The organism is Lysinibacter sp. HNR (genome assembly GCF_029760935.1).
Taxonomy (GTDB): Bacteria; Actinomycetota; Actinomycetes; order Actinomycetales; family Microbacteriaceae; genus HNR.
Map to the genome: position 1 here is coordinate 2,649,844 of NZ_CP121684.1, position 57,671 is coordinate 2,707,514.

Here is a 57,671-nt window from a genome sequence, read left to right on the forward strand (position 1 = left end):
GGGACGGGTAAATTTTACCTGGTAGTCAATCACGGCTGCAGGGTCACCCGCCCAATCAACCACGGGCTGAATCGCAACCCCCATCGTGAGCATGCCGTGGGCAATCACACCGGGGAGGCCAACCCGCGCCGCAAAATCGTCACGGTAGTGAATCGGGTTAAAGTCTCCGGAGGCTCCCGCATAACGCACTAGAGAGTCGCGTGTGATCGCGACCGCACGCGTCGCAATGATATCGCCCACCGATAGATTTTCAGAGGCTGTGGATGCAGTCATGACTATTCGTCTCCTCTCACAACAAGCGTGGAAATTGCCGTAACCACGTGGTCACCGGCATCGTCTACGATATTTGTCTCACTCGTAACCATTGAGTGGGCACCGAGCGTTTTTACCGAGGTCACAGTGAGAGTCGCACGAAGCTCATCCCCCGCAACCACCGCGCGGGTGTAGGTAAACTGCTGGTTGCCGTGCACTACACGAGAGAAGTCAATTCCGGCCTCCGGATCTTCAAGCAGCTGCCGCAGCGTCAGTTCCTGGATAACCACGGGAAATGTCGTGGGTGCGATCAGATCTGAGTGACCGAGGGCGTGTGCCGCCTCCACCTCAAAGTGGGCCGGGCCGTGAGCATATACGGCGCGAGCAAACTCCCGTATTTTCTCTCGTCCGACAAGATAGGGGGAAGTACGCGGATAGCTCTTACCTTGAATAGCAGTATTAATGGACACAAGACAAGTCTATGTCCACCGTTCCTGAGACGTGTCTCAGGGCTAGAAAAACACTCTGAGCCACGCCGACGCAAAACGTGAAGATATGTATACGACGGTACATGCGCGCACAAAGAGGCTACCCACGCCTGCGCAGGGCGTGAAGCGCCATACGCACCGTGATGATAACGAGAAACGAGGCAAAAAGAAGATTGCTCGCAAGGGGGGTGAGCATAGTGGCCAAGATCGCCCCCAGCCAGGTGATAGAGGAGGCAGAAAGCCCCAACACTATGGCCGCCCTCACGTGAATATTTTTACGCTTAATGTTTGCTGCAGTACCGGAGAGAGCGCCCGGAATCATCATGAGGAGGGATGTGCCCTTGGCGATCAGGTCGCTTGCACCAAAGAACACGATAAGCATGGGGACTACCACCACACCACCGCCCACACCGAGCAACCCGGAAAGGAGTCCCGTGGCCAGGCCAAGGACTATCAGCCCACTGATCGATACCCCAGTGAACTCAATCATCCCCGCACGGGAGGGCACATTAATAAACATCTGCACAATAACAAATACCAAAAACGCAATGAACATCCACTGCAGCACGTCGTGCCGAACCCTGGCCATGTAGTAGGTGCCGATCTGGGTACCGGCGATCATTCCCGCTGCAAGAATCAGGGCGGCTAGGACATCAACGTTTCCGCTGGCCGCGTATCCAATCAGGCTGACGATCACGGTGGGGACAATAGCAGCGAGCGAGGTACCAGCCGCTGTTCTCTGATCAAATCGCATTATGAGCACCAGGGCGGGCACTAAAACAACACCGCCACCCACCCCAAAGAGACCGGTGAGTAATCCACAGAACAGCCCCAAGAGTATCAGTTTCACATACCACCCGCGCGGGTATACCCGGGAGTCGTCTGGCGTGTTTGTCATCATTCCAGTCTGGCAGTACCGCGCTGACCTCCGCCAATTTTAAATTTCACCTCGTTATAAACCTTAAAATCTGGTGAATTTCACAACAACCTCGACGCTCCGCGAGTAACGTTGTGCAGCGTCGTTCCCCAACACTCCCGCGTTATGAAATGAGGCACCGCCGTGGACAACACCCCCTTGTCTATCCCCATTACCCAGGGATGGGGACTTATCGCCCTGTATGTCTTAGCCTCGCTGGCGTTAACGCTGCTCATCCTGCGTCCTCGCAGACTAAAAAACAACCTCACTATCGCCGGTGTGGTTTTTATCGCTGGATCGCTTATGGGCTTATTTCTCAGCTGGTTTATCGGCGATTTCCTTGACGTTTTTGGAATCAGCCTCACCCCGGTTACGCGCATGTGGGTGTGTCTGGGGTGTGTCGGCATATTGTTAGCCTGCACAAACCTCTGGAAGACAGGTTGGGGACGGAGGTTCTTCGCGCTTATGAGCATTCCGGTGTTTGTTGTGGCAGCCGCAGCCGGCATCAACGTGGAATTTGGTGAATACCCCACGATTGGTGATCTTGTCGCTCCGGAAGGACCTCAAGAGTTCAATCTTGCCGCACTCACCGCGGAAGGCAAAAAGACTGACTTCCCCATCTACAAGTCCTGGGTCGCACCGGACACCATGCCCGCCGCGGGAAAGGTGACAACCACCACCATTCCCGCAACACTGTCTGGGTTTCCCGCTCGACCCACACTCGTCTACCTTCCTCCCGCCGCACTCGTTCCCACCCCTCCGGCGCTCCCCGTTATAGTGATGTTGGCGGGGCAGCCGGGTGGTCCCGAGGATCTCCTCACGTCGGGTAAGTTACCGGCGATACTCGATGGATACGCTTCCGCACACAAAGGCTTGGCTCCCATCGTCATCATGCCCGACCAGTTGGGCGATCCCCTGAACAACCCGATGTGTGTGGATTCCCCCCTGGGAAACTCGCAGACCTATCTCACCCGGGATGTTGTTAACTGGACCCGGTCCCATCTGCCGGTAGATAACTCCCCGGAAAAATGGACGATTGGCGGCTTCTCCCAGGGAGGAACCTGCGCGGCCCAACTCGGGGCCGGATTTCCCCGAATATTCGGTAACCTCATTGATATCGCGGGAGAGCTTGAACAATCCATGGGGGATCAAACAGTACGGGAAGGGTTCGGGGGATCACAGGAGAAATATGATGCAGCAAAACCGCTTAACCTCCTCGCAGCCAACACCCCATATGCTCACTCCTACGGAGTATTCGGTGCGGGCTCTAACGATTCAAGGTTTCTAGAACACACACATAAAGTTCATGATGCGGCACAAAAAGCGGGTTTTCAAACCGAATATGTCGAATCCCCCGGAAGCGCACACGATTGGCACACCGTAAACTATGTTTTCGAAAAAGCTATATCTTTCCTCGGGGTACGGTTAGGATTATCCGCAAAGTGATAACCAATAATATCTTTCAGCCCAGGTGGACCGAGGCGGTCTAGCTTATGATTAGTGCACTGAGATTCATAGTGAATTATTTCAGCACGAGATATGTCACACTCATTATCGCGTTGATAGTGCTCTCCCTCGGCGTCATCGGAATTTTTCTCCGTATCCCACACGAAACTCTCGGTCACCTCGGCAGTACCGGCTACGGCCCCATAATTCTGGAAAACAGATGGTGGTCTCCCTTCACCGCCCTTTTTGTGACGGCCAACTATGCTCGGCTTATCGCGGGGATATTCCTCGTCATATTCCTTGTCGGGGCAGTTGAGCCCGTGCTTGGCTCTTGGCGCACACTGTTGGCCTGGGTCACCACCCCTACCGTTGGCATTATCGTAGGCGTTCTCCTCCAAGAGTTTGGCATGCAGCACAACGGATACTGGGCACACAGCGTTCAGGGTTATGTGAGCGCCACTATATTTGGAGCGGTCACCGGAGTTCTCACCACCGCGAGCGCTTTTTACGGGCCTCTCTGGCGCAGACGAATACGCCTGTTTACGCTCATGAGCGCCCTCATGTTTGTTCTGTACTCCGGGCGTCCAGCGGACGTGTACTTGCTCCTGGCAGGCTGTGCGGGCCTGGGACTCGGCATCCTGCTCCGACGCAAGCGTCCACAGGTGGGGTGGCAGCGCAGCTCTCACAACGAAGCTCGCGTGCTCATGGCCTCGACCGTGACGATTACCGCAATCGGACCGATCATCGCGCTCTTGAGCACTTCCCGGTGGGGCTTGCTTGCTCCCCTGGGCCTATTGCTGAGCCCCGGGGGTGCAGCCTCTCACGCAAAGATCATCGAGTGTCAGGCTCATGCGCTGACTAACCAGTGTTTTCACGAGATAGCGCTCTCAAAAATCACTCAGGCGGGACCCCTGTCGATCACGCTGATCCCTCTCGTGATCATGCTCATTTCAGCCTATGGAATTCTTCGCGGAAGACGTTTTGCTCTCTGGCTGGCCATCGGTGTTAACATCCTCTTTTCAATGCTTGCTCTGTTCTATTTTGGCCTAGCTCCGCTGCTCGGTTTTGCCAACTATATCCGTGAACGCCATCACTATTGGCAACTCTCACTGTCGATAACACTCTCGATTGTGATTCCCCTCGCAATTGCAATCACACTATTTTTGCTACGCCGCCACTGCACCATACCGCCTCGTCCGGGTAGTATTCGCCGGGCCCTTATTGCCGTTTTGGCGACAGCTCTCAGCCTGTCTGCGATATACCTCCTTATCGGGGTACTCATGCCGCACAGTTTTGACCCAGAAGTTAGCCTGGGGGAACTTCTGGCTGATCTTCCCAAACGTTTTGTACCGGTGAGCTTCCTTGCGGAATCGAGTTCCTTTACCCCCTCCGGGCACATCACGGGTTTTATTTACCACGCTGTTGGACCCCTGCTCTGGATCATCATTTTGGTAGCCTTGATCGCGCCTCTTGCCTCTTCACGTCCCACGCAAAATGAGGAGGATGAGTCTCGAGCCAGGGATATGTTTAAGCGCGGTGGAGGGTCATCACTGTCTTATATGGCACTCTGGCCCGGAAATACCTGGTGGTTTGATCAGGAATCAGACACAGTAATTGGCTATCGGGTGGTTAACGGGGTGGCCATCACCACCGGCGGACCTTTTGGCCCCGGTTCCGGTTCATACGAGCCTCTCTACCGGTTTGCACGGTTCTGCGACGATAACGGATGGTTGCCCGTTTTTTATAGCATAGAGGAGCGCTATGCTCCCGCTTTTTCCACGATGGGTTGGGTCACCATGACCGTTGCGGAGGAGACCGTTCTCCGCCCGCAGCAGTGGAACACAACCGGCAAGAAATGGCAGGATGTTCGAACAGCGGTTAACCGCGCCAAACGCACGGGTATTCGATCTGAGTGGGTCTCCTACACTAGCCTTCCTCACAACCTACGCACCCAAATCACCCATATCTCGGATCAGTGGATTGCCGAAAAAGAACTCCCCGAGATGGGCTTCACCCTGGGAGGGGTCAAAGAGCTTGTCGACCCCGAGGTCATGCTGATGCTTGCGATTGATTCCGAGGGTCAGATACAGGGGATAACGAGTTGGCTACCCCAATACGATAGCGGTCAGGTTGTCGGCTGGACCCTCGACTTTATGCGGCGCGCACCCGAGGGTCCCAACGGCATCATGGAATTTCTCATAGCGGAAGCGGCGGAGCATATGCGTGATAGTGGTATCCGGCTCATGAGCCTCTCGGCCGCACCACTCACCCGTGAAACAGCAGAACCCTCAGCTGCTTCTAACACTGATCGTTTACTCGCCTATTTGAGTGATTCCCTTGAACCCGTATACGGATTCAAATCGCTTTTTGCCTTCAAGAAGAAGTTTCAGCCGGAGTTTCACCCTCTTCTTATGGCCTACCCCGACAGCACCTCACTACCCGCGGTCGGTTGGGCGCTCACCCGAGCTTATCTGCCGGGCGTCTCCACTCGACAATTGGCAAAAATGGTACGGGGAGCAACCGCTTCTTCGGGAGACAAACACTAAAGTTCCACGGCTTGATTGCCCAGCCTATTAGCGTGGTGCTCAAAAACCATGCTTGTGCGGGTGGTGGCAACCGCGGGGTGTGCGGAAAGGTTTTCTACGACGAACTCACGCACGTGATCCGCATCGCGAACGGCCAGGTGCACAATAAAGTCCTCGACCCCGCCGAGGAAGAAAACTTGCAGAACCTCGGGAAGCTCGCGGAGTTCCTGGCTAAACTCTGCGATGCGTTGGCGAGCACCGGATCGGATAGTAACGCTCACAAGAACCTGCAGGGTGAGCCCAAAACGCGCCGGGTCCACCTGCGCGGAGAACCCCATAATGACACCTCGGTCGATCAGGGAGCGAACCCGACTGATGCAGGTGGAGGCAGCAATACCTACTTTTTGTGCCAGCTCGTTGTTTGACATTCGCCCGTTGCCCTGCAGGAGCCCCACAATTGACATATCGATTTTGTCCAACTCAGCGCCGTTCCGAAATTTATTCGACATTCCTCCCCTTTTTACGCATCAAATCCGCTATTAATTCTATGATATGGCACACTGGTTTTACTTTATACAAAACTTTCCCATCAAAGGCGAATTTACTGCACTATATTTGTAGTGGCGGTCTGGCGAGACACACGGGTGTGCTCACCCACCCACTTAGGGTCACAACACAACCAATGGAGCAAACTAATGCGTATAGGCATCCCCACCGAAATCAAAAATAACGAGCACAGGGTTGCAATAACACCGAGCGGTGTCTTTGAACTCACTCGGAACAAACACGAGGTTTTTATCCAATCCGGGGCTGGCGAGAACTCCGGTATTTCTAACGAAGAGTACATCAGCGCCGGGGCAATTCTTCTTGACACCGCCGCAGAGGTCTGGGCCACCGCCGAACTGCTCCTGAAGGTCAAGGAACCCATCGCTGCAGAGTACGGTTATCTCCGCAAAGATCTGGTTGTTTTCACCTACCTGCACCTGGCCGCCGAAAAGGAACTCACCCACTCCCTCGTGGAGGCGGGCACCACGGCCATCGCATACGAAACGGTACAGCTTCCTAACCGCAGTCTTCCCCTCCTCGCCCCGATGAGCGAGATCGCGGGTCGTCTGGCGGCACAGGTTGGGGCGTACCACCTGATGAGCTCTGCGGGCGGGCGCGGCGTTTTACTCGGCGGAGTTCCAAGCACCCGCAAGGCCAAGGTTGTTGTTATCGGAGCGGGTACGGTAGGCGAACAGGCCGCGATCATTGCTCTTGGCATGCAGGCAGACGTGACGGTGATCGATATTAATCTGGCCCGGCTACGTGAGATCTCAATGACACACGGCGGAGCCATCCAGACCCGTGCCTCTTCGCAATACGAGATTGCCGAGCAGCTTCGCGAGGCTGATCTTGTTATCGGCTCGGTTCTTATCCCCGGCGAAAAAGCGCCCAAGCTGGTCACCGACGAGATGGTTGCCACCATGAAAAAGGGTTCCGTGCTCGTTGATATAGCCATCGATCAGGGAGGATGCTTCGAAAACTCGCACCCGACAACTCACGACGACCCCATCTTCACCGTTCACAACAGCATCTACTACTGTGTGGCAAACATGCCCGGAGCGGTTGCCGAGACCTCCACTCGGGCACTCACTAACGCCACCCTCCCCTACATCGTTGCCCTGGCAAACAAGGGCTGGGAGCGTGCGCTGCGCGAGGACAAGGCTCTTGCTCAGGGGCTCAACACCCACAACGGGCAGATAACCAATGCTGGCGTGGCCAAGGCGATGGACGCCGAACTTGTTGACGTTGCGCAGGTACTCGGTTCCTAAGACCGCTTCATCAGGGATTCTCTCTTACAGTTCCTTGAACTCTTGTGAACGCCCCTCACACTCGTAGGGCGTTCACAATGGGTTCTGAGGCGCACAAAAAGCGGCGACCTATCGCCACATCTCGATCCAGGGCTCTCTACTTCTTGCGAACTCACCGACACTTAAATAATAATTAGTCTCCGTAATGATAAGGGAGGCAATTAACAGAATTTTATAGTGTACTCTCGAAAGATACGCAACGATAGCAAAGTATTACCGTGACACGACCCCAGTGCTTGGCATAGGCTATCTCCATCGAGGAAATAATGATTGAAACCGCACTTATCCCCTGGCTTGATCCCGCGACCATAATTCCCAATCTTGGCGCGTGGGCCCTGTTCGGGGTCTGTGCCATCATCTTTGCCGAAACCGCGCTCCTCGTCGGGTTTCTCCTACCCGGCGACACCCTGCTCTTCTTCACGGGCCTACTCACCTTCACCGGGGTCATCACCTATAACATCTGGTGGACATCTTTGGCCATCGGCCTGGCCGCTTTTTTGGGGGGTGAGGTAGGGTATCTGATCGGCCACAAGGCGGGTCCCCGCATATTCGAACGCAAGGAATCGGGTCTTTTCAGTAAAGAAAACGTCAAACGAACCAACGCGTTTTTCGAACGATTTGGAGGGATGGCAGTTATCCTCGCCCGTTTTGTCCCGGTGGTTCGCACCTTCACACCCGTTGCGGCCGGAGTCGCACACATGAACTACCGAAAGTACTCGCTCTACAACCTCATCGGGGCCGTAGTCTGGGGTATGGGCCTCACCATGCTCGGGTATCTCCTGGGGCAAATCCCCTGGGTAGAAGAGTTTGCAACAAAGTATATGGATTTGGTCATCCTCGGCGCGGTGCTTCTCACGGCGGGACCCACCATCTACCATTACGCACGCAGCGCGCGCCTTGCCAAAAAACGAGCGCAGCAGAGTGCCAACGACAATCCCGGTGAAGGGACAGAGGGCATCGCACCATAGCTAAAATGCAGGTTTAACTCTAATGTCCGCACATAGAATACCCAGGATTTTCTGCAACCCTTAAGTTCCATCTTTCACTAGCGCAAAGGGTTTTCCTGCGTCCCATGTCTCAACCGACCCCAAGGTTATCTCGCAGGCTGCTCGCGTGGTTGCTTCCACTCACAGTTACAGTGATCGTGGCGACCCTCACCGCGCTCGCCTGGCCGGCAAGAACTCTTGATCCTGATGACCCTCTTGGGCCGACTAGCTTCTCAGAGCCGCTTGACTTCCTAATACGTGATCTCAATAACCCCCTCGCCCTGGGTTCGGTGGATGCCCCGGTCAGAATATTCGTTCACTCCGATTATCAGTGTGACCTGTGTGCGGTATGGTCCCACACCACGCTACCCGAGATCGTAAACACGTATGTAAACAGTGGCAAAGTACGCCTCGTATGGCAAAGCAATGCCCTTGTGGGAAGCGATTCCGAGCGCGCCACACGTGCCGCGTACGCAGCTGGTCTCCAGGGCCGGTTTAGCGACTACCACGCCGGCCTTTTCCCCAACGGAAGCAAGCGCACAACTGATCAGCTCACCGACGACGCCCTTTTCGCTCTGGCTCGTGAAATCGGGCTGAACGAACCCCAGTTTCACAGCGACTTTTACTCGGTGAAAACAGCACAGGCTTTGCTCCAAAACGTCAACGAAAGCAGGATGTTTGACATTACATCTATCCCCGCAATCATAATCAACGGGGAACACCTGGAACAAACGCTATCAACCGAAGAGACATTCTCTCTCATCGAAGATAACCTCAGGGTTCCACAATAGGTTGTGTGCGGTAGCGGTGTGACAGAGCGATCCTTCAATCGTTCAGTCGAGGTCAAGTCCCGCGCGGTGAGGCAACGCGTTGACGGCTGTGCACCCCAACCTGGAAAAGGCTGAACACACCTCGCCAGCAAGTCCGGAAATGGTCTCCAGGATGGAGCCTAGACAGATTTCTGAGCGGTGAAGATCGAATGCCCAGATGATAATTCTGGGCATATTAGTTATGAGGCGATTTACCGAGCTCTCTTGTATTCAGGGCATGTTACTGCTGACGGACGTTCTCCGAGCGCCCTGCCCCGGCTGCTGATCTTACTGTTCCAGGGCACTAGGAGGGGACCTCATCGTTGGTACGAACCGCTCAGTAATCGGGACACTCGTTGAGCGGAGTGGTCGTTCGACACTGTTAGCACACCTGCCCAGGCTTGAAGAGCACGGAATACAACCCGTGGTGAAGAACGGGCCATCACTTAGTGGGTACGGTAATGAAACAATAGTCAAAGCACTTACGGTATCGACGAATGGGCTACCGCAACAGTTACATAAAAGCTCACCCGGGGTTAAGGGAAAGAAATCGCTGATCATGCAAGGTTTGCACTTGACACGGGAGGAAAGTGTTTTTCGCTGACTCTCACTCGCTTTGCCAGCGGCCCACGGCCGAGAACACGGACGGGCTGCTGCGGCAGCGCCTCCCGAAGGGGGTACTGATTCATCTTGATGAGGCGTGGACGAGCTTACAGCGGTTGCGTATACGTTGAACAATCCGCCGAGGAAAGACCTCGGCTGGAAAACTCCAGCCGAGGTCTTTGCTGAGCAGCTAGAATTAATTGAAGAAGACAGTATTGCGACGACTGATTGAATCTACCACCGGGCCATATAAGACAGAACCCATCCAGCGAAAAGGTCCCGGGAAAATAGTCGAACAAGTTGAACTCGCCACCCTTGAGCACGTGTGTGGGTGGAATAACGAGCATCTTCACGGAGAGCTAAGCCTGCGCACCCAGTCGAGGTCGAATAAGCACACTACACTCAAACTTGAAACATTCCAGATGCCGGCCAGGTAACCGGAGCCTAAGCCAGTCCAAACCAGAATGGTTCAGCTCACGGCCTACCTCATTCTTGATAGAGCTGCTACCAAGATTCCAACAGACCGACTCCATTAAAGCTATGCCACATCAGAGCTTCCAAGATACCCAGAGCGCTTTATCCTAGCCGTGCAGTGGCTCCAGTGCTTTGCCCTGTTAAAGCTCAAAAAGTGTGGCGACCGTTATTCAAACGATCGCCACACCTCACGGGCTACTAAGAGCCATTTACAAAGAGGGTTTCATAAAGAAACCCTCTTTACCTATGAAGATTTTGATGCCCGCCCGCGAAGACGCAAGACTACACCAACACCTAACAGAGCCAGTACCGCCCCAACCAGCAAGAACGGATCGTGCGCTCCGGTCTTACTTAGTGTGGCAGGAGAACCCTTAGCGTTAGCTTCCGCTGCTTTCTGAGCATCAGAGGGAACTGTCACAGCCCCACCCTTCTGCTCAGCAGCTTTAGGCGTCTCCGTATTGGAACCAGCAACGTTAGGCTCTTCCTTCTCAGGCTTCTCCTCAGGCTCAGGCTTAGGCTCCTCAGCATTCTGAGCCTCCGCAACCACCTTCAACGCAGCAGCATCATCCTTTAGAAGATCCTGAACCTTACCCAGAAGAGCAGCTTTCTCTTCCCCTTCCAGCTTTCCAACAGTCTCAGCAAGAACCTTCTTCACCTCATCAAGCTTCTGACGCTCAGTTTCCTGACCGGCAAGAATACCCTTGATCTGCGCAGCAATCTTGTCCTCAGGCTTCTCCTCAGGCTCAGGCTTAGGCTCCTCAGCATTCTGAGCCTCCGCAACCACCTTCAACGCAGCAGCATCATCCTTTAGAAGATCCTGAACCTTACCCAGAAGAGCAGCTTTCTCTTCCCCTTCCAGCTTTCCAACAGTCTCAGCAAGAACCTTCTTCACCTCATCAAGCTTCTGACGCTCAGTTTCCTGACCGGCAAGAATACCCTTGATCTGCGCAGCAATCTTGTCCTCAGGCTTCTCCTCAGGCTCAGGCTTAGGCTCCTCAGCATTCTGAGCCTCCGCAACCACCTTCAACGCAGCAGCATCATCCTTTAGAAGATCCTGAACCTTACCCAGAAGAGCAGCTTTCTCTTCCCCTTCCAGCTTTCCAACAGTCTCAGCAAGAACCTTCTTCACCTCATCAAGCTTCTGACGCTCAGTTTCCTGACCGGCAAGAATACCCTTGATCTGCGCAGCAATCTTGTCCTCAGGCTTCTCCTCAGGCTCAGGCTTATCTGCGGCCTGAACAGTGATTGTGTATTGACGAGTTGTCTCTCCCAGCTCATTTTTTGCAACTAGAGCAAAAGTATATTCTCCTGGAGATACAGTTTTTTCCACATTGCCCTCAATGAGTAAGGTATCGGGATTCAAAGTCAAACCCTTAGGAAGCAATCCTCCCGTACCCGTGTCCGTCTTGACCCCTACCCTAGGTGCAGGAAAGCCCCCAGCTATAACTTTGAGCGAAACCAGCTCACCAACCTTTACTGTTGCGCCTGAAATCTCACCCAGAGTCGGAGTACCACTAAACTTGGCGGTAATAGGGTAACCTTCTGCCTTGATCGCTTTAATGTAACCGACATGCGCCTCAATCGTATACTCACCAGGTTTTTTACCAATAATCCTTGTCTTTGCAACACCAGAAGAATCCGTGACGACACGCTCCGATGTCAAGCTGGCACCCAGATCATCATTATTCGCAATAGAGAAATTAACCACAGCCTTTTCTATAGGCTTATCTGTCGCCAGATCCTTCAGCACAACCGTTGCTTCATGAGAATAATCGCTGCCCGTCGAAACAAGGCCCCTAGTCACCTGCAGTGTAGGAGCCATCTTGGTGTGGGTCTCCACGTAGGGTGCATAGTATGAAGTACCCATTCTTGTAACCGTACCTTCACCCTTCACCTCTTTGGGGACAGTTGTTTGCCCGTCATAGTTCGATCCCCACGCGTAGACCTTTCCCTCAGTGGTCAAAGCCATTGAGTGCCACGCAGCGGCAGCAATCGCGACAACAGTCTTGCCCGTTAAGTCCCCAGGAACCTTCGCTTGACCATTATCGTTATACCCCCAAGCTTCAATTTTGCCCTCTGAATTCAGAGCCAGGGAGTGATGATAACCGGAAGCTATCGCCGTATACACGCCTTGTGATAGTGTATCGGGAACAGGAATCATATTCTTAGGGTCATTTTCGATTTTGTTGGATTTTCCCCAGTTGACCACTTTTCCATCGTTAGTCAATGCCACACCATGGTCTGTACCGCCGGTTAATGCCGCAATATTTCCCGCATTATTCTTCAACTCCGGCGGAGCATCTAACTGCCCACCGGTATTACTCCCCCAGGAAAAGAACTGATTGTCCTCAGTAACCACCATTGAATATTCTTCGCCGGTGCTAATAATTCTGGCCTTAGCTCCCGTATCCCCTTTCAACGCATTAGGAAAATTAGTCTGCTGCTTGTAATCGTCTGCTCCCCACGAGTAAACTCTTCCATCTTCAGCCTTCGCAAGTAAGTGACTGTGCCCAGAGACTAGACCCTGAGTTGACCGTTTTTTGGTGGTCTTGCCTATTTTGGCTCGGGGAATGGCTTGTTTACGCGAGAGTAGCAGCACGGTCGGGGCACTAAGGGGGGTGTCTGTACCCTGGTTTCATGGGTGAATACGTACGCCGTGTGAAAACCGGGTCAGGTGCGACCGCGGTGCAGATCGTGTCGAAAACGCGCGGGGTGCGCAGCATTATTGAACATATCGGTTCCGCGCACACTGATCTGGAACTCGAGTTCATGGTCCAGACCGCGAAAACTCGCATCAGGGAACGCGCTCAGGCTACCGGTCAGACAGAACTCCAGATCGATACCCCAGCCGATCCTGCCGGGCCGCGTATCACGATGCAGCACTCTTACTCGCGTGTGCTCTACGACACTCTCGTCAGCGTTTACGACCGGCTTGGTTTCACTGATGCTGTGAACGATCGGGTATTTCGTGACCTCGTGATCGCGCGTATCATCGAGCCCTCTTCCAAACTCGATACGATCCGTATCCTTGATAATCTCGGACTCAAAGCGCCCTCGTATAGTGGCATTCACCGGTCATTGAACCAGGCCGCGAAGGGCAACTATCGTGATAAGTTCTCTGCTGCCTGCGTCGCGTTCCGGGGGACTGAGCACCTCACGTTGGTGCTCTACGACGTCACCACACTGTTCTTCTACGTCGAGCAAGAGGATGAGTATCGCAAGCCTGGTCTCTCCAAAGAACGCAGGCTCGAACCCCAGATCGTGCTGGGGCTTCTCGTTGACGAACACGGGTTCCCGCTGCAGTTACATTCGTTCGAGGGGAACACAGCTGAAACGCTCACTCTCGTGCCCGTGCTCGACAGGTTTCGGGCGCAGCATCCCGAGGTGACGGTGAGTGTTGTGTGTGACGCAGGTATGCTCTCCGCAGCGAATCTTCTCGCGTTAGAGACGGCTGGTTACTCGTTCATTGTGGGGTCCCGGATCGCGAAGACTCCACCTGAGGTTACCGAGTATCAACACGATGGTTCTGAACTCTGTGACGGGCAGGTATTTGAGTGTCGACAGTGGTTTGGTCAAGGTGAAAGGCGGCGTGAACGGCGGGTGGTGTATCAGTACCGTGAGAAACGTGCCCGTCTGGATCTGCGTAATATCGAGAAACAACTCGAGAAAGCGAAAAAGGTCGTTGCCGGGACCACGCCTGTGAAAAAGAGTCGGTTCGTGAAGATCAGTGGCGCAGCCAAGAGCATTGATCAGGTTTTGGTGGAATCGGCTAGGCAGCGGGCGGGGATCAAGGGGTATGTCACGAATCTACCTGTCTTAACGGTGAGCGCGCTGAGGGTGATTGATGCATACCATCAGCTCTTCAATGTTGAGGCGTCATTTCGGATGGCGAAGACTGACCTCAAAGCCAGGCCGATCTATCACCGGCATCGGGAGAAGATCGAGGCGCATCTCACGGTTGTGTTCTGCGCGATCGCGGTCTCACGGCATATTCAAGAAGCAACCGGGGTATCGGTGAAGAAGTTCGTGCAGCAACTTGCCCGGGTACAAGACGGGGTGATCAGGATCGAGGGTGTGGAGCATATTGTTCCAGCCGCGATACCGGCAGAAGTACGTGAGCTATTGACCCGGCTCGGTGACTCGGGCGCGGGGCACTAAACCGGTCAACTCAGGAGAACTGATTGTCCTCAGTAACCACCATTGAATATTCTTCGCCGGTGCTAATAATTCTGGCCTTAGCTCCCGTATCCCCTTTCAACGCATTAGGAAAATTAGTCTGCTGCTTGTAATCGTCTGCTCCCCACGAGTAAACTCTTCCATCTTCAGCCTTCGCAAGTAAGTGACTGTGCCCAGAGACTAGACCCACAGCTTTTTTCCCGTTCGCCAAGTCCTCGGGGAGCTTCTTCACCCCATGGCGATTATCTCCCCATACAAGCACATCGCCATCAACAGTTAAAGCAGCTCCATGACGATAACCTCCCGTTAGGATCTTTGTCGCCTTAACTTTCAAATCATCGGGAAGTTCCCTCTGACCATCTCCGGCAGAACCCCAAGATACAATTTTATGTCCAGGCATAAGCTCCGTGGCAGGTGCGGCATATGCAGCAGAACCGCCAACCATCGCCGATCCCAATCCGAAAGCGCCCACAAGAAGTCCCCCCAGAACCTTCCTGCTCAGGCCAGAGCCCTTAGGTCCTTCAGAGGTATCTTTTATTTGTTCTAAAGTCATTATTCGAAATAACCTCAATTCATAATCTTAAATAGCAAGCAACCATAAGGTAAATGATTACGATTATCATCATAACTTTTACAAACTTATATTTAGCTGAGAATTAGCAATTAAAAGATATGGGCTAAAAATAATGAACTGAAGTAAACTATTGAGTTTTTACAGCAATACCTAATTGCGCATCATTGCGCTACGGCCAGTTAATCCACGTGAGAGAACAACAAGACAAGCGCTCGATACCCAGAAATCCAGGGGGTCAAATCCATAAACGCAGCCCAGAAAAACAAATAACCACAAACCAAGGCACTCAATGAGTAAACGCGTGTGACCAAACCGCCTCTACGACGCGTAGCCTTCGCATCTACAGCATGCATAAGAATAACATTGCCTATTCTGCAAATATCCTGATATATAAACTAGCCATAGATAAATCACAGGTTTTAACCGCTTATACTTCTGATGGCATTTACAATAATTTATCACCCAGGGCAGAAAAGATACTCCTGACAAAAGACGAAGCAGCGATAACTTACCCTGATCAGTCAGCAAAACAGGGGCTCCCGCGGAAACAGCTATACACTTAATCCACAACAGTAAAACGCACTAGGTTTCCCCACGGGTCTGCAACCACCACATCAGAACTTATCGATGTGTAGCCGAGGCCATCCCGACCAAGCCGTTTGATAAGCGCCGTGATCTCATCTGCGCTCTCCACCGTAACCGTGAGCGACCCTAGACCCAGAGCTGTTGTTCGCTCTAGAGCATTATTGCTGCTCCAGGTGTTAGTCGCGAGGTGGTGATGATATCCGCCCGCAGAATAAAATACTGCTCCGTCAATCTGGCTCGTGATATCAAATCCCAGAGAATCAGTATAAAAAGACTTAGCATCCTCCAGGTTTCCCACCTTGAGGTGGACGTGTCCCATAACGGCGTCCCTGGCCTCCTTATCCCCGAGATGCTGGGCAATAAATTGGGATGGATCAAGCACAACCGTGGTCATATCCACGCTTCCTCCATTCCACCTCCACTGATCACGCGGACGATCCACGTAGAGTTCCAAACCGTTATTGTCAGGGTCTCCGAAATAAAAAGCCTGGCTCACGCTGTGGTCAGCAGAACCCTGAAAAGACTCGGGAGCACTCTCTGCCAATCGCACCAGCGTAGTTGCCAAAGAAGCTTCATCAGGATAGAGAATGGCGGAGTGGTAGAGTCCGGGCTCAGAAGCGGTTGGGGCAGGTGAATCCAGATCTTCAACCAGGCTGATGAGCTCATTTCCGCCCAGCCCAAGCACGGTAGAATTCTCCGTCGACTCCATGACCTCAAGGCCAACCTTATTACCGTAATAGTCGCTGAGCCCCTCTACGTCACCCGTGACGATCTCAACAACACCCATCTGAGTCTTATCTCCCAAGACCCCCGAAGCCGAGGCGGGCTGCCCACTGGAAGATATCCACAACCAACCGCCGCCACCCATTAGGGCAAGAACCGTTACGGCAGTGATTCCCCAAAAAACCTTTCGTAGGCTGCGAGGATTGGGGGCTGAATTATTTTTCGAGGGGGTCATCCTTCTATATAACCACCTCTATACCCCCTTCATTCCTGTGAAAGCCCACCACAAAGAAGATTGTTCCTACCACCCCACTAGAGTGTTACTGGCTCAACAGTAGTGTAAAGCTTTCTAGAAAGATCCTATAGATGTCAAGTCGTTCCGAGGTCGGTTCTCAGATCGTGGAAAACTTCGCGTTTGATAAAGAGCTTAAGGCATCTGAACACATCTTTCTTAGAGAGACCCTCACTGAGCCTGCGCTGCATATAGTCAATGGTTCGGGCGTCGTATCGGCACCTGACTGCAGCCATCATATGGAACACACGATTGACTTTCCGGTTACAACCCCGGTGGAGTCTACGATGGCTCTTACTAGAGGACACGGATACAGGTGCGGTTCTAAACGCAGCCTCGCTATGGACCCGATCCGTCGCATCCAATTTAATGTGCAGGAGATCTCTCACTGTACGAGTCCTCCACAAGGTAAGCGGTGACACTCACGAGCAGAAGTACTCACCATCTGACTCCTGCGAGTCGTGATAACGGAACAGGCTGAGTCTGCGATTTTCCCGTATACGACACCGTAGGTGAGGCCCTGAATGAGTTTATCGAATGCTATACGATCTGGTATTCGTGAACGGTAGCACCCAGAGGAAGTCGATTCGTGGTTGGCAGAAGGGCCATTGCAAATTGATGCCAAGCACAAGACAGCGCGGTGCCTCTCTTCGTTTGGAAAAAGACACCGCGCTTTTCAAGCTATTTATATAGCCTATGTTCTGCGGTTTACTCGCAAGCCCTATCTAGTTAGGATTCCTTTGTGTTGCGACGAAGGCGAAGAACTACGCCAAGACCAGCCAATGCTGACACAAGAACTCCTGCTAGCCATCCCATATCTTCTGCACCAGTTTGGGCCAGTGCATCCGAGTTTGCCTGAGGAGCAACACTGAACGCGGGAAAAGCTCCCGCACGGAAAGCAGAATAAACAACATCCCATACGTCCCATTGTCACTTCCAGGAAAAAATAGCTAAAACTTAACCCTGTCACGAATTGACGAGAACCACCCGCAGGCGTATTGTGGGTATGCAGCACCTCGTTAGGCGAGGCTCCTGCACGAACACAGGCCACTGATCTGACGACATCGAGAGATGCCCAAGGTTAGGACAGGTCTCCCCGGTTTAAGGGGTTACCCAAAGTGGCTTCCGCAAATTTTTACTGAGCGGATAAGTCGTGCAGTGCCAAAGCTCTTACGTGGAGGTGAAGGCTACCCACTCGGCCACGGGTGTGACCGGCCTTTTGCTGTGGAGGCACGCGCATTTGCCGTGCCCACAAAACCCGAGCCTGAGGAGGTGGACCCCCGTGGACGACCCGCATAGTCGTTCTAGCTACGCCGCCGCAACCCCGCAGGGGTTTCTCCCCACGGTGATTCTCTCGCGCCAGTAGCGTCGGCTTTCACATTCTCGTTCGCGTTACCAGGGTATCTAGCCCGACGCGTTCCTCAGTGTGCGCTACACAATACTGTGCAGCGCTGTCTGAAGTGCGCCCAAAATGTAACGCATCAGCCACAAAGGCAGAAAAATGAAGTTTCCAAACGCCGCGGATCGCTCCGCAATCATCGCAGGAGCGGGCACAGTCAACGCTCCAACACCACCGAGAACACCGCGTAAAAACAACAAAAAGAATGAAACGACCGGCCAGAAAACGCTCCTCAGCGAGCAGCAGCAGCTGGCCCTGAGAGATGCGGCGATTCTGCCCTTCGACTCATCTTTAGCGCACCAAGAAACAACCATTGAGGGCCTCACCCCACGAGTTGCGGCAGAACGCCTCGAACAGTTTGGCCGAAATGAGGTCGACCACGACAAGCCGGCCCCGGCAATCGTGCAGTTTATTCGGACGTTCAAAAACCCGTTTATCATCATCCTCTCCTTTCTGCTCGTGATCATGATCTTCACCGACATCATCTGGGCCGACCCGGAAGAGGGTGTGGACTACACGGGCGTGATAACTATTGCCCTGATGGTTCTGGTGAGCGCTTCTCTCAGGTTTTGGCAGGAATTCCGTTCCGGTCGTTCCGCAGAAGCACTCAAGGCTATGGTGCGCACCACGTCGGCGGTCACGCGCTCACGGAACGGTGTCTCGGTAACTCGAGAGATTCCCATCGAGGGGATCGTTCCCGGCGACATCATCCAGCTTGCCGCGGGCGACATGATCCCCGCGGACGTGCGCATCATCCGTTCAAAAGACCTTCAGGTGAACCAATCGATGCTCACGGGAGAATCACTCCCCACAGAAAAGAGCCCCGAACACCTGGTTGCCCTCAACACCAAAGATCTTCTTGAGGCCACCAACCTGGGCTTTATGGGAACCTCTGTGGTCAGTGGTTCGGGAACCGCCGTGGTCCTCGGAACCGGAACCAATAGCTACTTTGGAAGCATGTCGTCAAGCATCACGGGTGCACGGCCCGAGACCAGCTTCGACGTGGGAATCCGCAAGGTAAGCTTCCTCCTCATCCGCTTTATGCTGGTTATGGTTCCAGTAGTCTTCATCATCAACGGAATAACCAAAGACTGGGGCAGCGCCTTCCTCTTTGGAGTCACCGTAGCGGTGGGACTCACCCCCGAAATGCTGCCGCTCATCGTGACCGCCAACCTGGCAAAGGGTGCGCAGTACATGTCCCGCCGCAAGGTTATAGTGAAGCGACTCAACAGCATCCAAAACCTTGGGGCCATGGATGTGCTCTGCACCGACAAAACCGGAACCCTCACCGAGGACCGCATCGTGTTAGAGCGCCACCTTGACCTGAAGGGAAACACAAGCGAAGAGACGCTGTTACTCGCAACCGCAAACGCACACTTCCAGACGGGTCTACGAAACCTGCTCGACCGCGCAATCATCGATGCCGCCGGCGAAGACACCCTCGACCGGGTACTCCTCACCTATGACCTGGTTGATGAGATGCCCTTCGACTTTATGCGCCGCCGGATGTCGGTGGTGGTGGGTGATAGCAAACAGCACCTCATTATCACCAAGGGTGCCGCAGAAGAGGTACTCTCAGTGTGCACCACGGAGCAGTACGACGGTGCGGTTCAAACACTCACCTCGGCCCGCAAAAAAGAGATTCGCGAGCTGATCGCCGAGAACAACTCCCTGGGAATGCGAGTGCTGGCTCTTGCCACAAAGAGCATCACGCCCATCCCACAAGAAGGATCCGAGGCCGACTACTTCACCAGCGACGAGAGCGACATGACACTCGTGGGACTCCTAGCGTTCCTCGACCCGCCCAAAGCCTCCGCCGCCGAAGCAATCAAAAGCCTCCAGAGCCACGGAACCCAGGTGAAGGTCATCACGGGTGATAACGAGCTAGTCGCCGAAACGGTGTGCCGCGACGTGGGAATCGACGTGGGAAACATCGTTCTGGGAAACCAAATCGAAGACCTGAGCGACGAAGAACTGATCGAGCTAGCCAAAAACACCACGGTTTTTGCCAAGATAAACCCCTTACAAAAAGCTCGGATCGTAGAGTCACTGCGTGCGGGTGATCACGTGGTGGGATTCCTCGGGGACGGCATTAACGATGCCGCGGCCCTGCGTGCAGCAGACGTAGGAATCTCGGTTGACACGGCGGTTGATATTGCCAAGGAATCCGCGGACATCATCCTACTCGAAAAGGATCTTACGGTTCTCGAGAAGGGTGTGCTGGAGGGGCGCCGCACCTTTGGCAACACCATGAAGTACATCAAGATGACCGCCTCCTCCAACTTTGGAAATATGTTCTCCGTGTTGGTGGCCAGCGCCATGCTGCCCTTCATCCCCATGATCCCGATTGTTGTGCTGGTGCAGAACCTGGCCTACGACCTGGCGATGCTCACCATGCCCTGGGACCGAGTAGACGACGAATACCTGAAGAAGCCACGCAAGTGGGAGACCAAGAGCATGGCACACTTCATGATTCGCATCGGGCCGATCAGCTCGATATTCGATATCACAACTTTTGCGCTCATGTGGTTTATCTTCCAGGCTAATTCGCCTGAGCACGCGGCCCTGTTCCAATCCGGATGGTTTATCGAGTCAATCATCTCGCAGACGCTGATCGTACACATGATCCGCACCCGCAAGATACCCTTCATCCAGTCGCGCGCAAGCCTGCCGGTAATGCTCGCAACGGGAGCTGTCTGCATATTTGGCCTCATCCTACCCTTCACCAACTGGGGTGCAAGCCTCGGGCTGGTGCCCCTCCCCATGTCCTACTTCCCGTGGCTCGTCGCAACCCTTCTGGCCTACTGCCTCCTCACGCAGTACTTCAAGGTGCGATTCGTCAAGAAGTTTGACACCTGGATCTAAATCGCTATAAAGATACGATCCGCAACAGGTGCGGCCCGGCTTATTCTCCCGAGCCGGGCCGCACCCTCAATTACACAAGAAAGGAATCATCATGGACATCCTCGAGTATGTTCTGCGAGCCGGAGCCGCTCTGATCCTCGGCGGTGCAATTGGGTTTGAACGCCAGTGGCGCGCACGGACCGCCGGTCTACGCACAAACGCTCTGGTTTCCCTTGGCTCCGCGCTCTTTGTATTAATGGGGGCCTTCAGCTTCAGCGGCCCCGGGGCCGACCCCACCCGTGTCGCCGCGCAGGTTGTCTCCGGCATCGGATTTCTTGGTGCCGGGGTCATCATGAAGCGGGGCAGCGGAATCTCAGGCATCAACACGGCCGCAACACTCTGGGCCTCAGCCGCCGTTGGCACCCTCGCCGGTGCCGGGATGTATACGGTGGCGGCCTTTGGGACACTCGCTGTGCTCTGCACAAACGTGCTGCTGCGCAGCCTCACCCAGCGCATGGACCGCTCACCCCTCACCCGAGGTCGTGAAGAGCCAGCCGCAGAATACAGCTTTGAGGTGATCTGCCCCGCGATCCGTGAGCCCGAAACCCGCGACCTGCTTTTTGAAGCGGTTCGGCTCACCCGGTTTAACATTCGCAAAATTGCCTCAACCGATCTTCCCAACAGCCCCAATGTGGCAATTGTGGCCACACTCCTGGCCCAGAAGCGGGACGACGAGCTGCTCGAAACGGCAATCGAACGTGTTATTACCGAACCCGCTGTCTCCAGCGTGCGCTGGTCCGTGCAGGAACACATGGATGATTAGGTTACGCCCAGCCCAACTCTTCTAACTGTTTATCGTCCAGCCCAAAATAGTGGCCAATCTCGTGCACCAGAGTTACCCGAACCCTCGCCCGTAGATCTTCAAGCGACAGGCTGTGCTGCTGAATGTTGTTCTGATAGAGAGTGATGCGATCGGGCAGTTCACCGTACCCATACATGCCACGGTTAGTGAGGGGATGCCCGCAGTATAGGCCGTAGAGTCGGGGGCGTTGCTCGGGCGGTTGGTTCTCGATAAAGATCACAACATTGTCGAGGTTGCCAAACATGGTGTCAGGAATGGCGTCGTACTCTTCCGTAACGATCTTCTCAAAATCTTCGTCGCTGATCTTTACCATGGTTCAATCCTGACACACCCGCGCCCAAGTCTGCTATCCCCGAGACTCCGCGGCCAAGAGAGCAAAAGCATCCTCCACATTGCCAAAGAAGAGCGAAGTAGCGGCCAGGTCCTGGGGGTTTTCAGAGGCACCCTGAATCGTCACCACGTAGGCATCACCCTTTTCGTCCTCCAGATACCAGGAGCCCGCCAACTCCCCGGGTGCGCTTCCACCCTTAAACGCGGTGTAGACCCAGCCATCACCGAGGGTGAGACCCGCTCCCGGATTCAACGAGAGGATGTCGCGAACAGGGGCACCCGCGTCCGTCTGTGCAACCTCCTGTAGGTAGGTATGGGCGCTGACCAGATCCGACGGGTCGGCAAACCAGTCAAGACCGTATTGCCATACCGCGTCGGTCACGTTCTCTACCGGAACGTTAAGGGGTCCGCCAGGAAGCGCTGCAAGCAGGTCGAGACGCTCGGCCCTGTTGCCTTTCTCCCACCGCTCGCGGAGGCTCTTGTCACCGGACCAGCCGAGCTGGGACACCTCACGGGAGTTCAGGAACGGGGTGTTCAGGGCGGGGTCATGGTGGCCCATAGCTTTCATCGCCGCCGTGACGGCATCACGGCCGACCCGGTTAAAGAGCAGGTCGGTAGCCGTGTTATCACTCAGCGAGATCATCTTGGCAGCGGCATCACGGACAGAAACCTGCGTTCCCTCGGCGGCGTCCTGGAGCTCACCGGGCGGCAGGCTCTTCGCGCCTTCCGTCACTGTGAGGGTATCGTCCCAGGAGAGTTCTCCACTCGCAACAGCCTCCACAACAGCACCAAGAACATAGAGCTTAAAAATAGAACCGATAGGCAACACCTTATCTCCGTGAGCGTCAAACACGCCCCCGGGGTCGTCGCCCACCCGGGTGACGGTCAAGCTCGCATCAAAGGGCAGGGCATCGATGTTCTGAGAGAGCTCTTTCCAGGAGGTCGCCGGGGTGCGGGTTTCGGTAGCCTGACCAAAAAATAGCCCGTGGATAAGGCCCTGACCATCAACCGCAATACTCATGTCGACCCCCGGTCCGCTAGAACCATACATGGTGACAATCATTTGAACCTCCGAGGTCTCCTGAACAATCGTAGGAACCCACTCCCGCTGCGCGCGGAGCCCGTTCAGAATTGCCGCCAGGTCAACCGCGGGAGCCTGATCGAGCATCACCTGCGCAAAGTGCGAGGCAACCTCCTCCGGACTCACCTCCTGTGGCCTGTTCAAGGTGTCCAACACCCACTGCCCCTGAACCCCCACAACGGTCTGCGGCAGACTTACCGGCACCCGGTTGACGGATGTGGTGGGTGCGCCCGACGGCTTGGGTTCTGTCGCCGCACAACCCGCGAAAACCAACATTCCTGCGAGCAAGGCAGCGGAGATCCGTGCCCGGCGAGAACGGAAAATAGCGCGGGAACGGGCAGCGGTTGGGGGTTGAAAGTGGCTCATCACACCTCAAGTATGACTGAAAACACTACAAGCCGGAGCTAAAAGATATCTTTATCCGGGCCGTCCCAGCAACGGGCCATCCACATTTCCCTGGCCCACGGCCCTAGGCGGGTCGATTGGTTCACTCCGAACGGTTAACGTGAAACCAATCTATAAATCAGGCTCGGCAAAGTAGGGATATCGAATCGTTCGCGCAACCCTGGCCGCCATAAAAGTACCCAGTATCACGGAGACAAGAAAGAGTGCAGCTGAGCAGACAAAAGTTGAAACCGCCATTTCTACCGGCAGCAGGAGACTAATGAAAGACCCTAAAACACCAACAACAGAGCCTCCCAGATGGGTAACCGCGCTGCAGCGTTACCACGTCTCCACGCTTCATCGGATGCCATAATCGAGGGGAGTCTCAATCCCGCTAAATTATTGATTCCCAAACGCCCGCGTGCCACTAGCTCAATGACAATCACGACAGCGGCAATAGCGTCCACAGTCACGCCCCCACCCGCCATGATCTGCACACCACCAGCTGCATGCTCCACCATTTGAGCAAGCAGATCTCGACCATCGATGCTCGCAGCGGCCTGACCCGACGTGAGAACCCTACCTAGTTCCTGGGCACGAACCTCGTCAAGAGTCGTGAGACGGAAGAAGACCTGTCTAACCCGCTAGGAACCCTAGCTACGGTCACTATTACTCACCGCTAGCGTATACCGGAAGCGACTTTTTAGAGAAGAACATCCGGGTTCGAATCCACACGCGAAGAAGTCTGAACCGCACATAAATAGCTTGCAGATCACGATCCCCCAGAAGGAACAAATCAGAAACGATCATAATTCCAGAGAAAAAAGGTAATCCCATAAAAATTCCTATACACACATGCATCGCCATAACCATAGGTAGCAGAATTATTTTAAGTAGACGACTCACCAGCACAAAAGGCAAAAATAGTTGCGCAAAAACGACCCCGTAGGTCGCGGCAACTACCACGATAGGACTCTGATAGATCAGAGAGGTCAACTCGGGCCAAGTATTGTATTCAGCGGTTCGGAGAACATAGTAGAGAGCTGTTCCATTTTGCCATTTCTCTCCCTGGACCTTATACAGGCCTGAGGCGAAATAGAGAAAGCACACTTGAGTAACGCACGCGATCAGCGCGGTATTATGCGCTACCGTACCCAGCGATGTTTTTCTCCCGACCCTTCCATTGCGACTAAACCACCTGCGACGAATTAACGAATCAAGGGAATACCGAGCAGTTACCTGCGCAAACACCAGATAGAACACAAGAATGCGCATGAGATTATCTCCCCCGTTGATGACATATGGGTTACGAATTTGCAGCGACCACAGGAGAACGTAGAAGCAGACCGTAGTAGCCCTTCCCCCCAACCCCAGCACGAAAAGCAACGCAACCACCAGCAGGGCAAAGTATAGAGTAATCCCCCATCCTTCCGCCCCAGAGAGCGCAAAAAGCGATGGCTCCCGAGACTCCCGAGACTCCGCTAAAAATAGCTCCCAGCTATAGTTCGACCCTGACCCCCAGATCTTGTCTCGAACAGGCAGGTTAACAAGCAAAAAGGCAACAACTATCGCGCCAAACCCGATACGAACAATCGCAAGAGTCCGGGTTCCGTGACGGTTTGCTGTCATCCACAGCATAAACCCACTGATGATATAACGCACTGTTAATCGTCTTCTCGCGGGATAGTGATAACTCACGGAACAACTTCATTTCCCGCAAGATCCAGCCAAGGACTCTCGCTATAGCTGGTTTTCCCCAGACCCGCGCTAACTCGTTCGGACCATCGCGGAAACTCATGATGGACAACCCGAATCTTCACTGCGTCGGGTAGAGCGCCATAGCTACTCATCATGAGCGCCATCGCTGAGGCAACAACCATCTCCAGAGCCCTACGGTAGTTTTCCTGTAGTCCTTGCGGAGCAGCGTCAAGGGTTTCTTTCTCTAAGAAAAACTCCTGCTCTTGGGCATCGGGACGCACCCCTCTAACAGCCTTATCTTCAAGGAGCGTGGAGCGCGCAGCAAAAAGTTTTGATCCCGCGCGTGAAACCATAAAACTTAAATTATCAGGAAGAAGATTGTGCAGTCGCCTCTCCAAGCCTGGGCTAGTAATATCTAAGTATTCATCAACACTCTCACCGTCAAAAGAACCCCTCACAAGAATCCCCGTATCGTACGACACCGGCTCTGGGGCGAAGAAAGCCCAATTCTGGGTAAAAAACGGTGTGGTCCACAGTGATATCGTGACACTAAACTGTTGAGAAACAGGGTTTGACGGGGCAATGTGTAAAAAAATAATTCCGAAGTGGAACAACAATAACCCCGTAGCACCAACTACAAGCAATCGAGACCAGATTCCGGGAAGAGCACTATTATTTCGAGTTGAGATTCGATCCTGGCGGGTAACTCGTGGACACATATCTAACTCCAAAGCGCAAAGGTTTTGTATCAATCAGTCTGACGTGCACGAAGCCCGTGTGGGAGTTTCAGCGCTCTCTAGGAGACTCTGAAGCGCCCACACTAATTCCCTTTAATCAAACGCAGTAGGATCTGCAGAGATAGAGCCTTTAAACTGCGGGAAGATCGGAACAAAATTAGTCGCACGTGTCACTGTATCAACAGTGAGCGTTTCCCCCGTCGCGTCTTCGACCGGCTGTGCAACTTTCCGCGGCTTCTCCACGTCAGTCCCCCGTCCGTCACCAACAGTCGCAACGTTGGCATCTAGGATCTTGTTTAGAGTGACTGCCCCGGCAACGGTGGAGAGGGTAAATCCAACTACCAAAGTTGCACCGATGAAAATTCTACTAAATGAGTATCTCATATTCTTTTCCTCAACTTATAGGATGCGATAGTTCAAGCCACTAGAGCTTTCCTAAAATATATCTGACCCTACTTTTATATATCAAATAAAAATTTTTATTATATTCAAAATTTATATAAAAGTGATGGTGCATTATGCTGCAAATCATACTCAGACATAAAGTGGTGACCGGTAAATCCAAGGCATTAAAACCACGACCAAATTTGCAAATCTTTGTGGCAAGATCACGAACTAGCCCCACACGGCATCAAGAAATTTTTCCAGGACCCCTGACATCTAGAAGAATCTCTCTATGGAATCTATCTGGGGATCAGGGGCAGATTTCCTCAGGCAGAATCAAACCCCTTACCCAGGCAGAACATTCTAGTCAAAGGGCACACCTCTCGCGGCCTGCACTGCCGCACGAACAGTGTCGGGACTCGTCACATCGTATTCGGCCACTCCCCCGCCCGGCCCGCTCGGGGTCTGCACGGCGGCCACAGTTTTTGCCGAGAGGTGGACAGCGTCGATACCGGTTGCCGCCAGTGCGGGAATAGCGTCCACAGCCACGCCCCCACCCGCCATGATCTGCACACCACCAGCTGCATGCTCCACCATTTGAGCAAGCAGATCTCGACCATCGATGCTCGCAGCGGCCTGACCCGACGTGAGAACCCTCTCTACTCCCAGGGCACGAACCTCGTCAAGAGCCGTGAGTGGGTCCGGAACAATATCAAGGGCCCGGTGAAAAGTGACCGTGAGATCCTCCGCCACCTCCACAAGAGTGCGGATGGCCCGAACATCAATCGAGCGATCCTCCAGAAGCGCCCCGATGACAACACCCGCCGCACCCACAGCCTTAACCGCCCGAATGTCACGCACCATGGTTGCGATCTCCATATTGTCGTAGACAAACCCGCCGGGACGCGGGCGAATCAGGACGTGGACAAAATCATCACGCCCCGCGCCCGTTGCTGCCGCTACAGCGCCCTCAATGGTTCCCAGCGAAGGGGTCAATCCTCCCGTGACCAATGCACTACACAATTCAATCCGGGTGGCTCCGCCGCTGAGGGCAATATCAGCCCCCGCAACGTCCTGAACCGCTATCTCAACCGCCAGCTGGGTACCCATCAAGACCTCTCACAATAAGTTCTCCCCATAGCTCATGCATAGGGGGCTCAAAACAGCCTAGCCGTCTGAAGCTGCCTGCAATTCCCTGATCACAATTTTTGTCTGCCCCAGCATCACCCGCATGACGCGCGCCACGCGCTCCGGGTTGTCCTGCGAGAGCAACGTTCCCAAGATGGGCGGAACAATCTGCCACGACACCCCATACCTGTCTTTGAGCCACCCACACTGACCAGGAGACCCGCCGTCTGCCGTCAACGCGTTCCACAGGTGATCAATTTCCTGCTGCGTATGCGCATCTACGGTAAAGGAAACCGCCTCGGTAAACTCCACATGAGGCCCCCCGTTAAGCGCACTAAATTTCACCCCGTCAAGCTCAAAAATTACGGTCAGAGCCGTTCCCTCGGGTAGTGGCGCTCCCTCACCGTAATAGCTTGTCTCTAAAATGCGTGAATTTTTGAAAACCGAAACATAAAACTTTGCGGCCTCTTCGCCATTATCGTTAAACCAGAGTGTCGGAAATATGTTCTGCATGTCTCTCCCTTGGAAAGCGTAGACCATCGATGATAACGTGCTACTCATCCTAACCCTCGATTGACGCGGGTGAGGAGCGAGAACCCCAAAGCCCAAAAACCTTTACACCAGGTCCTTGCGCAAAACCACAAAGTGCAGTGAGGGAAGTTGGGGGGATCCAGCAGAAGGATCGTCGTAAGGGAACGGCATGGTCACTCCGGTTTTACGATAGCCCCGGCGCTCATAAAACTCAATGAGCTCATCGCGTCCGCCAATAACACCGAGCTCCATACGCAGAATGTTCCAGGCCGCGGCGGCGTAGCTTTCGGCCTCCGCCATCAATTTCTTGCCGATTCCCAATCCCTGAAGATCGGGCCTCACCGCAAACATCCCGAGATAACCGGTTGATTCACTGGCCCTCTTCGTGTGAACGCACCCCACGATTTCAGCACCGCGTGTTATCAACACCATCTCACTATCGGCATCCTGAAGGTTACCCCTGATGGCTTCCACCGTGGTTCGTGGCCCATGAACCAGATCGGCCTCCGTGGTCCATCCGCTTCTGCTGGACTCACCACGATAAGCCGAGGTAATGAGAACAAGGAGGGCTTCGGCGTCCTCGAGGATCGCTAGCCTTGAGGAAAGCACATTCATCAGTCTTTTGCTGCGGGCTGGGTGCTCGCAATGTGCTCGTGATGCTTGATAACCTCGGCAACCACAAAGTTAAACCACTTCTCAGCAAAGGCAGGATCGAGGTTGGATTCTTCTGCAAGCCTGCGCAGGCGCTTAATCTGCCGTTCTTCTCGCGCCGGGTCGGCGGGAGGCAGGTTATGCTTTGCTTTCAGCTCCCCCACCTGCTGCGTGCAGCGAAACCGCTCGGCCAGCATATGAATCAACGCAGCATCGATATTATCGATGCTGTTACGCAAAGCCTGTAGCTGCGCGGGAACTAAATCGTTCATCAGCTCTCCTTTGATCGGGTATCCTGTCAGTTTATTACGCACCCGCGCCCACACACTGATATTTTTCCCGTACCCGGGCACAATTCCCGTGATCCTCGCAGATAGGCTCCGCCAGGACTCACCCCACCAATGCGGGGAAAAGACGCACCCTAATCGAGCAGATCGTGCAGAACCACAACCTGTTCACGCTCCGGCCCCACACCGATTGCCGAGAAACGAGCCCCGCTCATCTTCTCAAGCGTACGCACGTATTTCTGAGCGTTCTCGGGCAAATCTTCAAACTTACGGGCACCCGTGATGTCTTCTGACCAACCCGGGAATTCCTCATAAATAGGCTTGGCATGATGGAAATCCGTCTGATTCACGGGCATCTCATCGTAGCGCACGCCATCAACATCGTAGGCGACACAAACCGGAATCTTTTCCAGGCCTGAAAGCACGTCGAGCTTGGTGAGCACGTAGTCCGTCACCCCGTTAATGCGGGTGTTGTAGCGCGCGATGGGGGCGTCGTACCAGCCACAGCGGCGTGGACGACCGGTGGTGGTTCCAAACTCAAAACCGTTGTCGCGCAGATAGTCGCCCCACTCGTCAAAGAGCTCGGTGGGGAACGGACCCGAACCAACCCGGGTGGTGTATGCCTTGATCACGGCGATCACCCGTTCGATGCGCGAGGGGGCGATACCCGCACCGGTTGCAGCACCACCCGCGGTGGCGCTTGACGACGTCACAAACGGGTAGGTGCCGTGATCCACGTCAAGCATGGTGGCCTGACCCGCCTCAAAAAGAACCGTCTTACCCCGGTCGAGCGCCTCGTTAATCTCGTAGGAGGTGTCGGCCACCATGGGACGCAGGCGCTCGGCGTAGCTCAATAGCTCGTCCACAATCTCGTCGACCGTAATGGCACGACGGTTGTATACCTTCACCAGAAGCTGATTCTTTTGCTCCAGCGCACCCTCCACCTTCTGACGCAGAATATTTTCGTCAAAGAGATCTTGAATACGGATACCAACCCGATTGATCTTATCGGCGTAGGCCGGGCCAATACCGCGACCGGTGGTGCCAATCTGGCGCTTACCCAGAAAACGCTCCGTGACCCTGTCAAGCGTGCGATGGTAGTGCGTGATCACGTGCGCGTTGGCACTCACGCGCAGCCGCGACACGTCAACACCGCGAGCCGCGAGCGCATCCAGCTCTTCAAAAAGTACTTCTATGTCAACAACAACACCGTTTGCAATAACGGGGATCACTCCCGGAGTGAGGATACCGGAGGGGAGCAGGTGCAGGGCATACTTCTCATTGCCCACCACCACCGTGTGTCCGGCATTGTTTCCGCCGTTAAACTTGACCACGTACTCAACGCGGCTTCCGAGAAGATCTGTTGCTCGTCCCTTACCCTCGTCACCCCACTGGGCACCAATAATCAATACGGCAGGCATTTACTCTCCCCTGTCTAGGTGTGCAATAACGTCGGGATCTGCACCATTCAAAAATTCGGTGAGACGTGTAATTTCTGGTTCCTCACCGATCTCTGCGGCGGAGCGACGAAGAGCGTACAGTGCGCGCAACACTCCGCGGTTGGGCTCGTGCGACCACGGTATAGGCCCCTGCCCCTTCCATCCGGCCCGACGAAGAGAGTCTAGCCCACGGTGGTACGCAACGCGAGCGTAAGCATAGGCGGGCAGGGTCTCGCCCCGCGCATGCGCGTCCTCGGCCAACCTGGCCCAAGCGAGCGATGAAGCGGGGTGGGCACGTGCTATCTCTGCGACGGGGGTGCCGTTTGCAATCGCCTCGAGCACGTCGTCTTCGGCAGGCAAATACGTGGGCGGAATGCCCAGCAGGTTATCTAGGGTCACACTCCATGCTATCCCACGACCGCCTCACGCGCCGTTTTTAGTGTGCTGCGTTACCCACGAAAACATGGCCACCGCGGCCGCAGCGGAGGCGTTGAGGGAGCGGGTTGATCCATACTGGGTGATCTCCACCACGGCATCCGCAGCGTTGATTGCCTCGGGAGAAAGCCCGGGACCCTCCTGACCAAAAAGCATAATGCACTCTTCGGGCCAGTTAAAGGTCTCCATGGGTACACACCCGGGCACGTTATCAATCGCGATAAGGGGAATCTCCCGCTCACCTGCCCACGCCACCAGGTCCTCCACGGTAGCGTGGTTCAGAACGTGCTGGTAGCGATCCGTCACCATAGCCCCGCGCTTGTTCCAGCGTTTACGGCCCACAATGTGAACGGTATCGGCCGCAAACGCGTTGGCGCTACGAACGATTGACCCGATATTCATATCGTGCTGCCAATTCTCAATCGCCACGTGAAACGAGTGCCGATGCTCATCAAGATCCGCAATGATGGCATCCATCTTCCAGTAGCGATACCGATCGATCACGTTGCGCGTGTCACCAAATTGGAGAAGCTCAGTGTCGTAGTGATCACCCTCCGGCCACTCTGCCGGGCCCCCGGGCCACGGCCCAACACCGGCGGTAGACAACTCGTGCGTTGGTGAAGAATTCATTCGCCTATTCTGCCATTCGTGCTCGTCGGAGACGAATCGATGTGCTGTGAGAAAACGGTCATTACCGACCGTGTAGAACGCTCTGTCGTGTGTGAGGGTCACATTTTTCCTGTGAGATCGGCTTCTTTTCAGTAGACTCGGCATCAACACCCCGATCACTGGAGAGCAGATGACGCCCTCGTCTCAATCCGACCCCTCAGCCCCGGGTACACCACTACCCAAGGCCCAGGCTAGCTCCGTCAAGCAAGCCGGGTCCGCCAGACCTACCAGACCCGGTGCATCCACCAGACCCGTGTCCGATATCGTACAGCGAGCACAGCAAAGCGGCCGTGATCTGGTGATCGATGCTGCGCGGGTTTTCTGCTTGGTTCTTGTGGTGATCCTCCACACCCTGATGGTGGGCCTCTACTATTCACACGGCGAGATCGCCCAGATAAACCCGCTGGAGCGCGAAGCGTGGTTTCCGCTGGCCTCGTGGGTGGGACAGATCATGCCCCTCTTCTTTGTGGTGGGAGGGTTTGCGGGCATCACTTCCTGGCGCAGGGCGGAAGCTAGCGGCGATACCCCCACCCGTTATCTGCGGAGGCGGCTCATACGGGTGTTGCGCCCCACCATTCCTCTCCTCCTCTTTCTTACCACCGTGTTCTGGGCAGCGTACTTAGCGGGGGTTCCGCGTAAACTTGTCGACCTTACGGCCCTCGGGGCCGGGCTTCCTCTCTGGTTCCTCGCCGCCTACATCCTGACACAAGCATTTTTGCCTCTCACCGCTCGACTTCACTCACGCCATCCGGTAGTACTTTTTCTTTCCCTGTGTCTGGCCGCAATTCTGGTAGACACTGCGCGCTTCACCTCGGGATTTGTCGAGCTGGGTCTCCCTAATCTTCTTTTTGTGTGGCTCGCGGTGCAGCAGCTCGGTTTCTTTTACGCGGACGGGCAATTTCGCGAGCGCTCCCGCGGGGTGCTCGTCGCGGTTATCCTCGTCGTTTATGGGGTCATCACAGCACTCACCTTTGGAACCGGAATATACCCGGTCGATATGCTCAGGAACCTCAACCCGGCAACCGTGCCGCTGATCCTGCTGGGGATAGCCCAGATCTGCCTGCTACAGCTCCTCTACCCCGCGGTCTCTCGCCTCATGAGGATTGGGGCGGTGGTCGCGGCGTGCGTTCTTGTCGGTAGCCGGGCAATGACAATTTATCTGTGGCACCTTCCCATCATTATTGCTCTGGCGGGAAGCGGTTTCCTCTTGGGGATCGACACCACAACCCCCGGGTCGGGCCTGTGGTGGGCAACCCGGCCGATTCTCCTAGTGACCGCCGGTATTGTTGTACTGGGTGTGAGCTGGATACTGCGGCGCTGGGAGACGCCCCCGGCCCGATTGCCTGGCTCCCACACCGCACGGCAGGCCGTCTGGCTTGCGACGATACTATCCACCGCGGTTTTTGTCGCACAGATTCAATGGGGACTCAGCCTGGCGCTCACCCCCGTTGCTCTGGGTGTCGTCACCCTCTCGTATTTTCTTGTTGTACCACCACGATTACAGAAGGGTATTTCATGATCCACGCAGTATCAGCCGCAACCGCAGGTGGCCCCGAGGTGCTTGCCCCGACCGATATCCCGCTCCCCACCCTGGGGCCGGGACAAGTGCTTGTACGCACTCATACCACGGGGGTCAACTTCATTGAGACCTACCAGCGCTCGGGGATATACCCGGTTTCCTTCCCATTTATACCGGGCACGGAGGCGTCCGGAACCGTTGAAGCGGTGGGTGAGGGGGTGGTCTCCCTGACCGTCGGAAACCGGGTGGCCACCTGCCAGGCCTCCGAAACCTACGCGGACGTATTCGTTGTGGATGAGGATCGGGTGTTCCCTGTTCCTCCTACGATTGACCTGGAAACAGCTGCGGCCATCCCGCTCCAGGGCCTCACCGCGCACTACCTCTGCACCTCGGTGCACCCGGCTTCTCCGGGAGAAACCGCACTCGTCCACGCCGGTGCCGGTGGTGTAGGACTGCTCCTCACCCAACTCCTTGTCTCCAGAGGGGTCACGGTGATCACCACCACCTCCACACCGCAAAAGGCAGAACTGAGTAGGCAGGCAGGCGCCACCCACACCATTGGTTACGATAACTTTGCAGCAACAGTGAGGGAGCTCACCGACGGAGAGGGGGTAAACGTTGTCTACGACGGTGTGGGAAAAACGACGTTTGACGGCTCCCTGGCAAGCCTGCGTATTCGCGGCACTCTAGCGCTCTTTGGAGGGGCCTCCGGACAGGTTCCGCCCTTCGATCTGCAGCGCCTTAACGCGGCGGGATCACTCAGCATCACACGCCCGACACTGGGACACTTCCTCCTCACCCCGGAAGAGCGCTCCTGGCGATACAATGAAGTCTTTAACGCGGTCACGCGCGGAGAGCTCCGGATACGCATCGGCACACGTTTTCCCCTGAGCGAGGCGGCAGACGCCCACCGAGCACTTGAATCAGGCACCACACACGGCAAGACTATTCTGACCCGTTAGGGTTGTCGCGGACTCGTCACTTCTTAACGTCCCGGTACGAACCGGGCGCGATCACCCCTACTCAAATGAGCGGAAGAAAAGCTTTGCAACGGTCTGCACCTCGTCGGGCGTGAGGGGATGACTACTCTTGCGACCGTTGCGCACCTCGGTAAGGCTACTGCCGCTGAGAACCTGATGCCCGGTGGGTGTGGGAAGCGCGACCAACAGGCCACGGTTAAAGGTTGACTCGGGCCGGTTGGCAATCGCCTCCCGGACCTCATCCAGTTGGGCGGGGTCGCTCACCACATCGTCCGTGGCAAAACCATAACCGTTTTTCCACTCCTCCCCCGGGGTTCTCAACTGCAGCATGTATTCCGAACCCATCACCTCCCGGGCCACACGGTAACTGCCGTGCGGGGTGCTCACGGTTGATCCATCAAGCGGTACCAAGCCGAGCGGCTGCTTTAACCCAAATCCGACATCCGCTACGTATTCCTTACCGTCAAGCATCACAATGGTGGATACGTGGGTGCGCGGCAGCACAAACCAATCTTCGGTCTTCGCATCGACAATTGTGGCACGGATCACCCGCACATCCAGGTGATTCGCTCGTAAAGCCAGGGCGAGCATTGGATTGGTTTCGTAGCAGAGACCCCCCTCCCAGCGGTCCACTATCTTTGCGGTCAGGCTGTCCGGATCAACCCGAGGATAGTCGGGGTCGGTGAGTGCCAGGTTTTCAAAAGGGATACTGCGGCCAACCGCCACAAGAAAATCGTCAAGCGTCTTGCGATTGAGCGGGGAGGAGCCGAAACCAATCCGCCGGCGAAAGCGGGTATCGAGCTCCAGTGGTGCGGGTGAGTCAAGCCAGGTAGAAGACATGGGGTTCCTTTTCATGGTGCCAGTAAATCTCAACTACAACCTGGGGGATCATATTCCCTCAACCCCATAGAACTATTCCACGAGTGTCACCGCAGGGCCAAGGGCTGTTTGCACAGCTTGTTTTCGTTCGCTCACGCTCGCCTGAAAATTGGATGCTGAGAGAGCGCCTTCCGCGTCCTTCAGCGGATAGATCATCAGGTTCTTCCTCGCGGAGAGGTTTTGTGCGGCCTGATCTGCCGCACTCCACTCGTAGCTCATGTAGGTGGGGATGAAGCGGGGGTTGGTTACCCTATATCCGTCTGGCTTGTTACCCTCGATATCAAATTGGGCGACGCCACCCGTGAGCTGATCCAGTTCAAGCTGGGTGGAGAGCATATTGCCAATCGAATACCACACCAGGGTTTTACCCCCGTCGGGCCTGTCCAGCCAGGTGGTTTCTTGCAGCACGTGGGGTCCCGTCCCAATAACCACGTCAACACCCATATCGGCCAGACGTTTGGAGTAGTCGCGCTGCGGCCCGTCTATCTGAGTTGTATTTTCGGTACCCCAGTGCATCGAAACCATCACAATATCCGCGTTTTGTCGCGCGGTTTTCACCAGGCGCTCAAAAACTGCGGTGTTGCCAAAGAGGTTTACGTTAAAGCTCTCACCGCCCGCGTTATTGTATTCGGCGAAGGCTACAAAGGCCACCCGCACACCCTTGACCTCCGCATAGGCAATATTGTTCTGCTGCTCCTCAGCGCTGCGATTGGCACCACTCACCATTTGGGCATCGAGTCCATCCCAGACGTCAAGCGTGGCGTTAATCGCGTCCTGTCCGCGATCAGCCATGTGATTATTAGCCAGATTGATGGTGTCGCACTTGGCCGCCTGACGCAGGTCACGGGCAAAATCGGTGGGTGCGTTAAAGGTGGGATATCCGGTAATCCCAAAATCTTTGCCTCCGCTGGGAACCTCCTGGTTACAGAACACCAGATCCGAACTCTCGTAAAGAGGGGAGATTTTCTGGAAAAACTGACCGTAGTCGTAGGTTCCGTCGGACTTCAGCGCATTGGCATTAACCGAGTCGTGCGGCAACATGTCGCCCATCGCCGAGACTGTGACCCGTCCCGTCTCCGCGGGTGAAGTTACCGAAGGTGTCGGTGCCTGAGCGGAAGCCACAGCGGTTGGAAGGGGCGCGCCCTCTCCCATGTTTTGGAGCCCCCAATACACTCCCCCGCCCATTCCTGCCAATACCAAAACCGTGGCTGCCGCAATGAGAGTGGTGCGGAGAGGACGGCGCGGTGAACCGCCCTCCGAAGTCGTGGCAGGCTGATTTATCATCCACTCACCCTACTGTGAAAAAGTGTATATTTTCCGATAAACGCAAAAGTCACTAGCAGACTTCCTTCACAAATGACAAAACTCACGCTTCTTTCGGGATGCCTGGTGGTTGATACCAGCTACAACCAGTAGGTTGGTTCCATGTCATCGGCGCTCACTGCTCTAAAAAGGTTTCGTACGGCCACACTCATCACAACCGCCCTCGCGACAATCACCCTGATCACGGCGTGCGCGGAACCCAAGAGTCCGCAAGATCCAGGCGTTCTCTCCACATCAGCACCCGCCGTCACCCCAGCCCCCACAGAGGCACCAGCGTTCGACATCACAAAAAAATCTATTGATGATCCCACCTCTCTCTGGGTTATCAGCAACAAGACGCGGCCCCTCACCCCCATTGACTTTGCACCCTCAGACACCTCGATGCCCGAGGGAATACCCAACGAGTTTTCTCAGCCACTCCGTGAACCCGCCTCCCGCGCGCTGGAACAACTCTACGCGGACGCAACGGAGGCCGGTCTTGAACTGCGCATCACAAGCGCCTACAGAGACTATGCAACGCAAGAAAATCTCTATAACATCTATACCTCTCGAGACGGCCAGGAGGCCGCCGATACGTATTCAGCCCGACCAGGCTACTCGGAGCATCAGACTGGACTCGCCGTTGATCTGGACGACAGCGGGGGCTGCTATGTAAAGGCCTGCTTTGCGGACACTCCGGCGGGTATCTGGCTCGCGGAAAACGCCCCCAACTACGGTTTTATCCTGCGCTACCCGCAGGGCAAGGAATCGATAACAGGATTCACCTTTGAGCCGTGGCACTTTCGCTACGTTGGCCCCGAACTGGCTCAAGAAATGAAACGAACGGATGTGGCCACCATGGAAGAGTTCTTCGACCTCCCCCCGGCACCATCGTATAAATAACCCGAGACACACGGGCAAGAAATCCGGCTTCAAGGATAACAACCGTGGGTGGCGGGCAGTCCCGAGGTATGACAATGAGCCGCTAAATTTCCACCGCACACAAATATCTTTGAGGCACAAAAAAGCCCCGAAAAAACCTGGGGGGACAGGTTTTTTCGGGGCCTGGCCGCTCTACCATCAACGTTCGGATATTAGATTGGGGATTGATCTCCAAACCGTGATGTTTATAAAGAACAGCGGCCACTGGTTTTCCGGCGTTAAGCATCAGAAAACCAAACCTAAAAATTAGGAAGCTACCTTTAATATTTAGTTGTTACTGTTAAAGAGTCTGAATTATCGTATTCCTTACGCATATTCTAAAAAAAATTTTAATATCTTATCTTAGCAAGACTTTATTGTCTGACAACGCATGTGTCCATCTCCTTTACCTTCTGTTTCGCTCGCCCCCGTTTCAACGCAATACAAAAGAGAGTTCTATACCGCACACCCCGTCACTTCAAAACAGCCCAAAAAAGCAATTTTCACCCCTCATTGAGTAAAGAGTTCGCAACCAAAGAAATATTACGCGACTCTTAAAAATGCGCAAGAATCTCCCAGCAACAAGCCCTAATCCCCTCAGATACAACCGTTCTCGTCAACACACACCAACAATAACACCGCGATTACAAACCGGCCCCTAACTCACATGAACGGTAGGTCGACGCCTGATATCGGACTCAGCCTCACGAATAACCTCACGTGTCATCGGTGCAATTTCCCCACTACCAACAAAAAGAAACTTCAACATATTGGAAATAGGGTTGCTCTCGGTCCACCGAAAATATACTTCAGGAACAACAGAGGTCTCATCACGGATCGCGAAGAGCACCGCGGCAATGGTGTTGGGAATATTTCCACTACTCACTCGCAAAACCCGGTAGCCGTGAAGGGTACTCCCCTCCACCACTAGATCCTCCTCAAAATCTGAGGTATCTGTCACCCGAACCTGCAATAGTATTGGCGGTGCATTTCGGGGGAAAAGCGAATCACGCCTGGCCTCCAAAATCTTTCGCTTGTAATCTGGAATCTGCCCGATGTGAGGTTCCACCGCGATCACCCTGATCTTGCCTCGCACCGCGTCTTCCCGCACAAACTCCAAGGCTTGTGCATCCAGAGTCACGCTCTGGGCACGCACTTCAAACGAGCGACGCATACGGGAGATGAGAGACACCACCAAAATACCCGCAATGAAAAAACTAGCGATTCTGAGACCATCCGGCCTCTCAAAGATATTCAACACGGTGGTATAAAGAAAAGCCAGCGTCACCAACAGGAAAGCGATAAAAGCACCCCTCTGCCGCTTCCGCAACGCAGAAATTGTCACCGCGACGGAGGCCGAACTGATTAAGACCAGCACCCCCGTCGCATACGCCCCACCCTGGGCATCAACATCCGCCTGGAAAATAATCGTGACAAAAAAGGCAATAGCAGTAAATACCAAAACCAAGGGTCGAACCGCACGCGCCCACTGCGGAGCCATACCAAAACGCGGAAGGTAGCGCGGCACCAGGTTAAGCAGACCCGCCATTGCCGAAGCTCCCGCAAACCACAGGATAGCGATGGTGCTGACATCGTACAGGGTGCCCCACACGGGGCCAAGGTACTCGTGCGCAAGATAGGCCAGGGCACGACCGTTTGCCTTTCCACCGGGCTGAAACTCATGCTGAGGGATCAGCAGAGTAGTGAGAAAGCTCGACGAGAGCAAAAAGACGCTCATAGTGAGAGCAGCAGCGGTGAGCAGACGCTTCGCCCCCACGATGCGACCGAGGGGACGCTCCTCCGTATCCCCCTTATCCCCACGAATCTGTGGCATCACCGCCACACCCGTTTCAAAACCAGACAGCCCCAGCGCAAGCTTCGGAAACACGATAAGGGCAAAAGCCGCCGCGAGCCACGGGTTGCTGTGCTGCGCAGTGAGCGCAGCCCACCAATCGGTGATGACAACCGGACTGTGAGCCACACGGACCGTCGCTGCAATAATCACAGCAACGTTCAGGGCAAGATAGGCCGCAACCAAAATGACCGCCACGCCAATGGCCTCTTTAAACCCGCGCAAAAAGATAAACGCAAGAGCCGAGATAAGCACCAGGGTAATAGGTACCTCGTTACCACTGAACCAGGAGGGAGCAAAAGGGTTCTCAACGGCGTGAGCCGTGGCGTCCGAAGCGGAGAGCGTGATGGTGATCATAAAGTCGGTCGCAGCGAACCCCAGCAAAACGAGTACAAAGATCTTGCCTGTCCACCAGGGAAGCAGGTGTTCCAACATGGCAATAGAACCCGACCCGTGGGGGCTCTCACGCGCAACACGACGGTACACGGGAAGTGCACCAGCAAGGGTCAGTAACACAAGAACTATAGTGGCAAAAGGCGAAAGCAACCCTGCGGCCAACGCCGCTATGGCGGGTTGGTATCCCAGCGTAGAAAAATAGTCCACCCCTGAAAGACACATCACCCGCCACCAGGAATGGGGCTTTCTCACCACTTGAGCGTGAGGGCCCTGATGCGAACCGTGATCGTCAATAAGTCCGGAAAGAAGCCACGAGCGGAATCGACGCCTGCCCTCTCCTCCGTGACTCATCTTTGTTATCCTCTCAGGCGTGCAACAGCCGCTCCTGCCCGTTACACACCATTGTGATCGGTCTATCACATGTTCCTGCCCCAGCCTAGCGAGACTAATCTCCGGCCACAAACAATAAACACACAAACGGCACCTCCCCTATGCGGGTGCCGTTTGTGTGTTCTATGCGGAGACTCAGAGGGCTGCCTCCGTATCTGCACCGGGCAAGTTACCCCTAAGACGCGTTTGCCTCTTCGGTGAGGATAAGAGCACCAGCCGTGGCACATCCCTCGTCAACCATTCCATCGGGTGCCCCACCCACGCCGATGCCAGCAATGTTTGCGTTACCCAGCTTGATCGGAACCCCACCCGGCAGGAACAAGGTGCCGTCGAGATCACGCAGAAGCTGGGCGCCATCATTAACACGCTGGGCGAGCTCGGAGGTATTCACGCCCCAGGCAGCAGCGGTGTAACCCTTCTGAGTTGCAGCGTCAATGGTGTGGGCCGCGGCGCCATCTCCACGCAGCAGAGCCTGGACCTGACCGTAGCGGTCAACAACGGCCACCGTCACAAATCCCACGCCGTCGGCGCGACACTGATCAAGGGCAGCCTGCGCCGCAGCCATCGCAGAATCGGCGCTTAAACGAGGAACCTGCATGGTGTGTGACTCATTAGCGTCAACAGCAGGAGCGGCAGAAACTGCCGGCTCGGCAGCCGAGTTTGAACCTTCTGTGGCACACGCGGCCAGGGTGCCAACCAGTGCAAAGCTGGCGGTGAGAGCTCCCAGGCGGCGAATAAGGTGTGAGGTTTTCATGAGTGACTCCTTGGTGTTGGATAATTACTTATACACACAGTCTGATTCCGGAGGCCCGGGAGACACATCACCCGATACGTACCGTCCCTAATCAGCCTCCTCGACGGCGAGGCGTCCTCCGTTTGGAGGATGCGTTAAAAACCCAAAAAATTCTATGATTGTGTCAGCTTTAGTTAGGCAAGGTGGTGAGGGGTGTCTCGGCGCAAAACCAATTTTGATCGAGCAGGATCCTCCTCCCTGGTCACCCTGATTGACCTGGCCTTTTATGCGCTCCTTGTTACTTCAGCTGGACGCTATCTCAGCAGCCACGGTCTCGATGGAGCGTGGTACTGGGTGGCCGCGCTCAGCTCGGTTCTTGCGGTCGCCTACGCTTCTCTCCGCTGGCTACCCCCGCGAGGGGCGGCCGTCGGATCTCTCGTGGTTCTCTCACTGTGGAGTGCGCTCGTTTTTCTCGCGCCCAGCTTTTGGTGGTGCGCATTCTCCCTCTTTTTTATCAGCCGCAGACGCCTTCCCCGCTCCCTGTCGATCATTACGGTGGGCATTATTACAACTGTCACGGTGTGGGCGCTGACCGCCCTCGCAAGAAACGTTGAGTGGACCATACCGGTGGGGGCCATTGTTATTGCCATACTGCTCAACTCCGTCTACAGCCGCATTGATCGCGATAACGTAAAACTCGAACGGCTCATTTCCGATCAGATCCGCACCCGAGAACAGCTGGCTTCAACAGAGCATCAGGCAGGTATGCTGGCGGAGCGGCAACGCATCTCACACGAGCTTCACGATACCGTTACCCAGGGCCTTACCAGCTCACTACTCATGATGGAAGCCTCGCTACAAACCTGGGAGTCTTCTCCCGACGATGCCCGTAGCAGCCTGGCCATTGCCACCAACACCGTTCGCGCCAACCTTGAGGAGACCCGCAACATGGTGCACCAGCTCGGCTCCCCGCGACTCGACGGGGTCAGCCTCTCCGCCGCCCTACAGAGGCTCACCGACGAACTACCCGGGGCAGAGTGCTACGTCGAGGGGGAACCCTATCAACTCGACGAGGATACCACCCACGCGGTACTCAGAATAAGCCAGAGCGCCTTAGAAAACGTTCGCCAGCATGCACAAGCGAAACAGGTCCGGCTCACACTCACCTACCTTCCCAAACAGGTAAACCTCGACATTCTCGACGATGGCGTGGGCTTTGTCCCCGACCAAACGGCCACTCCCTCAGCGCGCGGCGGCTACGGCCTCCGCGCGATGCAGCAGCGTGTCGATACGCTCGGGGGCATTTTTACCATTGAAAGCACACCGGGAGAGGGAACCGCCATAGCCGCGCAGTTTCCCACCGCACCGATCACCTCAAATCACTTCGACTCCATCCCCTACAGGGCCGCATCATGATCCGCGTTTTACTAGTGGATGACCATGCGGTAGTGCGGGCGGGCCTCCGACTCATGCTTGAGACTCAGCCCGATATTGAGGTGGTGGGCGAAGCGGCAAGTGGCGAAGAGGCCGTCGCGCTCCTCATGCACAATCCATCCGATCTGGTGCTACTTGATCTTGAGATGGGTGTCGGTATGGACGGGATAGCCACCACCAAACTCCTACGGGAGACCTACCCCAGCATACAGGTCCTCATCTTTACCACCTACGACACCGACGCCGATATCGTGAGAGCGGTCGATTCAGGAGCAATCGGGTACGTCCTTAAAGCCTCACTGCCCGAGGAGATATTCCGTGCCATTCGCGCAGGAGCCTGTGGAGAAAGCGTGCTGTCCCCACCCGTAGCGTCCCGCATCATGCAGCAACTCCAAAACCCACAGGAAGCACTCACCCCGCGAGAAGCAGAAATTCTCGAGCAGCTCTCCAGCGGGCTCAGCAACAAAGAGCTGGGACGACGCCTCTTTATCAGCGAAACCACCGTTAAAACACATCTTGCCCACATCTACACAAAGCTTGGAGCAGATGGACGCGGCTCCGCCATAGCCATTGCCACCCAACGCGGAATCATACGCCCGCCCAAAGCTCAAACCGAAAAAACCTAAACAGCAACAAGAAGGACACAGGATCGCACACTCCACTTAGGAAATCTATACGGTTAAAATGTCTACATGAGCACCCCTGAAAAAGCCATTACCCTGCGAAAACTGTATGAAGATCCCCGTATCTTACGCGTTGTTAACGTGTGGGATGTGATCAGCGCCCAGAACATCTCCCGCCTGCCCGATACCCACGCGCTCGCCACCGCGGGACACTCAATCGCCTCTAGCCACGGGTATCAAGACGGCCAGATTCCCCGTGACCTCATGCTTTCCATAGTGGAACGTATCGTACAGAGCACGGATCTTCCGGTAACGGCTGACCTCGACGACGGCTACGGGGATGTGGGTGAAACCGTTCGCCGGGCAATCGATGTGGGCATCGTTGGCGCAAATATTGAGGATCGCCTCAGGCCGCTTGCCGATGCGGTGGCCAACGTGTCGAGTGCCGTTGCCGCGGGTGAGGCCGCGGGCGTTGACTTTGTCTTGAACGCTCGTACCGATGCCTTTCCCTTGGGTGGGGATCGCCCACTCGACACCATCATCGCCGACGCCATTGAACGCGGAAGGGCTTATCTCGATGCGGGAGCCACCGCCATATTCGTGCCGGGACCGGTTACACCTGAGATCGCAGAGCGTCTTGTCAACGGGCTTGGGGAGCGTAAACTCAGCGTTATCGGACTGCCGGGAATGCCCGAGGCCGCAGCATACGAGGCCATCGGGGTCGCACGTATTTCATACGGGCCCTTCCCTCAACGTGTGGCGCTGCGAGCGCTCAACGACCTGGCCGCTGCAATTTATGCACACGGCGGCGTCCCCGAGGACACTCCCGCCCTGAACTAAATCAGGCGGCATCCGCTCTCAGCCAAGCCAAACGGCACCCTGTCCTCAACAACCCTCCCGTGTGACGGCCAATGTGATTACACTCAGATACATGACCGCCACACAGCTTGTTGTTAGTCTTCCCGGAACCGAGTTGCACGATCTGCTCGTGCGCGATGGGCTCCCCGAGGGGGTTACCCTCATTCGCTGGGATCTTGACGGACCCGCACCCACAGACCACATCGACATCGTGGTTCCCCCCTACATGACCTCGGTCACAAGGCTTGCCCACCTCGAAGGGGTCACAACCCGCCTGGTTCAGAAACAATCGATCGGTTACGACGGGGCTGCAGATTACCTTCCACCCGGCAATACTCTCGCCAACGCCGCCTCAGTACACGAATCCGCCACCGCCGAACTCACCCTCGCCCTCATCCTGGCCATGCAGCGCGGGCTCCCCGACTTTATCCGGGGCGCGAAGCGTGGAGCATGGGATCAGACACAGCGAGACGGCCTTGCGGATCACCGTGTGATAATCGTCGGGTACGGCGGGGTGGGGAAAGCAATCGAGGCCAGACTCCGCCCTTTCGAGGTGAGTATCACGAGGGTCGCCCATTCGGCCCGAGAGACCCCTGCTGGGCGTATCCACGCCGTTGAGGATCTTCCCGCGCTGCTTCCCGACGCAGATATCGTAGTACTTGCGCTTCCGCTCACACCGCAGAGCGAGGGGCTTGTTGACGACACCTTTCTCGGCCTCATGCCGAAAAAGGCTCTCCTCGTAAACATTGCCCGGGGCCCCATTGTGGACACCGCGGCGCTGGTAAGGCACCTAGACTCGGGGCATATCCGCGCGGCTCTCGACGTGACCGATCCCGAGCCGCTGCCCGCAGGACACCCTCTCTGGGAAACCCCCAATACTCTCATCACACCGCACGTGGGTGGGCGAACAGCCGCCATGATGCCTCGCTTCGTGGCGCTGCTTCAGGAACAAATCCGCCGACTGCAGAGCGGCCAGGAACCGATCAACGTGGTTATTTCCGGGTCTTCAGGAAAGCGCTAATCATCTTGATTACTCCGTGTGATGTCGCAGAAACTCCAGGCTCTTGCGCACATTCCCGAGGGCCGTATCAGCCTGGGTTTTATCGGTGAGAACGGTGTCCTGCTCCATCACGTACCAGCCTGAGTAACCGGCCTCCTCAAGCAGGCGCACAATATCCGCAATTCCAGCGTCCCCCTCTCCCAGAGCGCAGTACATTCCCCGCTTTACCGCATCGTGGTAGCTGATTTCTCCCCGCCGAACCCTCTCAGCCATATCGTTCCGTACATCCTTGAGATGGGCGTGAACCACGCGATCAGCGTATCGGGAAACAAAAGCCCGTGGATCTGTCCCTCCAATCAGAAGGTGCCCGGTGTCAAAGCACAGACCGATTGAGGATCGGCTGAGCACCTCCTCGATTTCCACGGAGCTCTCGATAACGGTACCCACGTGCGGATGCAGCACGGGCATAATCCCCCGACTCACCGCAGCAACCCGGGCACGTTCAATGTTTGCCACGAGGGTGTCTCGCTCCCCATTGCCCAGTGCGGAACGCTGTTCATACCCTTCTGTTCCCGTCACCGCCGCATACACAATGGTGGACGCTCCAGCCGCCGCGTGCGCCTCAAGCTCTGCGATAATCTGCGGCAGCGGATCGTGATCTTTCCGGTGGAACACAATCGGGACAAAACCGCCCACCGCGCGGAGCCCCGCGGACTCAAGCACAGTCGCTCTTTCGTGTGGATCGGTAGGTAAAAAACCTTCCGGCCCAAACTCGGTGGCGGTGATACCCAATTGCCGCATCTGCTGAAAGACGATGCTTGGGTCCAATTGATACCCCCACCCGGGAACCTCACACACGCCCCACGAAATTGGCGCGGCCGCTATCCTCTCTCGAACGCTCATCTCACCCAATCTCATCGGTGCGGACGACACGGCCCTGGCTCAGACTCAGCTGGGCTGCAAGCGCGCACACCAGAGCGGCCCGGCCGTCGGCAAACGAGGGTTCCGGGAGGGCTCCATCCCGCACCACACTCAGAAAATGAGCAAGCTCACCTCGAAATGCGGCGGAGTAACGCTCCAGGAAAAAACTCTGCACGGGGCTTTTTGCCGCGGTGACCGTCTCCGTGTAGAGGGAGACGGTGGTATCTCGTTGGTTTTCGGCCCGGAGCGCACCCCGTGACCCAAATGCCTCGATACGCTGATCGTAGCCGTAGCTGCAACGTCGAGAATTGATGATCTGGCACTGCACGCCGGCGGTGTTTGTCACGATAACGGATGCCGTGTCAATATCTCCCACCGACGAGGCATCATCGCTAAACAGCACGCCTCCGGTGGCAAAAACCGAAACAATATCGCCCAGAAAAAAGCGCGCCATATCAAAATCGTGGATTGTCATGTCGCGAAAGAGGCCCCCCGACACCGCAAGGTAGTCTGCCGGGGGCGGGGCTGGATCCCGGCTCACGATAGTGAGCTGCTCAAGCTCGCCGATCTCCCCGCTCTGCACACGGCGATGGACCTCGGCAAAGCTGGGATCAAAACGACGGTTAAAGCCCACCATGACCTGGGAAAGACCGCCCGCCGTCGAGGCGTGCGCCTCGTCTATCACCGCCAGGTCAAGGTCAAGCGGCTTCTCGCAGAGCACACGTTTACCCGCAAGCACGGAGGCAGCGGTGAGCTGCATGTGTGTGGGTGTAGAGGAGCCGACCAGGGTGGCGTGTACCCGCGGGTCTTCGAGAACATCCTGCGGGTTATCGGTGGCCCGCGCCCCGTAACGCTCAGCAAGCTCACGGGCCGCATCAATGCGAGGGTCACACACCCACAACAGTTCCGCGTTGGGGGATGCCGCCACATTCGCGGCGTGCACCCAACCGATACGGCCACATCCAAAAAGACCAATGCCAAGCGGGGGTTTATTTGTCATGTTCACTTTCTTCTCTAAACTGTGCGGTTCCGGGTTCTGCGACGCTGTTATTCTGCGCTTGGGCGTGATTACACGCCCTTCTGGCGCGTCGGTTCTGATTCTGCGGATTCTGGTTCCGCAGGTTCCGAACCAACGGAACTTGAACCGGTAGAACCCGATTGTGCGGAGAGATCCGCCTGAATAGTGCTCACAACGTCGGTATCCGTGCCGTAGGCCTGTAGCTCGTGCACCAGTTCTGCAAGCTCGGCACCACCGGCCATCATGCCGGTGAGAGCGTCCAGACTCACCTCACTCTTGCGATAGTACCCAATACTCTTGCCCCGTTTGAGCAGCAAAAAACGATCACCCACGGGATACGCGTGATGGGGATTATGCGTAATAAAGATGACACCGAGTCCGCGATCACGCGCCTGGATGATGTAGCGCAGCACCACACCGGATTGCTTCACCCCGAGTGCCGCCGTAGGTTCGTCAAGGATAAGAACTTTAGCTCCAAAATAGACCGCGCGCGCAATGGCCACACACTGCCTTTCCCCACCGGAGAGAGTTCCAATGGGCTGATTCACGTCTCGCAGGTCTATTCCCATGTCGAGGAGTTCTTTCTTCGCGGTTTTGCGCATGAACTCGGTGTCAAGCCGTTTAAAAGGCCCCCACCCTTTTGTCACCTCCGAACCCAGAAAGAAATTTCTCCACACCGGCATGAGAGGAACAACCGCAAGATCTTGATAAACGGTGGCAATACCCCGCTCTAAGGCTCGACGGGGAGAGGTAAATTTCACCTCTTCACCCCGCACCCGGTACCTTCCCTCATCATGCTGATGAAGACCCGCAATAATCTTGATCAGCGTAGACTTACCGGCTCCATTATCCCCGAGTACGCAGGTCACCTCCCCCGGTCCTACCTGAAGGTCTATCCCACCCAGGGCAATGATGTTACCGTATCTCTTTCCCACGTTTGTGAGATCAACAAGAGGGGGCTGCTCTGGCACGTTTGTTACTCCCGTTGCGGTATTCTGCGCAGTCACGGCCATTTTATTTACGTCCTTTCGCGGCCCGACGTTGAAGCATCAGGTTAAACACGGTCGCGCCAAGAAGCATCGCGCCCAAAAAGAACTTCAGCCAGTCCGGACTCCACTCGGCGTAGACAACACCCTTGAGCGACATTCCGTAGATGAGGGCTCCTATCGCGGCGCCGATAGCGCTCCCGTACCCTCCCGTCATGAGACACCCGCCCACAACCGCAGCGATGATGTAGAGAAACTCGTTGCCAATTCCCTCACCCGACTGCACCGTTTTAAAAGCAAAGAGCTGATGCATCGCAAGAACCCACGCGCACAGCCCGACCCCCATGTATAAACCAATCTTTGTCTTGACCACGGGAACACCCACGGCCCGGGCGGCTTCAGCCCCGCCACCGCTCGCAAAGATCCAGTTACCCACCCGCGTTCGCTGCAGAATCCACGTAGCGATCACGATCAGGGCAATCCAATAAAAAACGGTGACCTTAATATTGACCCCCAAGATCGGGATATCGCTGGCAAAAATTGCCGCCGCCGCGTCAAACCCGGGGACCCCCTCGACCGAGGGAGAGGCAACACCACCCGTAATCATCTTAGTGACCCCCAGGTTTATACCCGTGAGCATAAAGAACGTAGACAGGGTCACGATAAAACTCGACAGCTTAGTTTTGGTGAGCAACCAACCGTTGATGAAGCCAACGCTCAGTGAAAAAACCAGGGCAAGCACAACCCCCACCCAGATGTTTGCCTGAAACCAGTAAACGATGAGGGCCGCGGTGAGGGCACTGCTGATCACGGCCACCCCCGCGGAAAGGTCAACCTCCCCGCCGATCATGAGCAGGGAAACCCCCACCGCCATAATCCCCACTGTGGATGCCCCGTAAAGGATCGTCGCAATCGAGGCAGGTTGGGTAAACACCGGGGAGGCTGTGGAGAAAAGGATGAACAGCACAAGCGCCGCCGCAAAAGCGCCGATTTCCGGACGAGTAAAGAGCCTGCCCAGAAGCGATGACGTGCGTAACCGCTCATCACCCTGTGGCGTTGTCACTGTGGTTGTACTCATAGTTTGTATCCGCTCGTCTCTCTTATTCCTGCGCTTGGAAAACGCGGGCGTCCCTCTCGTTCCTGCACACACTGGGGTGCGTCGTTGCAAGAGGGTTGTCTACCGGGTTCCATTTTTGACAAATTCGGACACCGTGTCTGCCGTCTCGCTCGTGATGATCTGTGGTCCCGTCAAAACCGTTTTGTTTCCGCCGAGTATATTTCCGTTTGTGTTGTACAGCCACAGGTTATCCACGGCCGCATAACCTTGGAGGTAGGGCTGCTGGTCGACGAGGAACTGGATGCTCCCCGCCTGTATCGCATCAACAACACCTGAATTCATGTCGAAGGTCGCAAGTTTTGCACTGCTCCCAGCATCCGAAATTGAATCGATAGCGGTCATCGCAAACGGTGCCCCCAGGGTGATCACATAGTCGATATCAGGACTGGTTTGAAGCTTGGAGGTGATGGTTGATGCCACGTTGGGCATATCAACGCCGGTGACGTAGATGACCTCAAAGTCTCCCGAGAAGGTGTTTCCTACACCCTGACAACGGCTCTCAAGACCCACGTTTCCCTGCTCGTGAATAACGCAGACGGCTTTCTTGGCGCCCCGGTCATTCAGCTCGGTTCCCACCGCCTCACCGGCAACACTCTCGTTTTGTCCAAAGTGCGCAAGAACGCCCAGTTGTTCCCAGTCTTCCTCGCCCGAGTTAATGCTGACAACAGGAATTCCGGCGCTGACCGCGTCTCGTACAACGTCCGAGAGGGCGTCGGTCTTGGCCAGTGTGACCACGATCCCGTCAACATTGCGATCGATAGCCTGCTGCACCAGCTGGGCCTGCTTGGAACCGTCTGGGTCGGATGAGTAGTGCAGTTCAATGTTATCTTTTTGAGCGGCCTGTTCCGCCCCCTTGCGCACAATGTCCCAGAAGGTGTCTCCGGGAGCCGAGTGTGTGATGAGCGCGACCTTGGTGGGTGGTGAATCAACCGTGCTCTGCGATTGGCCAGCCGGTCCGCCGCACGCGGCAAGAACAAGCATCGCTCCCGCCGTCACAGCCACCAGGGTGATTCGTTTTTTCCAGGAGCTTCTTTGGTTCGTGCTCACGATTCTCTCCTCCACAACTCTGTGATGGATAATGTCCGATGGGGTACGATCAGAATCATCATCCGGCTCAAACTTTGTTAAGACAACATAATGTCAGCTTTTTTGCTTTTAGTACACCTCTCGACAAATAATAGTTTTGCTTCGCAGCACTCAAAAACCACTATTTCACGCTAAAAATCACAAAAACCCTTCCCTAAAATGTGGCTTTAATGCTCTCCCACGCCCCCGAGGTCGCCGAGTCTTCTGCCGCTTGCAGGACACGCACGGTCGACAATGCTTCCTCTACCGAGGGCGCGAGCTGCTGACCGGCGAGCACGGACTCCATAAAAAGCTTAGCTTCGATAACTTTAAGGTCGTCGTAACCCATTGAGATACCGGGACCCGGTTGAAAGTGTGCGTAGTCTCCGTGTTCCAGCCCAGCCCTGATTGTTGTGAACCCGTGATGTGCTCCCCCCTTCCCCAGGGCGACCTCCAGCTCATTCATCCGCTCAAACGACCAGCGGAGCGCGCCCGCCGTGCCGTAGATTTCAAACCCCACATCACAGCGCGGACCCACCGTTACCCTACTCGCCTCAATGGTTCCCACAGCGCCACCACCCGGCCCATCACCACCGAGACGCACCAGGGACGCAGCATAATCCTCATTCTCCACGCGACCCACAGTGCCGTTCTCGATGACCGCAAAGTGGTTGCCGCTCCCCATCGGTAGCTCTGGCCGCTGGCGAATAACGGTTGTGGCGAGGGCGGTAACCGCAACAATCGGCCCCACCACATACTGAACCAGGTCTACGGCGTGAGACATCAGGTCTCCAAGCGCCCCGGAACCGCCCAGCTCCCGTCGAAATCGCCACGAGAGGGCGGCATTGGGTTCCGCAGCATAGTCGTTAAAAAACACGCTGCGCAGGTGGGTAATCTCACCCAATTGACCGCTCTGAACCAGGTGCCTGGCGTAATTCACCAGCGGAACATGACGGTAGTTAAACCCGACGGAAGTGACAAGCCCCCGGCCCCTCACCGCGGCAGCAACATCTGAGGTCTCCGCGAGATTACGACCCAGCGGCTTTTCAATCCAAAACGGTTTTCCCGCAGCAGCGGCGGCCAGACCTATTTCGCGATGCAAAAAGTTAGGGGCCGTAATCGACACGACATCAACGTGAGGATGATTAAGCACATCGTGGTAGTCGGCGGTAGCTTCACGATACCCCAGAACCTCTCGGGCATAGTTCATCCGTTCTTCCTCCGGATCGGCGGCTATGACCAGGTGCGGACGCACCGCGAACTCGGGGTAGTGGTAGGGAATCGCGGTGTATCCTCGCGTGTGCAACTTACCCATCCAGCCAACGCTGATGAGCCCTATTCCGATGTCGTGACGCTGTGCCATGATGATCTCCTGCGATCGTTGTCGTGATTGGGTTTATTGCAGCCGCGGCTGAGATGTCGCGGTCGCGGCCAGATTGCTACAGGCACAACTTGGGTTTTTACAAGCCTGCGACAATCCACCCGCTCTCAATTCCGCCTGCTTCAGGAAAAAATAGCGCCGCAACATATGTCCTGTCAAATGTGTACTCAACGACTCGCCTCCAACGCGTGACACCCACGCTCGGCACTTAGCAGTCGACACACGGCACCCAACACCCAACACCCAACACCCAACACCCAACACCTAGCCTCACACGACTATCGCTTCCCTCTCGAAACAGTTACACTGGTGTGGTCTGACCACATAAAACCACCATATTCAAAAATAGGAATATACTGATGAATCAGCCCCCGGAGAGTACCAGGGCATGGGAAACAGTGCTCACCCACATTGAGGCACAGCTCACTCGGGGCGAACTCAACCCCGGTGACAGGCTTCCCGGAGAACGAGCACTGGCCGCCGAGTTAGGCGTGGGAAGATCATCCGTTCGGGAGGCCATCCGCGTTCTTGAGGCGCTCGGTCTTATTCGAACTCAGAGCGGATCAGGACCGTCCTCCGGAGCCATCATCGTCTCCCTTCCCTCCGGAGGAATGGCCACGCTCATGCGGCTACAGGTTGCTGCTCAAGGGTTTGCGGTGAAAGATGTGGTCAACACCAGGCTCATCCTGGAAACCGCAGCGGTTCGTGAGCTCGCCACACGCCCCGAACGCAATCTCGCAAACTCTCACGAACTTCTCGCCGCCATGGACAACCCTCACCTCGGTGAAACCGAGTTCCTGCTGCTCGATGCACAGTACCACCTCTCCCTAGCCGAGGCCACCGGCAACACCGTGCTCGTGACCCTCATGTCTGGGCTACGAGACTCCATCGAACGCTACGTCATCGAGATCTCGGAACACATCACCGACTGGACCGCCACCTCACGACAGCTACAGGAACAGCACCGAGAAATTCTGCACGCGATCGAAATCGGACACGCGTCGCTCGCCGATTCCCGAACATCCGAACACATCCGTGGTTACTACGACAAAATCAGACCGCATACCTCGCCCACACACACGAACACCCTGCCAATTCACGAACACCCCCTACCAGAAGGAAAGCCATGATTCAGCGCCGATTCCCCAACCCCCGCGACCTCGCACCGCTCATGAGGTTTAAAGTACCCGAACTAAACAGCCGCAAGCGCCGTCTCGACAGAGCTCTCACCATCAACGATCTGCGCAACATCGCTCAGCGCCGCACACCCAAGGCCCCGTTTGACTACACCGACGGATCAGCGGAGGGCGAGATCTCACTCACTCGCGCCCGACAAGCGTTCGAAGACGTCGAGTTTCACCCCTCCATCCTGCGCAACGTCGAAAACGTCACCACATCCGCCACGGTGCTGGGCGGGGAGGTTGCCCTTCCCTTTGGGATCGCACCCACCGGCTTTACTCGCATGATGCACACCGAGGGCGAGATCGCGGGAGCATCCGCTGCCGGAGCTGCGGGCATCCCGTTCGCTCTCTCCACCATGGGAACCTCCTCCATTGAGGATGTGAAAGCGGCTAACCCCACCGGGCGCAACTGGTTTCAGCTCTACATGTGGAAAGACCGTGACCGCTCGATGGCGCTTGTCGATCGCGCGGCCCGCGCAGGTTACGACACCCTTCTTGTCACGGTTGACGTTCCCGTAGCGGGGGCACGTCACCGCGATAAGCGCAACGGCATGTCCATCCCGCCCGCACTCACCCCCGGAACCGTCATCAATGCACTCCCCCGTCCCTGGTGGTGGTTTGATTTTCTCACCACCGAGCCGCTCGCATTTGCGTCTCTTGATCGCTGGTCGGGAACGGTTGCCGAACTACTCGACAGCATGTTCGACCCCACCGTCGACTTTGACGACCTGGCCTGGATTCGCGATGAGTGGCCAGGAAAGGTCGTAGTCAAGGGGGTTCAAAATCTTGAGGACGCTAAAAAACTCGCATCAATGGGTATAGACGGTATCACGCTCTCAAACCACGGTGGACGCCAGCTCGACCGCGCTCCCATCCCCTTTCACCTGCTTCCCGAGGTTGTGCGTGAGGTGGGAGGCGACACCGAGGTTCACCTCGATACGGGCATTATGTCGGGTGCAGATATCGTGGCCGCAGTCGCTCTCGGCGCCAAGTTCACCATGATCGGACGCGCCTACCTCTACGGCCTCATGGCTGGCGGACGCGAGGGAGTTGACCGCACTATTGAGATCCTGCGCAGCGAAATGGTACGCACCATGAAGCTCCTCGGCGTAACAAGCCTGGAAGAGATCGGACCCCAGCACGTCACCCAGCTACAGCGTCTCGCACCGCGACAGGCGACGAAACCGACCCGCACCAAGCAGCCACGCTAGTGTCGCGGGTAACGGAAACGGGTACACCTAACACCCCAAGTTGCCCTCGCGCTGGGATGCAGATTCCCCTTCACCGGCGCCCTTGTCGAGCACGTAATCCCTCAATTCCCGTTTGGCCTGCACCCTCAAGTGGGGAGTTGCAGTTCTTCTAGGGACAGTTCTTGCAGCCCTAGAGTTGCTAGACCGTTTCCGACGGACGAAACGGCCAGGGATGGCGACGCTCATGCCATCATCCCTCTCTCTTTCACGATTAGGGTGAGGCGCAGCAAAACAACCTTTGTAGGAGAAGAACCTTCCCACCAACCACGGTCAAGGGCTCAACCCCCAAAGGAGAAATAACGAGCAAGCACATCTGGGAAGCATACGGTTTTTACGCACAGGAGGACTCACAGCTCAGTTAGGCGGCTGACTACTCAAGTTTGAGAAAACGGGGTTTTCCTCTCAAGACGCACACACGACTAGCCCCCAACACACACCATCACCTAGCTATCATCACTGAACCAAAATTTTCCAGAGAAGCTGGAATACTCGGAGCAATTTCCCAGTTACCACATGCAAGGTTCACTCACATAACAAAACATTATTGATGAGCTGAGCAAAGAAGCTACGTGCAAAGGAGCTTCACTCAATTATCACTAACATAGGAAAATAATGAAATCGAAGATCCTGATCGCGATTGGCTCTGCTTTTCTCGTGGCGACTCTGGCCGCTTGCAGCCCGGCTGCAAGCACACAAAGCCGACCCACAGAAACAGCCGCCGAAGAACAGAACACGGAGGAGCAGCAGGTCCCCTGGGACGGAAATACCGTCCAGCTCACCTCTCAGCAACTGGCCGATGGTGTCTACGCTTACTATCCCGAAGACTCCGCGCAGCTTGAGCAAGAAGGGTTTCCGGTTGCAACAAGTGGCGGATTTATCATCGGAACCGACGGCGTTCTCCTCATCGAAACAATGCTGAACGAACGCCTCTACAACCAGGTGGAAGCTCTTATCGCCGAGGCAACGGACCTTCCCATCACCTACGCGGTAAACACAAGCGCACACGGGGATCACTCCTACGGCAACATGTATCTTCCCAACGAAACGCTTATCATCCAGCATGAAAAAGCGAGCGAGTACATCAGCAACAACATCGACGCCGATAAAGAATTTATGATTCAAAACTTTGGGGCTGGGCGCGGTATCGAAGAGGTCACGGCAACACCCGCAGACCAATTGGTGAGCACCGGCGAAACCTACAGTCTCGATCTCGGCGGCAAAACGGTTGAGATCATAGATTTTGGTTTTGCCCAAACCGGCGGGGATCTTTTTATCTGGGAACCTGAATCCCAGATTATGTGGACGGGCAACCCCATTACATCGGTAGAACCAGCGCTACCCTGGCTACTCGACGGCAATCTTGTGGGGGCTCTCGACACGCTCAAGAAGGTGCAGGAGTTCTTACCGGCAGGGGCCAGGGTGATTCCCGGGCATGGCTCGCCCACCTCCACAGAGGTGCTTCAGTGGCCCATTAGTTACATGGAGGAAACCAAAAACCAGGTTCAGGAAGCGATCGACGCTGGACTCTCGCTTGAGGAAACCGTCGAAAAAGTTGCCCTGCCTAATTTCAGAGGATATGCGCTCTTCGACTGGGTTCACCCCCAGCTCAGCGTTCCAGCAGCCTACGCCGATCTCTCGGCACACTAGTCAATAATGCGGAAACAACATTATCCACAGGCAGGTTCACTGAACAGGTCGCCCTACTTTTGAAGCTGTTTCAAACCCTTCATTCCAAGACACCTAAAGTGCAGAGGACCCTGGAAATACCAGGGTCCTCAGAAAAAGAGAGGCAGCACGGTGACCATCATTTCCATTTGCTTGCCGCTCTTCCACCGGCAGGTCTTGCAGCCCTAGAGCTGCAAGACCGTCTCTGGCGGAAGTAGCGGCCAGGGATGGTGGCGTAACAGACGATCATCCCTGTCTCTCATTCAAAGCGAGGATGGAGCGCATCGAAAAACAACCTTATGTCAGCGAACGAGCTGTGCCATTAGCCACGATGAAAAGCTCAACCCCGAGAGGAAAAATGACGAGCAAGCGCATCAGGGAAGCATACGGTTTCTAATCACGAAAGTATGTTGCGAAGCTTGGCTCCATAGACAATCTGGTGCCCGAAGACATCTCACTGATCGCTGCCTGGGGGCAAAGTGTAACGGGGCGCGCCATTGATACTAGATCCGGCCCGGGCCACTGGACCGAGCTCTTGCGAGCGCAGGGGGTGGATATCTCGGGGATAGACCTCGTTCCAGAGTTTATTGCATCTGCACGCGAGCGTTTTCCACGGTCTCGCTATTGCCTGGGGAGCGTGAGCGAGCTACCCACCGCAGACGGAGAACTCGGTGGGATACTGGCGTGGTACTCACTTATTCACTCGCATCCAGACGAGACAACAGCGACTCTACGGGAGTTTTCAAGGGTGCTACGGCCCGGTGGGTCATTACTCGTCAGCGCCTTTCAGGGCGCACAGGCATCCACCTTCGATCACGCAATTGTAGAAGCCTACTATTGGTCGGTTGAGGATCTGAGACACAAGCTCGAGGAAACAGGTTTCTCCCCCCTCGAGACGCACACACGAACAGCTCCCGACACACGCCCTCACCTGGCTATCGTCGCCGAACGGAAAATTCGCTAGGGCAAGTCTCCCCTGTCTGCAGCTGAAAGGTCAGCCGTGCTTTGCCTGATCTGAATCGTGGGGTTTCTCGGGGATTTTCTGATCATCCGCCGCTCCTGCATGCCTACCCTGAGGTAAAGCGTGTGCGCCCTCGCCGTCCTCGGGGGTGTGCGTAGTCCCGTTCGATCCGGCCTGGGCATGGGTCTGTTCTTCGAGGGGTGTTTGCTGACGTAGTGCGGTTGGCTTGAAGAACCAAGTGAGGACAAAAGCAAGTGCGGCCACGCAGAGGGTGACGGTAAAGACACTGATTGACGCATTGTTAAAACCGATGAGGAAGGGTTCAACCAATCGATGGTCGGCCCCGTTCAAGAAAGAGGTGTCTCCATCAAGACTTGCACTGAGCGAGCTTCCGTTTCCGGACTCTCCCTCCTTAAGAACCTTGATAATTCCGGCGTTTGCGGGATCCGTGACAACCTTGGGATCGGTAAGAGCCTCTTTTAGCTGGGCTTGCACTGACGGCTCTGCAAAAGCGTTGGGAAGGGTTGTTGACATCCGACTGAAAAGCACGGAAAAGACCACGGCTGTTCCCAGTGTTCCGCCCATCTGCCGGAAAAACGTCGCGGAAGAGGTGGCAACCCCCATGTCGGTTGCTCCCACTGAGTTTTGTGACGCGATCGTGAGGGTTTGGATAAGTTGCCCCAGACCTAACCCGATAAAGACCATTCCGGTGTAGAGGGTGGGGAGAGGGTTGTCCTGGCTGAGGGTAAGGAAGAGCCCGAAACCGATACACAAGAGAGCAGTACCAAGAACCGGAAAGATTCGATACTTTCCCGTGCGGGCAATGATCTGACCACTGGTGATTGTCGCAACCATGATGCCGAGGACGAGGGGGAGCATTTGGAGTCCGGCCTGCGTGGGGGTTGATCCGTTGACCAATTGCAAATAAAGCGGAACCATAAGGAGCGCGCCGAACATTGCAAATCCCACAAACAGGCCGATGATCGTTGCCATGCGGAAGGTCGGGTGCCTGAAGAGTTTGAGAGGGATCAGGGCTGATTCTCCCGCTTTTTTCTCACAGAGAATAAACGCGATGATACCGACGATTGAGACGGAATAACACAGGAGGGCTCGAGGCGAGACCCATCCCCAGGTGCGACCCTGCTCGGCCACGACAAGCAGCGGAACCACCCCAATAATGATGGTCAGGGCGCCCCACCAATCAATCACCGATTGGCGTTTAATAAAGGGGTATCTCAGCAGCGCAATCACCACAATGATGGCGATGATAGCCACAGGAACGTTAATGAGGAAGACCCACCGCCATCCGGGTATACCCAAGATATGTGGGGTGCCCGAAAGAAGACCACCGAGAATAGGACCGACGACGCTTGCGATTCCATAAACCGCGAGGAAAAAACCCTGGTATTTCGCTCGCTGACGTGGCGCGAGAATATCGCCCATGATCGCGAGAGGAAGGGCCATAAGACCACCGGCTCCGAGACCTTGAAACGCCCGAAATGCCGCTAGTTGATACATGGTCGATGAGAGGGATGCCAAAATCGATCCGGAAATAAAGAGCACGATCGCGATAATAAAGAGCACTCGGCGCCCATAGATATCCGAAAGTTTTCCATAAATGGGGGTGCTGACCGTGCTCGTGATGAGGTACGCAGTTGTTACCCAGGCCTGGAGGCTC

General features: G+C 55.5%; 49 protein-coding genes, 2 pseudogenes and 1 riboswitch (2 of these 52 only partly in view). Of the genes and pseudogenes, 20 read left to right on the top strand and 31 right to left on the bottom strand.

Annotated features, from left to right (window positions below; translation table 11 throughout):
- The 3 genes from FrondiHNR_RS11955 to FrondiHNR_RS11965 all read right to left on the bottom strand — a co-directional run.
- A protein-coding gene (locus FrondiHNR_RS11955; protein ID WP_279352997.1) for a MaoC family dehydratase crosses the window boundary here: on the bottom strand, window positions 1-273 show its 5' portion. It extends 150 nt beyond the left edge of the window; 273 of the gene's 423 nt are visible here — the first part of the coding sequence; the start codon lies at window positions 271-273; its stop codon lies beyond the left edge, outside the window.
- 2 nt (window positions 274-275) lie between these two features.
- Window positions 276-722 (bottom strand): MaoC family dehydratase N-terminal domain-containing protein, encoded by a 447-nt coding sequence (locus tag FrondiHNR_RS11960; protein WP_279352998.1) that lies wholly within the window; start codon window positions 720-722, stop codon window positions 276-278.
- A 118-nt stretch (window positions 723-840) separates the two neighbouring features.
- Window positions 841-1,638 (bottom strand): sulfite exporter TauE/SafE family protein, encoded by a 798-nt coding sequence (locus FrondiHNR_RS11965; protein ID WP_279352999.1) that lies wholly within the window; start codon window positions 1,636-1,638, stop codon window positions 841-843.
- Window positions 1,639-1,800: 162 nt separating this feature from the next.
- Here FrondiHNR_RS11965 and FrondiHNR_RS11970 point away from each other — a divergent pair, with 162 nt between their 5' ends.
- Together FrondiHNR_RS11970 and FrondiHNR_RS11975 are read left to right on the top strand one after the other, a co-directional pair.
- The gene (locus FrondiHNR_RS11970; protein ID WP_279353000.1) at window positions 1,801-3,102 is read left to right on the top strand and encodes an alpha/beta hydrolase-fold protein; all 1,302 of its coding nucleotides are present in this window, start codon (window positions 1,801-1,803) and stop codon (window positions 3,100-3,102) included.
- A 71-nt stretch (window positions 3,103-3,173) separates the two neighbouring features.
- Entirely contained in the window at window positions 3,174-5,648 is a 2,475-nt protein-coding gene (locus FrondiHNR_RS11975; protein ID WP_279353001.1) for a phosphatidylglycerol lysyltransferase domain-containing protein, read from the top strand.
- On the opposite strand, the gene FrondiHNR_RS11980 is transcribed toward FrondiHNR_RS11975, so the two are convergent.
- A complete protein-coding gene (locus tag FrondiHNR_RS11980; RefSeq protein WP_279353002.1) occupies window positions 5,645-6,136 on the bottom strand; it encodes an Lrp/AsnC family transcriptional regulator in 492 nt (163 codons plus the stop codon). The two genes, FrondiHNR_RS11975 and FrondiHNR_RS11980, sit on opposite strands and share 4 nt — an antisense overlap.
- Window positions 6,137-6,322: 186 nt before the next feature.
- Here FrondiHNR_RS11980 and ald point away from each other — a divergent pair, with 186 nt between their 5' ends.
- The 4 genes and pseudogenes from ald to FrondiHNR_RS12000 form a co-directional block, all read left to right on the top strand.
- Window positions 6,323-7,441, top strand: a complete 1,119-nt coding sequence (gene ald / locus FrondiHNR_RS11985) for an alanine dehydrogenase (protein ID WP_279353003.1) — start codon at window positions 6,323-6,325, stop codon at window positions 7,439-7,441.
- 305 nt (window positions 7,442-7,746) lie between these two features.
- On the top strand, window positions 7,747-8,448 hold the full coding sequence (locus FrondiHNR_RS11990) for a VTT domain-containing protein (RefSeq protein WP_279353004.1): 702 nt from the start codon (window positions 7,747-7,749) through the stop codon (window positions 8,446-8,448).
- A gap of 104 nt (window positions 8,449-8,552) precedes the next feature.
- Window positions 8,553-9,257 (top strand): thioredoxin domain-containing protein, encoded by a 705-nt coding sequence (locus FrondiHNR_RS11995; RefSeq protein WP_279353005.1) that lies wholly within the window; start codon window positions 8,553-8,555, stop codon window positions 9,255-9,257.
- A gap of 599 nt (window positions 9,258-9,856) precedes the next feature.
- Window positions 9,857-10,110: pseudogene (locus FrondiHNR_RS12000) on the top strand (IS30 family transposase); the annotation flags it as partial.
- 486 nt (window positions 10,111-10,596) lie between these two features.
- Here FrondiHNR_RS12000 and FrondiHNR_RS12005 read toward each other — a convergent pair.
- Window positions 10,597-12,714: a putative Ig domain-containing protein gene (locus FrondiHNR_RS12005; RefSeq protein ID WP_279353006.1), complete on the bottom strand. Its 2,118-nt coding sequence runs from the start codon at window positions 12,712-12,714 to the stop codon at window positions 10,597-10,599.
- Between the two features lie 275 nt (window positions 12,715-12,989).
- On the opposite strand from FrondiHNR_RS12005, the gene FrondiHNR_RS12010 reads away from it, so the two are divergent.
- On the top strand, window positions 12,990-14,510 hold the full coding sequence (locus tag FrondiHNR_RS12010) for an IS1634 family transposase (RefSeq protein ID WP_279352517.1): 1,521 nt from the start codon (window positions 12,990-12,992) through the stop codon (window positions 14,508-14,510).
- Window positions 14,511-14,520: 10 nt separating this feature from the next.
- Here FrondiHNR_RS12010 and FrondiHNR_RS12015 read toward each other — a convergent pair whose 3' ends face one another.
- Entirely contained in the window at window positions 14,521-15,081 is a 561-nt protein-coding gene (locus FrondiHNR_RS12015; protein WP_279353007.1) for a hypothetical protein, read from the bottom strand.
- 580 nt (window positions 15,082-15,661) lie between these two features.
- Window positions 15,662-16,645, bottom strand: a complete 984-nt coding sequence (locus FrondiHNR_RS12020; RefSeq protein WP_279353008.1) for a VOC family protein — start codon at window positions 16,643-16,645, stop codon at window positions 15,662-15,664.
- A 1,065-nt stretch (window positions 16,646-17,710) separates the two neighbouring features.
- Window positions 17,711-17,889: riboswitch (M-box (ykoK) riboswitch) on the top strand.
- Window positions 17,890-18,203: 314 nt separating this feature from the next.
- Between FrondiHNR_RS12020 and mgtA the strand changes: the two genes are divergently transcribed.
- Entirely contained in the window at window positions 18,204-20,966 is a 2,763-nt protein-coding gene (gene mgtA / locus FrondiHNR_RS12025) for a magnesium-translocating P-type ATPase (protein ID WP_279353009.1), read from the top strand.
- A 91-nt stretch (window positions 20,967-21,057) separates the two neighbouring features.
- Window positions 21,058-21,768, top strand: a complete 711-nt coding sequence (locus FrondiHNR_RS12030; RefSeq protein ID WP_279353010.1) for an MgtC/SapB family protein — start codon at window positions 21,058-21,060, stop codon at window positions 21,766-21,768.
- A 1-nt stretch (window position 21,769) separates the two neighbouring features.
- On the opposite strand, the gene FrondiHNR_RS12035 is transcribed toward FrondiHNR_RS12030, so the two are convergent.
- From FrondiHNR_RS12035 to FrondiHNR_RS12095, 13 genes and pseudogenes are all read right to left on the bottom strand, one after another.
- Window positions 21,770-22,120, bottom strand: coding sequence for a metallopeptidase family protein (locus FrondiHNR_RS12035; protein ID WP_279353011.1), 351 nt, complete (start codon window positions 22,118-22,120; stop codon window positions 21,770-21,772).
- 33 nt (window positions 22,121-22,153) lie between these two features.
- Window positions 22,154-23,584 (bottom strand): serine hydrolase, encoded by a 1,431-nt coding sequence (locus FrondiHNR_RS12040; protein WP_279353013.1) that lies wholly within the window; start codon window positions 23,582-23,584, stop codon window positions 22,154-22,156.
- Window positions 23,585-23,892: 308 nt separating this feature from the next.
- A pseudogene (locus FrondiHNR_RS12045) lies at window positions 23,893-24,207 on the bottom strand (copper homeostasis protein CutC); the annotation flags it as partial.
- Window positions 24,208-24,271: 64 nt separating this feature from the next.
- Window positions 24,272-25,264, bottom strand: a complete 993-nt coding sequence (locus FrondiHNR_RS12050; RefSeq protein WP_279353014.1) for an HTTM domain-containing protein — start codon at window positions 25,262-25,264, stop codon at window positions 24,272-24,274.
- Between the two features lie 32 nt (window positions 25,265-25,296).
- Window positions 25,297-26,019 (bottom strand): DUF5819 family protein, encoded by a 723-nt coding sequence (locus FrondiHNR_RS12055; RefSeq protein ID WP_279353015.1) that lies wholly within the window; start codon window positions 26,017-26,019, stop codon window positions 25,297-25,299.
- Window positions 26,020-26,130: 111 nt separating this feature from the next.
- Window positions 26,131-26,421 (bottom strand): hypothetical protein, encoded by a 291-nt coding sequence (locus tag FrondiHNR_RS12060; protein WP_279353016.1) that lies wholly within the window; start codon window positions 26,419-26,421, stop codon window positions 26,131-26,133.
- A gap of 363 nt (window positions 26,422-26,784) precedes the next feature.
- Window positions 26,785-27,531: a copper homeostasis protein CutC gene (locus FrondiHNR_RS12065; protein ID WP_279353018.1), complete on the bottom strand. Its 747-nt coding sequence runs from the start codon at window positions 27,529-27,531 to the stop codon at window positions 26,785-26,787.
- A 57-nt stretch (window positions 27,532-27,588) separates the two neighbouring features.
- Entirely contained in the window at window positions 27,589-28,062 is a 474-nt protein-coding gene (locus FrondiHNR_RS12070) for a VOC family protein (protein WP_279353019.1), read from the bottom strand.
- Window positions 28,063-28,164: 102 nt separating this feature from the next.
- Window positions 28,165-28,695: a GNAT family N-acetyltransferase gene (locus FrondiHNR_RS12075; protein WP_279353020.1), complete on the bottom strand. Its 531-nt coding sequence runs from the start codon at window positions 28,693-28,695 to the stop codon at window positions 28,165-28,167.
- Window positions 28,695-29,003 carry a chorismate mutase gene (locus tag FrondiHNR_RS12080; RefSeq protein WP_279353021.1) on the bottom strand — a complete coding sequence of 103 codons (309 nt, stop codon included), beginning with the start codon at window positions 29,001-29,003 and terminating at the stop codon, window positions 28,695-28,697. Before FrondiHNR_RS12080 ends, FrondiHNR_RS12075 begins: the two co-directional genes overlap by 1 nt.
- 149 nt (window positions 29,004-29,152) lie before the next feature.
- Entirely contained in the window at window positions 29,153-30,439 is a 1,287-nt protein-coding gene (locus tag FrondiHNR_RS12085) for an adenylosuccinate synthase (protein ID WP_279353022.1), read from the bottom strand.
- Window positions 30,440-30,856, bottom strand: a complete 417-nt coding sequence (locus tag FrondiHNR_RS12090; RefSeq protein WP_279353023.1) for a DUF3151 domain-containing protein — start codon at window positions 30,854-30,856, stop codon at window positions 30,440-30,442.
- A 24-nt stretch (window positions 30,857-30,880) separates the two neighbouring features.
- Window positions 30,881-31,522, bottom strand: coding sequence for a TrmH family RNA methyltransferase (locus FrondiHNR_RS12095; RefSeq protein ID WP_279353024.1), 642 nt, complete (start codon window positions 31,520-31,522; stop codon window positions 30,881-30,883).
- Window positions 31,523-31,691: 169 nt separating this feature from the next.
- Between FrondiHNR_RS12095 and FrondiHNR_RS12100 the strand changes: the two genes are divergently transcribed.
- A complete protein-coding gene (locus FrondiHNR_RS12100) occupies window positions 31,692-33,080 on the top strand; it encodes an acyltransferase (RefSeq protein ID WP_279353026.1) in 1,389 nt (462 codons plus the stop codon).
- Window positions 33,077-34,042: a quinone oxidoreductase gene (locus tag FrondiHNR_RS12105; protein ID WP_279353027.1), complete on the top strand. Its 966-nt coding sequence runs from the start codon at window positions 33,077-33,079 to the stop codon at window positions 34,040-34,042. Before FrondiHNR_RS12100 ends, FrondiHNR_RS12105 begins: the two co-directional genes overlap by 4 nt.
- Window positions 34,043-34,099: 57 nt before the next feature.
- Here the strand turns inward: FrondiHNR_RS12105 and FrondiHNR_RS12110 are convergent, their stop codons facing one another.
- Both FrondiHNR_RS12110 and FrondiHNR_RS12115 read right to left on the bottom strand, forming a co-directional pair.
- Complete coding sequence (locus FrondiHNR_RS12110; RefSeq protein ID WP_279353028.1) at window positions 34,100-34,900, bottom strand: arylamine N-acetyltransferase; 801 nt, start codon at window positions 34,898-34,900, stop codon at window positions 34,100-34,102.
- Window positions 34,901-34,972: 72 nt separating this feature from the next.
- Window positions 34,973-36,223: a CapA family protein gene (locus tag FrondiHNR_RS12115; protein WP_279353029.1), complete on the bottom strand. Its 1,251-nt coding sequence runs from the start codon at window positions 36,221-36,223 to the stop codon at window positions 34,973-34,975.
- A 141-nt stretch (window positions 36,224-36,364) separates the two neighbouring features.
- Here FrondiHNR_RS12115 and FrondiHNR_RS12120 point away from each other — a divergent pair, with 141 nt between their 5' ends.
- Complete coding sequence (locus tag FrondiHNR_RS12120) at window positions 36,365-37,144, top strand: M15 family metallopeptidase (protein WP_279353030.1); 780 nt, start codon at window positions 36,365-36,367, stop codon at window positions 37,142-37,144.
- 676 nt (window positions 37,145-37,820) lie between these two features.
- Here the strand turns inward: FrondiHNR_RS12120 and FrondiHNR_RS12125 are convergent.
- Together FrondiHNR_RS12125 and FrondiHNR_RS12130 are read right to left on the bottom strand one after the other, a co-directional pair.
- Complete coding sequence (locus tag FrondiHNR_RS12125; RefSeq protein ID WP_279353031.1) at window positions 37,821-39,761, bottom strand: amino acid transporter; 1,941 nt, start codon at window positions 39,759-39,761, stop codon at window positions 37,821-37,823.
- A 214-nt stretch (window positions 39,762-39,975) separates the two neighbouring features.
- Window positions 39,976-40,554 (bottom strand): heme-binding protein, encoded by a 579-nt coding sequence (locus FrondiHNR_RS12130; protein WP_279353032.1) that lies wholly within the window; start codon window positions 40,552-40,554, stop codon window positions 39,976-39,978.
- Between the two features lie 192 nt (window positions 40,555-40,746).
- Here FrondiHNR_RS12130 and FrondiHNR_RS12135 point away from each other — a divergent pair, with 192 nt between their 5' ends.
- From FrondiHNR_RS12135 to FrondiHNR_RS12150, 4 genes are all read left to right on the top strand, one after another.
- Entirely contained in the window at window positions 40,747-41,949 is a 1,203-nt protein-coding gene (locus tag FrondiHNR_RS12135) for a sensor histidine kinase (RefSeq protein WP_279353033.1), read from the top strand.
- Complete coding sequence (locus tag FrondiHNR_RS12140) at window positions 41,946-42,593, top strand: response regulator transcription factor (RefSeq protein WP_279353034.1); 648 nt, start codon at window positions 41,946-41,948, stop codon at window positions 42,591-42,593. The genes FrondiHNR_RS12135 and FrondiHNR_RS12140 overlap by 4 nt, the downstream gene beginning before the upstream one ends.
- 66 nt (window positions 42,594-42,659) lie before the next feature.
- Window positions 42,660-43,430 carry an isocitrate lyase/phosphoenolpyruvate mutase family protein gene (locus tag FrondiHNR_RS12145; RefSeq protein ID WP_279353035.1) on the top strand — a complete coding sequence of 257 codons (771 nt, stop codon included), beginning with the start codon at window positions 42,660-42,662 and terminating at the stop codon, window positions 43,428-43,430.
- Window positions 43,431-43,521: 91 nt separating this feature from the next.
- A complete protein-coding gene (locus FrondiHNR_RS12150; protein WP_279353036.1) occupies window positions 43,522-44,469 on the top strand; it encodes a 2-hydroxyacid dehydrogenase in 948 nt (315 codons plus the stop codon).
- A gap of 9 nt (window positions 44,470-44,478) precedes the next feature.
- On the opposite strand, the gene FrondiHNR_RS12155 is transcribed toward FrondiHNR_RS12150, so the two are convergent.
- The 6 genes from FrondiHNR_RS12155 to FrondiHNR_RS12180 form a co-directional block, all read right to left on the bottom strand.
- Window positions 44,479-45,351: a sugar phosphate isomerase/epimerase gene (locus tag FrondiHNR_RS12155; protein WP_279353037.1), complete on the bottom strand. Its 873-nt coding sequence runs from the start codon at window positions 45,349-45,351 to the stop codon at window positions 44,479-44,481.
- Window position 45,352: 1 nt separating this feature from the next.
- Complete coding sequence (iolG, locus tag FrondiHNR_RS12160) at window positions 45,353-46,369, bottom strand: inositol 2-dehydrogenase (protein ID WP_279353038.1); 1,017 nt, start codon at window positions 46,367-46,369, stop codon at window positions 45,353-45,355.
- 68 nt (window positions 46,370-46,437) lie between these two features.
- Entirely contained in the window at window positions 46,438-47,394 is a 957-nt protein-coding gene (locus FrondiHNR_RS12165; protein WP_279353039.1) for an ATP-binding cassette domain-containing protein, read from the bottom strand.
- Between the two features lie 7 nt (window positions 47,395-47,401).
- Window positions 47,402-48,451: an ABC transporter permease gene (locus FrondiHNR_RS12170; RefSeq protein ID WP_279353040.1), complete on the bottom strand. Its 1,050-nt coding sequence runs from the start codon at window positions 48,449-48,451 to the stop codon at window positions 47,402-47,404.
- A 99-nt stretch (window positions 48,452-48,550) separates the two neighbouring features.
- Entirely contained in the window at window positions 48,551-49,537 is a 987-nt protein-coding gene (locus FrondiHNR_RS12175; protein ID WP_347567104.1) for a sugar ABC transporter substrate-binding protein, read from the bottom strand.
- A 193-nt stretch (window positions 49,538-49,730) separates the two neighbouring features.
- Window positions 49,731-50,918: a Gfo/Idh/MocA family oxidoreductase gene (locus tag FrondiHNR_RS12180; protein WP_279353041.1), complete on the bottom strand. Its 1,188-nt coding sequence runs from the start codon at window positions 50,916-50,918 to the stop codon at window positions 49,731-49,733.
- Window positions 50,919-51,295: 377 nt separating this feature from the next.
- Between FrondiHNR_RS12180 and FrondiHNR_RS12185 the strand changes: the two genes are divergently transcribed.
- From FrondiHNR_RS12185 to FrondiHNR_RS12200, 4 genes are all read left to right on the top strand, one after another.
- Entirely contained in the window at window positions 51,296-52,066 is a 771-nt protein-coding gene (locus tag FrondiHNR_RS12185; RefSeq protein ID WP_279353042.1) for a GntR family transcriptional regulator, read from the top strand.
- Window positions 52,063-53,328, top strand: coding sequence for an alpha-hydroxy acid oxidase (locus FrondiHNR_RS12190; RefSeq protein ID WP_279353043.1), 1,266 nt, complete (start codon window positions 52,063-52,065; stop codon window positions 53,326-53,328). The genes FrondiHNR_RS12185 and FrondiHNR_RS12190 overlap by 4 nt, the downstream gene beginning before the upstream one ends.
- A gap of 651 nt (window positions 53,329-53,979) precedes the next feature.
- Window positions 53,980-55,014: an MBL fold metallo-hydrolase gene (locus FrondiHNR_RS12195; RefSeq protein ID WP_279353044.1), complete on the top strand. Its 1,035-nt coding sequence runs from the start codon at window positions 53,980-53,982 to the stop codon at window positions 55,012-55,014.
- A 457-nt stretch (window positions 55,015-55,471) separates the two neighbouring features.
- Entirely contained in the window at window positions 55,472-55,996 is a 525-nt protein-coding gene (locus FrondiHNR_RS12200) for a class I SAM-dependent methyltransferase (protein WP_279353045.1), read from the top strand.
- A gap of 30 nt (window positions 55,997-56,026) precedes the next feature.
- Here FrondiHNR_RS12200 and FrondiHNR_RS12205 read toward each other — a convergent pair whose 3' ends face one another.
- A protein-coding gene (locus FrondiHNR_RS12205; RefSeq protein WP_279353046.1) for an MDR family MFS transporter crosses the window boundary here: on the bottom strand, window positions 56,027-57,671 show its 3' portion. The gene runs 152 nt beyond the window's last position; the window shows 1,645 of its 1,797 coding nt (coding positions 153-1,797); its start codon lies off the right edge, out of view — the gene reads right to left on this strand; its stop codon occupies window positions 56,027-56,029.

Excerpts from the sequence above, each read along its gene's own strand:
- FrondiHNR_RS11965 (WP_279352999.1), bottom strand. The coding sequence starts at position 1,638 with ATGACAAACACGCCAGACGACTCCCGGGTATACCCGCGCGGGTGGTAT.
- FrondiHNR_RS11980 (WP_279353002.1), bottom strand. The coding sequence starts at position 6,136 with ATGTCGAATAAATTTCGGAACGGCGCTGAGTTGGACAAAATCGATATG.
- ald (WP_279353003.1), top strand. The coding sequence starts at position 6,323 with ATGCGTATAGGCATCCCCACCGAAATCAAAAATAACGAGCACAGGGTT.
- FrondiHNR_RS11990 (WP_279353004.1), top strand. The coding sequence starts at position 7,747 with ATGATTGAAACCGCACTTATCCCCTGGCTTGATCCCGCGACCATAATT.
- FrondiHNR_RS11995 (WP_279353005.1), top strand. The coding sequence starts at position 8,553 with ATGTCTCAACCGACCCCAAGGTTATCTCGCAGGCTGCTCGCGTGGTTG.
- FrondiHNR_RS12005 (WP_279353006.1), bottom strand. The coding sequence starts at position 12,714 with ATGGTGGTTACTGAGGACAATCAGTTCTTTTCCTGGGGGAGTAATACC.
- FrondiHNR_RS12010 (WP_279352517.1), top strand. The coding sequence starts at position 12,990 with ATGGGTGAATACGTACGCCGTGTGAAAACCGGGTCAGGTGCGACCGCG.
- FrondiHNR_RS12015 (WP_279353007.1), bottom strand. The coding sequence starts at position 15,081 with ATGACTTTAGAACAAATAAAAGATACCTCTGAAGGACCTAAGGGCTCT.
- FrondiHNR_RS12020 (WP_279353008.1), bottom strand. The coding sequence starts at position 16,645 with ATGACCCCCTCGAAAAATAATTCAGCCCCCAATCCTCGCAGCCTACGA.
- mgtA (WP_279353009.1), top strand. The coding sequence starts at position 18,204 with ATGAAGTTTCCAAACGCCGCGGATCGCTCCGCAATCATCGCAGGAGCG.
- FrondiHNR_RS12030 (WP_279353010.1), top strand. The coding sequence starts at position 21,058 with ATGGACATCCTCGAGTATGTTCTGCGAGCCGGAGCCGCTCTGATCCTC.
- FrondiHNR_RS12035 (WP_279353011.1), bottom strand. The coding sequence starts at position 22,120 with ATGGTAAAGATCAGCGACGAAGATTTTGAGAAGATCGTTACGGAAGAG.
- FrondiHNR_RS12040 (WP_279353013.1), bottom strand. The coding sequence starts at position 23,584 with ATGAGCCACTTTCAACCCCCAACCGCTGCCCGTTCCCGCGCTATTTTC.
- FrondiHNR_RS12055 (WP_279353015.1), bottom strand. The coding sequence starts at position 26,019 with ATGTGTCCACGAGTTACCCGCCAGGATCGAATCTCAACTCGAAATAAT.
- FrondiHNR_RS12060 (WP_279353016.1), bottom strand. The coding sequence starts at position 26,421 with ATGAGATACTCATTTAGTAGAATTTTCATCGGTGCAACTTTGGTAGTT.
- FrondiHNR_RS12065 (WP_279353018.1), bottom strand. The coding sequence starts at position 27,531 with ATGGGTACCCAGCTGGCGGTTGAGATAGCGGTTCAGGACGTTGCGGGG.
- FrondiHNR_RS12070 (WP_279353019.1), bottom strand. The coding sequence starts at position 28,062 with ATGCAGAACATATTTCCGACACTCTGGTTTAACGATAATGGCGAAGAG.
- FrondiHNR_RS12075 (WP_279353020.1), bottom strand. The coding sequence starts at position 28,695 with ATGAATGTGCTTTCCTCAAGGCTAGCGATCCTCGAGGACGCCGAAGCC.
- FrondiHNR_RS12080 (WP_279353021.1), bottom strand. The coding sequence starts at position 29,003 with ATGAACGATTTAGTTCCCGCGCAGCTACAGGCTTTGCGTAACAGCATC.
- FrondiHNR_RS12085 (WP_279353022.1), bottom strand. The coding sequence starts at position 30,439 with ATGCCTGCCGTATTGATTATTGGTGCCCAGTGGGGTGACGAGGGTAAG.
- FrondiHNR_RS12095 (WP_279353024.1), bottom strand. The coding sequence starts at position 31,522 with ATGAATTCTTCACCAACGCACGAGTTGTCTACCGCCGGTGTTGGGCCG.
- FrondiHNR_RS12100 (WP_279353026.1), top strand. The coding sequence starts at position 31,692 with ATGACGCCCTCGTCTCAATCCGACCCCTCAGCCCCGGGTACACCACTA.
- FrondiHNR_RS12105 (WP_279353027.1), top strand. The coding sequence starts at position 33,077 with ATGATCCACGCAGTATCAGCCGCAACCGCAGGTGGCCCCGAGGTGCTT.
- FrondiHNR_RS12110 (WP_279353028.1), bottom strand. The coding sequence starts at position 34,900 with ATGTCTTCTACCTGGCTTGACTCACCCGCACCACTGGAGCTCGATACC.
- FrondiHNR_RS12115 (WP_279353029.1), bottom strand. The coding sequence starts at position 36,223 with ATGATAAATCAGCCTGCCACGACTTCGGAGGGCGGTTCACCGCGCCGT.
- FrondiHNR_RS12120 (WP_279353030.1), top strand. The coding sequence starts at position 36,365 with ATGTCATCGGCGCTCACTGCTCTAAAAAGGTTTCGTACGGCCACACTC.
- FrondiHNR_RS12125 (WP_279353031.1), bottom strand. The coding sequence starts at position 39,761 with ATGAGTCACGGAGGAGAGGGCAGGCGTCGATTCCGCTCGTGGCTTCTT.
- FrondiHNR_RS12130 (WP_279353032.1), bottom strand. The coding sequence starts at position 40,554 with ATGAAAACCTCACACCTTATTCGCCGCCTGGGAGCTCTCACCGCCAGC.
- FrondiHNR_RS12140 (WP_279353034.1), top strand. The coding sequence starts at position 41,946 with ATGATCCGCGTTTTACTAGTGGATGACCATGCGGTAGTGCGGGCGGGC.
- FrondiHNR_RS12145 (WP_279353035.1), top strand. The coding sequence starts at position 42,660 with ATGAGCACCCCTGAAAAAGCCATTACCCTGCGAAAACTGTATGAAGAT.
- FrondiHNR_RS12150 (WP_279353036.1), top strand. The coding sequence starts at position 43,522 with ATGACCGCCACACAGCTTGTTGTTAGTCTTCCCGGAACCGAGTTGCAC.
- FrondiHNR_RS12155 (WP_279353037.1), bottom strand. The coding sequence starts at position 45,351 with ATGAGCGTTCGAGAGAGGATAGCGGCCGCGCCAATTTCGTGGGGCGTG.
- iolG (WP_279353038.1), bottom strand. The coding sequence starts at position 46,369 with ATGACAAATAAACCCCCGCTTGGCATTGGTCTTTTTGGATGTGGCCGT.
- FrondiHNR_RS12170 (WP_279353040.1), bottom strand. The coding sequence starts at position 48,451 with ATGAGTACAACCACAGTGACAACGCCACAGGGTGATGAGCGGTTACGC.
- FrondiHNR_RS12180 (WP_279353041.1), bottom strand. The coding sequence starts at position 50,918 with ATGGCACAGCGTCACGACATCGGAATAGGGCTCATCAGCGTTGGCTGG.
- FrondiHNR_RS12185 (WP_279353042.1), top strand. The coding sequence starts at position 51,296 with ATGAATCAGCCCCCGGAGAGTACCAGGGCATGGGAAACAGTGCTCACC.
- FrondiHNR_RS12190 (WP_279353043.1), top strand. The coding sequence starts at position 52,063 with ATGATTCAGCGCCGATTCCCCAACCCCCGCGACCTCGCACCGCTCATG.
- FrondiHNR_RS12195 (WP_279353044.1), top strand. The coding sequence starts at position 53,980 with ATGAAATCGAAGATCCTGATCGCGATTGGCTCTGCTTTTCTCGTGGCG.